This is a genomic window from Serratia sp. ASV30 (assembly GCF_016428815.1).
In the GTDB taxonomy this organism is placed as follows: Bacteria; Pseudomonadota; Gammaproteobacteria; order Enterobacterales; family Enterobacteriaceae; genus Chania; species Chania fonticola_C.
In genome coordinates, this window is record NZ_JAELTL010000037.1 from 1 (window position 1) to 55018 (window position 55018).

The window sequence follows — 55018 nt, forward strand, 5'->3', positions numbered from 1 at the left end:
GGTCGCCGCCCATCGGATCGAGCTGTTCTGCCATCAACATCGGCGCGAACTCGATCACGTGGGTTTCCACGCCCAGACTTTTCAGTGCGCCAGCCGCTTCCAGGCCGAGCAGACCACCGCCCACCACTGCGCCACGTTTACTGCGGCGGGCGCAGGATTCGATAGCGTTAAGATCTTCAATTGTGCGGTAAACGAAGCAGTCCTGAGTCTCTGAACCTTTGATCGGCGGGATCCACGGATAGGAGCCGGTCGCCATGATCAGCTTGTCGTAATACACCGTGCGGCCGGTATTGGAGTGGATCACTTTCTCTGCGCGGTTAATGGTGATTGCGCGCTCGCCCACCAGCACTTTGACGCCCTGTTTTTCGTAGAAGCCTTCGCGGACCAGCGAAAGTTCTTCGGCAGTGTGGTGGGAGAAATAGGAGGAGAGATGCACGCGGTCGTAGGCGATGCGCGGCTCTTCACAAAAGATGGTGATGTCGAACTGGTCTTTGTCTGCCTTTTCCAGCAGATCTTCGATAAAGCGGTGGCCGACCATGCCATTGCCGATGACCGCGAGTTGGACTCTGCTCATTATTGCCTCAAAATTCTGATTTCCTGGATGTACCTTATTCCTCCCAGAAGGCAATTTATTGATGCAGGTCAAGTTAGCCTTTATATACCTCTAAGGTGGTATGTCTATGATTTTTATCGATATTTGATAAGTTGCGGTTTTTACTCAACTTTAGCTGAATCGAGCCAGTTAATGCAAAAAATACTCATTGGGGAGTAGCCGGGGGAAGGAAAGCCAAGCGGTGATTTTGTCAGCTCGTCATTGCCCAGTATGATGAAAGAAATGGTGAGCCGAGCAGAGGTAAAAATGGCGAACAATCCGGTCAAGTTTATCGATAATCTGCGCCTGAGTGGGCATGAGGGGCTATGGCAGTTGGCCATTGAGCAGGGGCGGATCGCGCATATCATTCCACAGCCTGAGGGTCTGGAGTGGCGCAGCGACGTGTTGGATGCCGAAGGCGGGCTGGCGCTGCCGCCGTTTATCGAGCCGCATATCCACCTGGATACTACGCAAACCGCCGGGCAGCCCGCATGGAACCAGTCCGGCACGCTGTTTGAAGGCATTGAACGCTGGGCAGAGCGCAAAGCACTGCTCACCCATGAAGACGTGAAGCAGCGCGCGTGGCAGACGCTGAAATGGCAAATCGCCAACGGCGTACAGCATGTGCGCACCCATGTTGACGTATCCGATCCTACACTGACCGCGCTGCGCGCCATGCTGGAGGTCAAGCAGGAGGTCTCTCCTTGGATCACGCTGCAGATCGTGGCTTTTCCTCAGGAAGGGATCATGTCATATCCCAATGGGGAAGCCTTGCTGGAGGAGGCATTACGGCTCGGGGCGGATGTGGTTGGGGCTATCCCGCATTTTGAATTCACCCGCGAATACGGCGTGGAGTCGCTGCACAAGGCCTTTGCCCTGGCACAGAAATATGATCGGCTGGTGGACGTGCACTGCGACGAGATTGACGACGAACAGTCCCGCTTTGTGGAGACCGTGGCCGCGCTGGCATTGAAGCTGGAGATGGGCGGCAAGGTCACCGCCAGCCACACCACCGCGATGCATTCCTACAATGGGGCCTATACCTCAAGGCTGTTCCGGCTGCTGAAAATGTCCGGTATCAACTTCGTGGCCAACCCGTTGGTGAATATTCACCTGCAAGGACGTTTCGATACCTATCCCAAGCGGCGTGGTATCACCCGGGTGAAGGAGATGCTGGAGGCGGGCATCAACGTCTGCTTTGGTCATGACGACGTGTTTGACCCCTGGTATCCACTGGGTACCGCCAATATGTTGCAGGTGCTGCATATGGGGCTCCACGTCTGCCAACTGATGGGTTATGGCCAGATCGATGACGGATTGGATCTGATCACCACCCACAGCGCACGAACCCTGAACCTGACGGATTACGGTTTGCGTGCAGGCAACAGTGCCGATTTGGTGATCTTACCCGCAGACAGCGGTTTTGACGCAGTACGCCGCCAGACGCCGGTACGCTATTCGATCCGTGCTGGTGCGGTCATCGCAGCCACCCAGCCTGCGCAAACCACGCTGTATCTGGAGCAGGAAGAACAGGTCGACTTCAGGCGTTAGACATAAAAAAAGGGTTCTGCGTTGGCAGAACCCTCATGGGGAAAACTAGCAGCAGTTAGTGCGTGGTATGCCCATGGTTGCGGTGCTTGGTCACAAAACCGAGCAGCAGACACATCACAAACACGGCCAGATACAGGCCGTTGGCCGTAGTCAGCGCGGCATGGACTCCGCTGCTGGCAACGATTGGGCCGGTGACTACGAAGGTCAGCATAGTGCCGATGGTGCCGCAGGTCAGGATAAAGTTGACCAGTTTCGGTGAGGAAACCTTGGTTTGCTGAGAACCGAGCGTGATCAGCGTGGTGTAGATCGCGCTGGAGACGAAGCCCAGAGCCATGATGTAGTAGCTCAGGTACTCAGGATTATCGGTGCTGATAAACAGGTACATGGCACCCGTTGCCAGCGCAGCCAGCACGGTGACGATGCGTTGCAGGTCAAAGAAGCGCAGCACGAAGCTGAACACCCACATACCGATCATGTAAGAAGTCCAGAAATTGCTGACCACCTTGCCCGCCTGGTCGATATTCATGCCGAAGGTTTTGGTGGCGTATTCCGGTACCCATTGGATAAAGCCCAATTGGCCAAGAATGTAGCACAGCGCGGCGATAGCCAGGAACAGCACGCCGATACCCCATTTCTCTTTCACCACCGGCTCGCTGCTTTTCTCCCCTTTGTCACCCAGAACCGGGAACTCGGAACACAGCGTCAGCACGAAGATGGCCAGGTACAGCACCCCTATGCAGGCGTAAACCCAGTACCAGCCAATGCTACGCGCCAGCAGCATTGCGGCGATGATCGGGAAGATCATCCCGGCCATGCTGAAGAAGGAGTCGGTAAACAGCAAGCGTGAACCGCGTTGGCGGCCAGCATACATATGGGTGATCAGGAAGGTGCCGATCGACATGGTGATACCGCTGACCACGCCGAGTACAAACATGCACAGCGAGAACAGGGTCAGGCTTTTGCCTACCATCAGCCCGGCGATGGCCAGCAGCATCAGGATAAAGCCAAAGATCAGCTGACGTTTCAGCGGAATGATTTCCATCAGCCAGGCATTGAGGAAGATTGAAATCAAAATACCCGCGTTAAGGAAGGTAAAGGTATTGCTCATGCTGGAAACCGGCAGATTGAAATACTCTGCGATGTTTCCCATCACCATCCCTGTGACGATCACTAATGCACCGGTCAGCGCATAAGAGAAGAAGCTGATCCAGGTTAGCCGGATGCGGTTGCTGTCATTCATGTATATAGGCCTGATTATCTTTGTTGTGGTTTATACCCGTGGGCCGTCAGGCCGAAACCTGAGATCCCTGGGGTTTAAAGCTGGCATAAGGCCGCAGGTTTTTCCTGGTAAAAACTGGAAAAGATCCCGATCAGGCCACCAGGAGGCGGATCCTAGCATAGACAACGGGAGTTTATGTGACGAGCATCGATTTTTTGATGCAAGGGATGAAAGGTTTTTAGATTTTTATGTGATCAGCTACCGAGTGTGGCGATCGAATCGCGCTGGATGATGGTCGGCTCAAAGCTCACCGGCGCGGTCAGTGGATCTATCAGCAGACGAGCGGCATATTGCGCCATCTCGGTAATGGGGAAATGCACGCTGGTGAGCGCCGGGCGGACAAACGGCGCTCGCTCGCCGCTGTCGTAGCAGATTAGCGAGATATCCTGTGGTACGCGCAAATGCCGCTCATTAATTGCCAGCAGGGCACCAATCGCCATTTCTTCGTTGCAGCAGTAAATCGCCGTAGGCAGCGCTTTACTGCGCAGCAGTTGGTCAGCGCACTGGTAGCCGCTTTCCAGGTCATACACCCCTTCCGGGCAGCCTAGCGGTTGCAGATTGGCGGCCTGCATCGCATTGAGGAACCCTTGTAACCGCTGTTGGCTGGATGCTCGTTGGGCTGGACCGCTGATACAGGCAATGCGCCGATGGCCCGCGTCGATCAACTGCTGGGTAGCAAGCTGGCTGGCGTAAACGTGATCGAAGGTGACACAGCGATCTTCCAGGCCGGGGACCAGGCGATCCAGCAGCACAAAGGAGCGCTGTTCGGCAGCCAACTGGCGTAGCCGATCGTCGCTGAGGCAGCGCACATGCAGGATCACGCCGTCGCAACGCAGGCTGAACAGGCGTTGGATCGCCAGCAGTTCATTTTCCGCACTATTGCGGCCTTGGGTCACCAACAGCTGTTTACCGTTGGACTCGGCTTCGGTTTGGACGAAATCCATCAGGGCACCAAAGAAGCCGCCTCGGTATGAGGTGGTGACCAGGCCCAAGGTGTTACTTTGGCTGGATGCCAACGCCCTGGCCGCCGGGTTGGGGGTATAGCCCAGTTCGGCCACCGCCCGTTTGACCTTCTCGCGGGTGAGCGCTTTGACCTTGTTATCGCCGTTGACCACGCGTGACACAGTCGCGCGGGATACGCCCGCTATCGCTGCGACATCTTCCAGTGTCACCATTTTGCTGCTCCTGATTACGGGCTTATCCCCCCACTTGATCAGATTACAGGAGATAAGTGGGCCCGGCGAGCCGAACCCAATGTTGATGGTTATGCGTTAAACTGCGGCAAATAGGCTTTATTCACCTCCAGCACTTCTTCCAGCAGCGGCTGGGCAATTTGGGCGTTGGCGACCAGGGGATTGGTGACCAGTGCCAGCAGCCCACTGCGGCGATCGCCATGCACGGCGGCTTCTATCGTCAGCCGTTCATAGGCTTTAACCTGCTGGGTCAGCGCATGCATCGAATCCGGCAGTTGGCCAAACGTCAGCGGATGAGCGCCCTGAGCATCGACGATACAGTTGGTTTCTATCACAGCATCGTCTGGCAAACCGCGAATAGCGCCACGGTTTGCGGTATTGACCACTAATTGCGTACCGAGATTGTTGTGAATGGCACGGATCAGCTCCAGCGCCACTTCGGAATAGAAGGAACCGCCACGGAAACTGAGCTGCTCGGGCTTGCTGTCGAGATGCGGGTCTGCATACAGTTCGAACAACTCCTTCTCTACTTTCATCACCTGCTCGGCACGGGTACCACGTTCGGCTGCGGCGGCAATCTCTTCTTCCAGCATCTCTTTGGTCTGGTAGAAATAGCGGTGATAAGGGCAGGGGATCGCCCCAACGGCGCGCAGGAACTCCGGCGGCCAAGGCTCTTCCTTGATGTTGTTCATGGTCAGTGCGGCACCGTCACACAGCATGTCGATCACTTTGCCGGTCACGTCCTTGCCGTTTTGTAGCACCTGGTGGACCCACACCATGTGGTTCAACCCGGCGAATTGCAGCTGCACCTCGGCGTAAGGGGCCTTCAGCATATTGGCGATCATGTGATGCATGCTGATCGGCACGTTACACAGGCCGATGATTTTCGCCTTGGTATAGCGCGAAACGGCTTCGGTCACGATGCCCGCCGGGTTGGTAAAGTTGATGATCCAGGCATCGGGTGCCAGTTGTTCAACCTTGCGGGCGATATTCAGCATCACCGGGATGGTGCGCAGCGCCTTGGCAAAACCGCCAACGCCGGTAGTTTCCTGGCCGATCAGTTGGTATTTCAGCCCCAGGCGCTCGTCGGCGGCCCTGGCAGGCAACTGACCCACGCGGAACTGGGTGAGGACGAAACTGGCACCGCGAATGGCCTCGTCCAGGTCGAAATGCACGCTGACCTTGACCTGCTCCAGGCCGTTACGAGCCAACATTCGCTGGGTTAATGCAGCAATGATCTCGACCTTCTCCCGGCCAGGCTCAACGTCCACCAATGCCAGCTCGGTCACCGGCAACTCTTCAATTCGCAGGATCAGGCCTTCCACCAGCTCCGGCGTGTAGCTGCTGCCGCCGCCAATAATGGCGATTTTTAATGGACTCATGAGCGGGCCTCCTGCAGTGTCTGACGGCGATAAAGTTCGATCATGTCATCGGCCAGATCCTGAATGACCATGGCGTTCATCAAGTGATCCTGCGCGTGTACGGTGATCAGGGTGATGGCCAGCTTGCCGCAGCCTTCGTCCATGCCGATCAGTTGGGTCTGAATGCGGTGGGCCTGCTTCACCGCCTGCTTGGATTCGGCCATATGTTCGGCGGAGCCGGTGAAATCACCGGCACGGGCCTGTTGCAAAGCCATCAGCGCGCTACTGCGGGCGCTACCGGCAAATACCAGTAGCTCCATAATGGTGCTTTCAAAATCCTGGCTGACTTCAGCCATCAGTTCAGTCACGTTATCTCTCCTGTTACTGCGCGGCGGCGGCGTTGCTGGCTTCACGTTCAGCCTCAGCCTGCTCGTGTTCCTGCGCCATTAGTTGTTTTTCATACACCTTGAAGAACGGTAGCCAGATCGCCAGGTCTATCACCATCAGCACCAGCACCAATACGGCGGCACGGATATCCCAGGAGGCGGAGATCATCGCTCCCAGCGGTGCCGGAGCGGTCCAGGGGGCCATCGCCACCATTTTCTCCACCATGTCCCAGTGCAGGGCGAAATAAGCCAGAGTGGCGTTAACCATCGGCACCACAATCAACGGGATAAACAGCGTTGGGTTCATCACCACCGGCGAACCGAACAGCAGCGGTTCATTGATATTGAAAGCCGCCGGAACCACGCTCAGCTTGCCGATGGTGCGAAGATGAATGGAGCGGCTGCGCAAGTAGAGGAAGGCCAACACCAGCGTGGATCCAGAACCGCCGATACAGACATAGAATGACCAGAAGGGCGCGGTCAGCGTTTGGGTCATGGCGGCACCGTTGGCGACCAGCGCGGCGTTGGTCGCCAGGTTAGCCATAAAGATCGGGTTCAGCAGGCCGGTCACGATGTTGTCGCCGTGAATACCGGCAAACCACAGCAGGTTGGCAATCAGCACCGCCAAAAGAATGGCTGGCAACGTATCGCCGACGGAAATCAGCGGCTGGAACACCTGCATAATCGCGGCGGGCAGCAACAGTTGAAATTCGCTCTGCATCAGGAGGCTGACGGGGTAGACCGTCAACAGAATGCCCACCACCGGGTACAGCAGTTCAAACGAACGGGCAATGGCAGGGGGAACCTGTTCCGGCATGCGAATGGTGATGTTGTACTTTTTCAGCAGGCGGATCAGTTCGACCGACCAAATGGCGCAGATCAGGGCAGTGAATACCCCCTGGCCACCCAGAAAATCGAGGGACATCTTGTTGTCAACCTGTGGCGCGGAGGCCAGTAGGAATGCCATCAGCGACAGCAGCGCGGCGGTCAGGGCGTCCATTTTGTAGTGCTTTGCCAGACTGTAGGCGGTACCAATAGAGACAAATACGCTCATCAACCCCATGGTCATAAAGAACGGCATGGTGATGGTGTCCCAGTGCTTCTTGGCGAACCCTAACCAGGCTTGCCCGAAGCTGGAGGTGGTGGTCGCGTCAAACGGCGGGTTGGCGACGATCAGCATGATACTGCCGACGATCAAAAACGGCATGGCGCTGATAAAACCGTCACGAATGGCAATAATATGGCGCTGGCTACCGATCCGGCCAGCCAGTGGCGCGATATGGCTTTCGACCACGCGCATCAGGGAAGCGTATAGGCTCATGGGGGTCTCCGCGGCGTCAGGCGATCAGGCTGAGGGCTTTGTCTAATACCTTGTCACCGCGCAGGGTGCCGTAATCCATCATGTCGATGACGGCAACCTGCAGGCCATGCGGCTCGGCAAGCTGGCTGAAGCGGGCCAGTTCGTATTTCACCTGTGGCCCTAGCAGCACCACGCTAGCGGTTGGCAACTCGGCTTCGAAATCCGCAGCCGCTACCGCCACAATCTCCACGGCCAGCTCGCGCTTTTGCGCTTCGGTTTGCATGCGTTTGACGAGCATGCTGGTGGACATCCCCGCGGCACAGCACAGCACTATCTTCTTCATCATTGCTCTCCAGTATTATTATGGTTATCAGCGCAAATGAGAGCGCTCTCATTTATTTAGCCTAGCTGGATTGCAGAACCAAACCGGGATTTGTGTCGCAAAAAACGATGAAGGGCGAAAATGGGCAAATAATGCGTGATCGGCTTGGCAAAAATCAGTACGGGGATCATACTGTCGGCAGGAAAAACCCGGGCGCACTCAGAAACGTCCGGCAATTGAGTAAATATAGGTAAATGGCTGGCGCTGCCGGGCGCAGCTCTTTAGAATCAAAGCGCTTTCCGTTGTTTGTATCTCAAAGAAAGGACCCGTTCATGTTCAAACGTACTTTAGTGACCTTCGTTGCGCTGTGTTCCCTGACAGCTATGGCACCCGCCGCATTAGCCGCCGGTGAAACCCACGTCATGCTGACCACCTCGGCAGGGAATATCGAATTGGCGCTCGACAGTCAGAAGGCACCGGTCTCAACCAAGAACTTTATTGACTACGTGAACAGCGGTTACTACAACAACACCGTTTTCCACCGCGTGATCCCAGGTTTCATGGTTCAGGGCGGCGGTTTTACTGCGGATATGCAGCAGAAAACCACCAATGCACCGATCAAAAACGAAGCCGACAACGGCCTGCGTAACCTGCGTGGCACCATTTCCATGGCGCGTACCGCCGATAAAGACAGCGCTACCAGCCAGTTCTTCCTGAACGTGGCAGACAATGCGTTCCTCGATCATGGCCAGCGTGATTTTGGCTACGCGGTATTTGGCAAGATCGTTAAAGGGATGGACGTAGTAGATAAAATCTCCCAGGTACCCACTGGCAACGTCGGTCCTTACCAGAATGTCCCGAGCAAACCTATCGTGATCCTGTCGGCCAAAGTGCTGCCATAAATCACCCAAGCCGGTCTCTAGCTGGGGGCCGGCCTGCTTTTCCCTCCTGAATGTTTGCCTGCATCACTGTTTTTTTCGATCCCACGTGATTTAATTGCCCGCCTAAAACCAGACCGGATACCCGGCACTTTTTTGATCGCCCCCGTTGTTCAGGATGAGCCGTTTTTATGTACGAATTTAACCAGGTTTTACTGCTGCTACAGCAGATGTGCGTGTATCTCGTCATTGCTTATCTGCTGAGCAAGACGCCGCTGTTTATTCCGCTGATGCAGGTGACCATCCGCCTGCCACACAAGCTGCTGTGCTACGTCATTTTCTCGGTGTTCTGCATTATGGGCACCTATTTTGGCCTGCATATTCAGGACTCCATCGCCAATACCCGCGCTATCGGTGCCGTGTTGGGCGGGCTGCTGGGTGGGCCTTCCGTTGGTTTCCTGGTTGGCCTAACGGGCGGCTTACATCGTTATACACTGGGTGGCATGACGGACGTTGCCTGTGCGATCTCCACGGTGGCCGAAGGGCTGGTTGGCGGCATTGTGCATAGCATTGCCATGCGGCGTGGGCGTATCGATCTGCTGTTCAACCCGCTGTTTGTCGCCGGGATTGCGCTGGTGGCTGAAGTGCTGCAAATGGCGATTATCCTGATTGTTGCGCGTCCGTTCCCCGAAGCGGTGCTGCTGGTGGAGCATATCGTCCTGCCGATGCTGATCGCCAATACCATCGGTGCCGCCATGTTTATGCAGATCCTGCTTGATCGGCGGGCGATGTTTGAGAAATACACCAGTGCCTTCTCCTCCAAGGCGTTGAAGATTGCCGAACGTACCGAGGGTATTCTGCGCCAGGGGTTTGACCAGGAAAACAGCATGAAGGTGGCGCGGGTGGTCTATCAGGAGCTGGGCATCGGCGCCGTGGCGATCACCGATCGTGACAAGCTGCTGGCCTTTATCGGCATTGGTGACGACCACCATCTGCCGGGCACGCCGATCTCCTCGGTCCACTCCCATCGCGCTATCGATAACAACGAGGTGGTGTATGCCGACGGCAACGAGCTTTCTTACTGCTGCTCCATCAACGGCAATTGCAAACTAGGTTCGACATTGGTGATCCCACTGCGTGGTGAAAATCAGCGAGTGATTGGCACCATCAAACTGTATGAACCCAAGACCAAGCTGTTTAGCACCATCAACCGCACGCTGGGGGAAGGGATTGCCAGCCTGCTGTCGGCGCAAATCATGGCCGGGCAATATGAGCGCCATAAACAGCTGCTGGCCCAGTCGGAAATCAAACTGCTGCATGCGCAGGTGAACCCGCATTTCCTGTTCAACGCCCTGAATACGCTGGTGGCGGTGATCCGCCGCGATGGCGACCGGGCCTGCGAACTGGTGCAGTATCTGTCGACCTTTTTCCGCAAAAACCTCAAGCGTTCCGACGATGAGGTGAGCCTGGCGGACGAGATTGAACATGTGAACGCCTATCTGCAGATCGAAAAAGCCCGCTTTGCCGATCGGCTGGAGATCACCGTTTCGCTGCCGGAAGAGTTGCTGGCAGTGCGTTTACCGGCGTTCTCGCTGCAGCCGATTGTGGAAAATGCGATCAAGCACGGCACTTCGCATCTGTTGGGGATTGGCCGTGTCGATATTGGTGCCCGCCTCGAAGGCGATCACTTGCTGTTGCAGGTAACGGATAACGCCGGGCTGTTCCGTCAACAAACCGGTGGCAGCGGGTTGGGGATGAACCTGGTCGATCGGCGTATCCGCGTGCGCTATGGTGAAGATTACGGTGTGCAGGTCACCTGCGAGCCCGAAGCCTATACCTGCATCACCCTTAACGTTCCCTTGGCGAGGGCTGCTTGATGTTGAACGTACTGATTGTTGATGACGAGCCCTTTGCCCGCGATAACCTGCGCCACCTGCTGGAAGAGGAAGAGGGCATCACCATTATTGGTGAATGCGCCAATGCCATTGAGGCCATCAGCCAAATCCACCGCTTGCAACCGGACGTGGTGTTCCTGGACATCCAGATGCCACGTATCAGCGGACTGGAAATGGTTGGCATGCTCGATCCGAACCGTATGCCCTACATCGTGTTTCTGACGGCCTATGACGAATACGCGGTGCAGGCCTTCGAGCAGCATGCGTTTGATTACCTGCTGAAACCGGCGGAGCCGAATCGGCTGAATAAAACCCTGCAGCGCCTGCATCAGCGCCGTGCTCCGCAGAATATTGCGGCGTTGGATGAAAGCGCAGGCTACCTGAAATACATTCCCTGTACCGGCCACAGCCGGATTTACCTGCTGCGTTTCGACGAGGTGATTGCCATCCGCTCACGCTCGACCGGGGTGTATGTGGTACGCAATGACGGCATGGAGTGTTTTACCGAACTAACGCTACGCACGCTGGAAAGCCGCACGCCATTGGTGCGCTGTCACCGGCAATATCTGGTGAACCTTGAGCAGGTCAAAGAGATCCGTTTTGAAGAAAGTGGCACGGCGGAAATGATTATGTCAGTGGGGGAGCCGGTACCGGTCAGCCGCCGCTATCTCAAATCGCTGAAAGAAGAACTGGGGTTACGGGGATAGCGTTAAGCGACTCGGTTTGGCATGAGGGCACCTGAATGGTGCCCTTTTTGTTTGTCCTTGACGGGTTTACCTCTCGCTTATAGCCTTGATGATATCAACGGGCGCATTCGCGCCGTACTGGGTTATAGGAACAGCAAATGAGCGAAGCACGGATTATTGCCAAAGCGATGAAAGACGGGAAACCGGCACAGGATCTGGTCATTTTGCCTGCCCTGGCTAACCGCCACGGGTTGATCACCGGGGCAACCGGTACGGGTAAAACGGTCACCCTGCAAAAGATGGCGGAGCAGTTCTCACGCATTGGCATTCCGGTATTCCTGGCGGACGTTAAAGGCGACCTGTCAGGCATTGCGATCGAAGGTGTTCCCTCCGAGAAGTTGCAGGCGCGGTTAGCCGCGATTGGCGTTACCGACTGGCAACCCCAAGCCTGTTCGATGATCCCTTGGGATATTTTTGGCGAAAAGGGCCATCCCATCCGTGCCACCATTTCCGATCTTGGCCCGCTGCTGCTTGGCCGCCTGCTGGATCTGAACGAGGTGCAGAGCGGTGTGTTGCAGTTGGTGTTCAAGATCGCCGATGACAACGCCTTACTGCTGCTGGATATGAAAGACCTGCGTGCGATGGTGCAGTACGTCGGGGATAACGCCAAACAGTTTCAAACCCAGTACGGCAACATCTCTTCGGCCTCGATCGGGGCGATACAGCGTGGTTTGCTGACGCTGGAACAGCAGGGGGCCAATCAGTTCTTTGGCGAGCCGATGTTGGATATCAACGATCTGATGAGAACAGACGCCAACGGGCACGGCATTATCAACCTGCTGGCGGCGGATAAGCTGATTAACCAGCCGAAGCTGTATGCGGTGTTTTTGCTGTGGCTACTGGCGGAGCTGTTTGAGCATTTGCCGGAAGTGGGCGATCCGGAGCAGCCAAAGCTGGTGTTTTTCTTCGACGAAGCCCACCTGCTGTTTAACGATGCGCCACCGGCATTGCTGACCAAAATTGAACAGGTGGTGCGCCTGATCCGTTCCAAAGGTGTGGGCATCTACTTTGTCACCCAGAATCCCTTGGATATCCCGGACAGTGTTCTGGGCCAGTTGGGTAACCGTGTCCAGCATGCGCTGCGGGCCTTTACGCCACGCGATCAGAAAGCGGTGAAGGCCGCGGCACAAACCATGCGTGCCAATCCAGACTTTGATGCGGAAACGGCAATCACCGAGCTAGGCGTGGGCGAGGCATTAGTTTCCTTCCTGGATGAGAAAGGGCGGCCGAACGTGGTGGAGCGTGCGATGGTGATCGCTCCGGAATCGAAAATGGGCATGCTGGGGGATGAAGGGATGAACAGCGCCATCAATAAATCCCCGCTCTACGGACGCTATGAAGATATGGTGGATCGTGAGTCTGCCTATGAAAAACTGGCCGCAGGTGGTTTTGCCACTGTGGGTACGCCACAGCCTGAGCAACCGGCTCAGAAACCGGCCGCAGGGCAGGAAAGCGGCGGTGGCTTGATGGGCGGCTTGAACGAGATCCTGTTCGGCTCCACCGGTCCACGTGGCGGTAAACACGACGGCATCGTACAGACCGCCGCCAAGAGCATGGCGCGCGATCTGGGCCGCCAGATCCTGCGCGGCGTTTTAGGCTCGATCATGGGTGGCCGTAAGAAGTAGGTCTGTGAACTCTAACGTAGGGGCGCTGCATTCAGCGCCTACTTAGATAGGCCTATGGCTTAATGATGCTTGTAAGGTAGGCTTCGATATAGACCCGATATTCCTCATCCATATTATGAGGCAGGGCAAGGGGGCTAAAAAAGCTAAACTCCTCACTTTCATCATCATTAATGACAATCTCTCCACAGCCATCTTTTAATTCTGCAGAGTATACGGCGGTGATAACATTAATTTGGTCTTCGTTGGCCAGCGTGAACGTATACTCAGCCCCAGAGAAAACCTCAACGAACTGCATGTCAGAAAAACGCACCCCACACTCTTCATAGGTTTCGCGAATGGCGCACTGCAAGAGTGACTCCCCAGGTTCAAGCAAGCCGCCAGGCAACCCATAGCGACCATCACGGCGCAGTTGAAGAAGAATGCTGCCATCATCACGTGTTATGACGACATTAGCACCAGCAAGCAACAGTAAATCGTGGCCTATTTTCCTTCTTATGGTTTCAACGTAATTCATGACGATTGTTACCTATGGCACTGGGTTGAGTGACCTTATCGCTTCGGGCGGATGACAAAGTGGCAATGCTTCTGAGTGTGCAGGGTAGAACATTAACCCACTGATTATCTGAACGGCTACATCGCGAGCCGGAGTAGGGTATTCTCTTTTCTACTGATTTAAAGTGCTTTGAGTCAGGAAATTAGCCTGTGCTCCACACCGCTATGGGCGTTAAACTCCAGCAAGGCCTGTGTCATAGGCCCAAATCAATATCTGCCGTAACGAGCCTTAATCACGAAGTTAATTTAAACATGCTGCTGCTGATCGATAACTACGACTCTTTTACCTACAACCTCTATCAGTACTTCTGCGAACTGGGTGCAGAAGTGCTGGTGAAGCGTAACGATGAACTGCAACTGGCCGATATCGAGCGGCTGGCACCGCAGCATCTGGTGATCTCCCCTGGCCCCTGTACGCCGAACGAGGCGGGCATCTCTCTGGCTGCCATTCGCCATTTTGCCGGTAAGCTGCCGATCCTTGGGGTCTGCCTAGGTCATCAGGCGTTGGGCCAGGCGTTTGGTGCCGACGTGGTTCGCGCCCGGGAGGTGATGCATGGCAAAACTTCTGCCATCCGCCATAATAATCTCGGCGTGTTCAAGGGATTGAATAATCCGCTGACCGTCACCCGCTACCATTCGCTGATCCTGGATGCTGCCACGTTGCCGGATTGCTTTGAGGTGACCGCCTGGAGCGAACGTGACGGCGAACGCGATGAGATCATGGGGATCCGCCATCGGACGCTGGCGCTGGAAGGTGTGCAGTTCCACCCGGAGAGCATTCTCAGCGAACAAGGGCACCAACTGCTGGATAATTTCCTTGGAAGTTAGCCGTTAGTGGCTTTTTAAGCTTGCCCTTGTTTGGTTTTTTATGCATATTTTGTGATTATATTTTCACTTAATAGTTAGCCGCCTGGAGCCAGTAATGACCGAAAAAACCGCAGTCACCCGCAGCACCTTTGATCAGGTTATCCTGCCTGTTTATGCACCGGCCCAGTTTGTGCCGGTGAAGGGCAAGGGGAGCCGCGTATGGGATCAGCAGGGGAAAGAGTATATCGACTTCTCTGGTGGTATAGCGGTGACTGCGTTGGGGCACTGCCATCCGGCACTGGTTGAGGCTTTAAAGCAGCAGGGCGAAACCTTGTGGCATACCAGCAACGTGTTCACCAATGAGCCCGCGCTGCGCCTGGCCACTAAATTGATCGCTGCTACCTTCGCCGACCGGGTGTTCTTCGCCAACTCGGGTGCAGAGGCTAACGAGGCGGCTTTCAAGCTCGCTCGCCATTATGCCATCACCCGTCATAGCCCGTATAAGACCAAGATCATCGCGTTTAACAACGCTTTCCATGGCCGTACGCTGTTCACCGTTTCCGTGGGTGGGCAGCCAAAATATTCCGACGGCTTTGGGCCGAAACCGGCCGATATCGTGCATGTGCCCTTCAACGATCTGGCCGCGGTGAAAGCGGTGATGGACGATCACACCTGTGCGGTAGTGATGGAGCCTATTCAGGGGGAAGGGGGCATTACTGCCGCCGATCCTGTCTTCCTCAAGGGCGTGCGTGAACTCTGCGATCAACATCAGGCGCTGCTGGTATTTGATGAAGTGCAAAGCGGTATGGGCCGCAGCGGCAAGCTGTTTACATATATGCGTTACGGCATTACGCCAGATATCCTCACCACCGCTAAAGCGCTGGGCGGTGGTTTCCCGGTGAGTGCGATGCTGACTACCGAAGAGATCGCCTCGGTGATGCAGGTTGGCACTCATGGTACTACCTACGGCGGTAACCCACTGGCCTGTGCAGTGGCAGAGGCAGCGTTGGACGTTATCAACACGCCAGAGGTGCTAAGCGGGATTGAGCAGCGTCACGGGCTGTTTGTGCAGGCTTTGCAGGAAATTGGTAAAAAATACGATGTGTTCAGCGATATTCGTGGCATGGGGCTGTTGATTGGTGCAGAACTGAAGGCGGGCTATCACGGCAAAGCGCGCGATTTTCTCACTGCCGCCGCTGCGCGTGGCTTGATGATCCTCAACGCTGGGCCAAACGTGATCCGTTTTGCTCCTTCGTTGGTGGTTGAGCTGAAAGATATCGACGAAGGCATGGCGCTGTTCGAATTGGCCGTACAGGATGTGATTAAGGCTTAAGTCATTTGCCGGGGCCGAACTTCAGCATCGGCTCCGGCAACCTCAGCTTTCCCGCAGTTTGCGCTTCAGCCAGATCCCATGATGTGGGCGCTGGCGCCATGCCAGTGACGAAATGGTATGCATCACGGTCAGGTGAGAAAGGATCCGCCGCAGGTGGCGTTCCATCTCGGTGATCGGCATGTCTGGGTGCAGATCCGGCGGCTTCATGATGCTATTGCTGGTACTTGGGCCGTCATATTCCAACCGCTGCTGGCAGCTCTGCAAGGCTATCTCACAGGTTTGCAGATACTCCTGAGCCAGCTTGGGCGTCAGCATATAGTGCTCGCGCGCCAGAATGGTCATCGCATTCAGGTGTTCAACGATAAACTGGTTATGGGTGATCCACAGCCGCATATCTGCCAGATAATTCGATTCAAACCCCGGCTCCTGCATCGCCTGATTGAGCGAGGTAAACAGGGCGTTATGCGCCTGGTTGACCTGCATACGCGTGTAGGCCAGTTCACTGGGGTCCGGTTCCTGCTCTTCCAGCAATAATCGCAGTGCCGTCTGATCGTGCTCTAGCGCCTGATGGGCGTTTTTACGCAGCAGGCCACTCTGCCACTGCGGCCATAGCCAGATCGTGCCGCCAAACACCAGTACGCAGCCAATAAGGGTATCGATCAGGCGGGGAACCAGGAAATGGGTGCCATTCAGCGCCAGGAGCTGCAAGGTGTAGACTGCGGTCACGGTAAAGCCCATCACCGCCAGCCCGTAATTTTTCCGCAGGATCAGATAGGCCGCCAAGGTGATAGCCAACATGATGCTCAGCGTCACGTTCTCCGGCATCTGCAGTTGCAGCAGTCCGGCGGCAATCACCAACCCGGCCAACGTGCCGAGGGCACGGTGCTGGATCCTCACCCGCGTGGCGTTATAGCCGTTTTGACTGACCAGCATGATGGTCAGCAAAATCCAATAGGGTTTTGGCAGGTTGAACAGCATGCCCAGGCTACTGCCTGCCGCCAGAATGACCCCCAGCCTGGCGGCGTTGCGCAGGGCGTTGGATTTAAACGACAGATAGCTCACCACCGCGGGCCAGAACGGCAGACGTGACTGATTGGCCATCAGATTGCGGCGGTAAAGCGGGTGCTGGGTGCGCAGCAGGCGTGCGATGCGGCTGAAGTGGTAATAGCAGAACTGGCCAACCGGGTTATCGGCGTGCTGTGAGGCCACTTTTTCCAGCGCCGCCAGCTCATTCTTCATACTGAAACGCGCAGAGTGCCGATGATAGAGAATATCGTCGGCCACCACCCGCAGGCGCGTGGCGATCACCTGGGCGTTGCGGCGGATAATCGCTTCGGCCTGGCTTTGCTCTACCAGCTTTTGTACTTCTTCCGGCAGATGCAGGCTGACGGTGATGTGCTCTTGCAAATCGAGCGCCACCTGAAACGTACGTTGCAGGCGCTTTTGCTCCAGGTTATTGGCATGGGGCAGGAAATTAAGCTGTTGGTATAGCAGACTGATCAGGTCCATCACTTTCTGTTGGCGTTGCAACAGCGGCGGCAGGGCAGTTTCTGGATCGGTATGTTGCGTCAGTAATGAGTATTTGGCTTCAAAATAGTCGGCCAACTGCATATACAGCTGGCTTAAGGATTCGCGCATCGGCTGCTCTTTCCACAGCTTGAACCAGGCCCAGGTAAACAACCCGTACCAGGCGGTGCCGACGATATACAGTAAAGGGGCATGCCAGATTGGCACGGTGCCTACCATGCTGAGGGAAAAGATGGCGGCAACCAGTGCGGCTGGTAGCAGGCGGGCATGCAGCGGACTGATCTCACCGCTGACGCCGAGCAACAGCGCCATTCCCAGCATCAGTAAGGGTAGGGGAAGGTCCCACAGCAGGGCTTGTTGCAGCAGAAAGCTACTGAGTGCGAATAGGGAGCCACCCACGACCAGGCGTTTGAAAAAGCGTTTGTGAGGCGTGTCCAGCCCGGCAATGTTGCAGCAGGCGGGCACCAACGAGAACAGCATGCCGAGTTGCAGGTTGCCAATCAGCAAACCAAACGCCACCGGCAGGCACAACACCAGCGTTTGCCGCAGTGCGTAGTTGACTTCCGGATGGTAGATCAGGCGGCGCCACATGGTTGGCTATTCAGTAGGTAAAGAAACGGCGCATTGCTGCACCGTTTCCCTGGGGATTAACGCGTACCGTACACGACAATGGTTTTGCCGTGCGCGGAGATCAGGTTTTGATCTTCGAGCATTTTCAAAATACGACCGACGGTTTCACGTGAGCAACCGACGATTTGGCCAATTTCCTGGCGGGTGATTTTGATCTGCATGCCGTCTGGGTGAGTCATGGCATCAGGTTGTTTTGCCAGGTTCAGCAAGGTCTGAGCAATGCGGCCGGTAACGTCAAGGAAGGCGAGGTTACCCACTTTCTCTGAGGTGACTTGCAGGCGGTTAGCCATCTGTGCGGACAGGCGCATCAGGATATCCGGGTTAACCTGGATCAACTGGCGGAATTTCTTGTAGGAAATTTCAGCCACTTCACAGGCGGTTTTGGCCCGTACCCAGGCGCTACGCTCCTGGCCTTCTTCAAATAATCCTAGCTCGCCGATGAAATCCCCCTGGTTAAGGTAGGACAGGATCATCTCTTTGCCTTCTTCATCTTTAATCAGCACCGCGACGGAGCCTTTGACGATGTAGTAAAGCGTTTCGGCCTTTTCACCTTGGTGAATCAGCGTACTCTTCGATGGATATTTGTGGATATGGCAATGAGACAGGAACCATTCGAGAGTCGGGTCTGTTTGCGGTTTGCCGAGAACCATTCGCTGTTATCCTCTGTTGTTATCGCTGCCTTGTATCACAGGGGTCAGAGTTCCCTGTAAAACGTGCTTATAGCCCGGTGTTTTAATTGTGGCTATCAACAGGTTTTGAGGCGTGTTATAGAAATACGCTTGTGCTCTAGCATATTAACTTGCAGGGAGAGCTGCAAGCTACATTCTGTTAACAAACCAATATAGGGGCCTTTCCTTGGACATATCCCTGAAATCGGTGACCTGGAAAGAGTTATTGCGGCTCTGTTTGTAGCACAGAGTGAGGCGGGTGTCTTGTGTTGTCTCGCTTCAGCATGATTAGGGTCAGGTTACGTTGCCAGAATGTATGCGAAAGCGTACCCTGTTTTTAAGAAATTAACCGGAGTGTGTAACATGCAGGCAAGAGTTAAGTGGGTAGAAGGGCTGACATTCCTGGGTGAGTCTGCGTCCGGCCACCAGGTTTTGATGGATGGCAACGCGGGCGATAAAGCGCCAAGCCCAATGGAAATGGTGTTGATGTCCGTCGGCGGTTGTAGCGCCATTGATGTAGTGTCGATCCTGCAAAAAGGACGTAACGATGTGCGTGACTGCGAGGTAAAACTGACCTCTGAGCGCCGTGAAGAAGCGCCACGTCTATTTACCCATATCAACCTGCATTTTATTGTCACCGGCAAAGGGCTGACTGATAAGATTGTAGAGCGCGCGGTGGATCTTTCCGCCGAGAAATACTGCTCAGTCTCCTTGATGCTGGGTAAAGCCGCCAGTATCACCCACAGCTTTGAAATCCGCGAAGTAGCCTGATCCTACCAAGGGTAGCGCAGACAGTGGGCACGCAATAAATCAAGAAATCGCCGTGCCGTTACGGTTAGCGGCGATTTCTGTGAATACAGCACGCAATATTGCGCCTGCGGCAGCGTGTTGATAGGCAATGCCACCAGCCGATGCTGCAAATGGAACGGTGCACTCATCGCCCGCGCCACGATAGTCAAATAATCCGCCTCTAACACCATGTTCAAGCCACAGGTCACTGAATCCGAGCGAATGGGCGAACGGCTCAGTTGCTGATAGAAGGTGCCCAACACCGCGCGCAACTGCTGGTAATAACCCATATCAGTTTCCGGTAATAGCCACTTGGCCTCACGCAGTTCGTCCAGCGAGGTTGCCTGCGCCAGTGGGTGCCCCTGGCGTGCGATAATGCAAAAAGAGGCGCTGAACAGCGGTTCACGCACCAGATCCTCCAGCGGCAGTTCCGGGCTGACGGTACCCACGGCAAAATCCAGGCGGCCTTCGCGCAATGCTGGCAGCAGCGTAGAAAGCTGTGCTTCGCGGATCAGCAGATTGGCCTGCGGAAACGGCTGTTTGAAGGCTTCGACCAGTTCCGGTAATACCGTGAGAGCGAGTAGTGAAGAGCAGCCAATGGCGACGTTACCTTGCGAATGCTGATTCAACTGCTGGATCTCGTCGGCGGCGCGTTGCAACTCTTCCAGGATCAACTGCATCCGCAGGGCAAAGGCGCGGCCGGTTTCGGTCAGCGTCATTCCCTGGCTGCTGCGATTGATCAACTGGGTTTCCAGGATCTGTTCCAGTTCACGGATGGTACGGCTCACGGCGGGCTGAGACTGCTCCAGCGCGCGCGCCGCCCCGCGAATACTGCCGCTGCGGATCACCTGCTGGAAAACTTTCAACTGTTGTAACTTCGGTAAATAGCGCATTCCCCACCCTATCAATAAAAAGCATCACCCCTTACAAAATTGTATCTTATGCCACTCGGCAAAAGGCGATAATTTCAGCATGTTATTGTAAGTGACTGTTATTAAAACTATAAAGTGACCTTGATCACATTATTAAACTACGCCTGCCCTGCGGGTGGGCTGCCTGGGTGATAACTTAAAGGAATATCGGCAATGAAGAATCGTTCGCTAATGATTTTTTTGCTGTTTGTGGGCTATGTCGTGGTGTACATCGATAAAACCGTGATGGGTTTTGCGCTGTTACCTATCGAGCGCGAGTTCAATCTACAGCCGGAACAGCTGGGCTACATTACCGGGATGTTTTTCCTGGCCTATTCCCTGTTCCAGATACCGGCGGGCTGGCTCAATGACCGCTTTGGCTTTAAGAAAGTGCTGTGCAGTTCGTTACTGCTGCTGGGGGGATTTGCCCTGTGCTTCGGCATTCTGGGGTTCGGCCTGGGCCTGCTGGTGACGTTCCGCTTTTTGTCCGGTATTGGCCACTCTGGCTATCCGTGTTCCTGCGCCAAGGCGGTGGTGGCGAATTTCCCACTGGAACAGCGCACCTTCGCGCAGTCCATTCTGCTGTCCTCCGCCGGATTGGCGATGACCGTCGGGCCGCTGGTCGCGGTCTATTGCCTGGATCACATCGGCTGGCGTGGGTCGTTCTCTGCGCTTGGCCTGTTGGCATTCGTGATTGCTGCCTGCATCTTGTGGCTGGTTCCCAATCCGCCACAGGCGGCACCCGCCAAAGCTGGGGCCGCCGCAGCCAACTATAAGGCCCTGCTGAAAAACCCAATCGTGTTGCTGCTGTTTGTGGCGATCTTCTGTATCAACATCCCGTCGTACGGCCTGATGGCCTGGCTGCCGAAATTCCTGGTACAGCAGCGGGGAATGCCAATTGACGTTTCCAGCATGGTGGTAGCCGCCGGTGGTCTGGGGATCTGGATCTCCTCACTCGGTACCGGCTGGCTGGTTGGGCGCTATCTGCAAGGGCGTGAGCCGTGGGTGATCTTCTTCAGTTCTCTGCTCAGCGCCTTGTGCATCTGGCTGGTGTTTACCAGCGAATCAGCGCTGACGGCCAGCCTGTTCTTGTTCCTGGGTTATATCTTCCTGATGGCCTCGTTCGTTACGGTGTTTACCCTGCCGATGAAGCGCCTGCCTGCGGAAGTAATGGGTGCAGCGATGGGGCTGATTAACACCGGCGGCACCTTGGGCGGCTTTGTGGCCCCTATCGCCATGGGGTATCTGATCACTATCAGCCATAACTATATGACGACGTTTATCTTTTTAGCACTGGCTATGGTGGTTTCCGGGCTGGTGATCCTGCCATTGGCGGGTAAAGCACGCCAACCGGCACTGAATTAAGGAGTATGAAAATGAACATTGAACAACTGATTGCCGGCGTGGAACAACAGGTCTTGCAGTGGCGCCGCCACCTGCATGCCAATCCGGAGTTGTCATTCCAGGAAGCGCAGACGGCAGATTACATTGCCGGGCAGTTGGCCAGCCTTGGCCCGTTGAAGATCGCTCGTCCTACGCCAAATAGCGTGGTGGCCGAGTTGCAGGGCGCAGCACCAGGGCCATGCTATGCATTGCGCGCCGATATTGATGCTTTGCCGATCCAGGAAGAAAGCGACGAGCCTTTCTGCTCAACCCGGCCAGGGGTGATGCATGCCTGCGGCCATGATGCCCACAGCGCGATGTTGCTGGGGGCGGCCAGCGTGCTTTGCCAGTTGCAGGCGCAGTTGCAAGGTTCAGTGCGCTTTATCTTCCAGCATGCCGAAGAAGTGCCGCCGGGCGGAGCCCAACAGCTAGTGGATTTAGGGGTTCTGGATGGCGTGAAGATGATCTTCGGCCTGCATGTCATGCCCAACTTCCCGACCGGTGAGGTAGGGATGAAGCAGGGCGTATTCAGTGGCTCCAGCGATAACTTCGATATTGTGCTGCAGGGGAAGGGGGGGCATGGCTCGATGCCGCATCTGTGTATCGATCCGGTGCCGATTGGTGCGGAGATCGTTAGCGCTTTGCAGCAGATCGTGGCACGTAAGCTGGATCCGTTAAATGCACCGGTGTTGACGGTGGCGACCTTCCAGGCGGGTGACAGCTATAACGTCATCCCAGACAGCGCGCGGCTGGCGGGAACGCTACGTACTCATAACCAGGAAGTACGTGAGCGAGTGCCGCTGTTGGTTGAGCAAACCGTCGCTGGGATCTGCCAGGCGCACGGTGCCAGCTACAAGGTTGACTGGACGCGTGGCTATACCATCGGCAATAACCACCCTGATGCCTGCGCCATTGCGCGCGAGGTGGTGGCCGAAGCCGTGGGGCCACAAGCGCTGCGGGAATTGACCTCCGCGATGTTTGGCAGCGAGGATTTCTCCTCCTATCAGGAGAAAGTGCCGGGGTGCTTCCTGTTTATCGGCAGTGGTAACGAGGCGATCGGTGCCACCTATGGCGTGCATAATCCCCGTTTTAAACTGGACGAGGCAGCGATGCAGATTGGGGTGAAACTGCACGTCGGTTTTATCCGCCATCTGTTGATGCGTTAACAACGGTGGGCGCGGTACTAAGAAATTTTCCGCGCCTATAGCTTCGCCGATACGCAGTGTCAGATGTACAAATCTGTTGCTTAGCCTATCTCTAGATGCAATTCGCTTATGGGCATCCCCTGCCGTTCTGATCTTCGACGACAAAACTCAGATCGGCAGGTTGCCCAGGCTCGATTCTCGCAAGAGGCGGCCTTCAGGGACGCAAGAAACCATAAATTCTGTGCCTCTCCCCACACTTCTTCGCGTTCTCTCTCTGATGCCTGTTTAGCCAACTGAGAAAACACCGCTTGTTCCCCCCTAATGAACATAATCATTAAAGGGAACGCACACGCATGGCGTAATTGGTGTAACTTTCAGGGATGTTATTGAGCCTCCCTTTTCCCTGCAGAGATACGCTGACCCACGGCTGATTGGTATTTCCGCCATTATTTCTCATCATCGTGTGTTCTCCATCTTCACTGTCATAGACTTTTAAAAATAAGGTGATAATAGAAAGGCCTGCATATTACGCACACCTAACTTCTTTAATCCCTGGAGTTTGTAATGGCTGACTGTCTTGACGTTTACTCCCAAAGATTTACCTACTTGCACCGGTCTATTTCCTGATATAAGGGCGCTGAGGACCGCGTATTCTCTAGAACTTAACCCCTGCCACTCAAAGGGCAAAGAGGGTTGTTCATTCCCGGTTAGAATGGCCTCGAGCTGCAAGCGCAATGCCGACACCGAGTAAGAGAGGTCTAAGCCACCTACCACTTTGAACGGACTGATTAAATACCGTATGTAGGACATGTCAGCTGTCTCCAAGGTGAGCAATACCAAACACTGTGGGTGATGTTGGTATATCCGTTTCATGAACTGCTCTACTTCTCTCATACGGCCCGGAGGAAAAAGTTGTGGTGATAACAACAACAGATCTACAGAGACAAGTTCTTTTTCAAGATCACAAATATCTTCAGCATCAATCACATCATAGGCCGGCGACAGCAGCGTCTTCAGCCCCTGACGCGTAAAAGGGCATTGATGCACCAGGACTACTGTCTGCCTCGGTGTTGTTTCTCGAGTCAATGAAGTCATCTTTATTACGCCCTCCAGCGAAGCGTATTAGCACCCGGGCGAGTCTCACGGGAAAAATTCCTGAGATTCTTTTGAGGTGAAGGTAAAAAAGAGTCTTTTTTCAGCAAAATTGAGGCCAATATTGACAATGGGGTTGCGCTGCTAAGGATCGCATCGGCCTGTTGGCAGACACACGGCAGGGTCGACAATTGATAAGCGATTTCCGTATCGAATAGGATAAGTGTTCGCCATTCAGGTGAGCAGGTGGCATAGAAGCTGTCGAGAGTACGACATGCGGAATGCGTTACACCCTTTGTGACATGAAGCACAACCGTATCCGGTTTTAGCCAGCCCGCCTGAAAAAGGGGGGATTGTGGATAAATCATAGGTATCAACAATGGTGTAAGGCGGTAATGTACCCCCTCACGCTCGAGCATAGCTTCCACCGCTGCCGCCATGTAGGCGTAAGGGGATATAATTACGATATTTTTATTACCCATAGTTACTTTCCTATATTTATCAGTATCTCCACCACGGCGACTTGCCAGTGACATGTTTAAAAAAAACCTCACCAAAGGTTGTAAAAGGGCCAGTACGCAATAGTGCTATGATCGAAGTAGTTAAATTAACGTTGTCTTGATTCAGTATTGAATTAATGTCTGTTTGCATTATCAACAGCTACTACGGGAAGAGATACATTTACTCTATTAATAAAAAAACAAAACTCACCTAAAGACATTGCTTTGCCTATGGTTTTTATTAATTAATTAAAATACAATGAGATAGTGGATTTCTTAAGCTAATCTTAACCCCTTTGAAGAGAGATGTATAAACGAACTGATGCGGGAGTTAAGGAACAACCTCCATGAAAGAGCACTGAATTTCGAGTCATTTATCTTGGCTATTATGAAACAGTTAGTCGCTTTGAATGTAAAACAAGGCGGTGTAGGTTATTCGGGAGGAATTAGTTGTAGGAAATAAGCTGACTATCCAGCTCATCGCAATATCAAAAAAAGAGGGTGCCTGTTTCTGATGACGAGTTGATTGTCTTTCTAAAAAGGAGAAGGCCCACGGATGGGCCCGAATAGCTATGTGCAGGTATTAACGCAGACGACGGGTATGATGACTTTACTCGATTTTCTTGCCTTCCATCAGCCGCTGCACCAGCGGTGCCATGATCAGTTCCATTGCCAGCCCCATCTTGCCGCCAGGCACCACCAGCGTATTAATATGCGAGATAAACGATCCTTGCAGCATTGCCAGCAGGTAAGGGAAGTCGATCTGATCTAGGCCACGGAAGTGGATCACTACCAAGCTTTCGTCCAGAGAGGGGATCGCCTTGGCGGCAAACGGGTTTGAGGTATCCACCGTCGGGACGCGCTGGAAGTTGATATGGGTACGCGAGAACTGTGGCGTGATGTAGCTAATGTAATCCTCCATCGAACGGACCACCGAGTCCATCACCGCTTCACGTGAATGGCCACGCTCGCCGGTATCGCGGATCAGCTTCTGGATCCACTCCAGGTTGACGATTGGCACCACGCCGACCAGCAGATCGACATGCTTGGCCACGTCGATCTGATCGGCCACTACGCCTCCGTGCAGCCCTTCGTAGAACAGGATATCCGTGGGGGCGGGCAATGGCTCCCAAGGCGTGAATGTGCCAGGTACCTGGTTGTAAGGCACCGCCTCGTCGTAGGTATGCAGATATTTGCGTGAGCGGCCGGTACCGTTCTTGCCGTATTCGATAAAGCTCTGCTCCAGCAGGCCAAAGTCGTTGGCTTCCGGGCCGAAGTAGCTGATATGGCGACCCATATCGCGGGCTTTACGGATTGCCGCATCCATTTCCGGCCGGGTGTAACGGTGGAAGCTGTCGCCTTCCAGCTGGGCAGCGCGCAGGTTTAGCTGCTGAAAAATCTTGCGGAACGCCAAGCTGGTGGTGGTGGTGCCGGCTCCGCTGGAACCGGTCACCGCGATAACGGGATGTTTGGCAGACATGATCGAGGGTCACTCCGTATTAAATGCGCAGGCTCAGAATAAGATTTTTAGTATGGCTGATGCCCTTTCGCCCAAGGCGAAATTGTGCGCGTTGGTTTGCAATACTGCATTGTTACCTGATTTTTTCCCTCAGTCATAGCATGCAATAAGACTAAATTTCCTCCTGCCCGGCGCGGATCTGCCCGCGAGGCATGATGTTGACGGTTTCATGTAGCTCTGACCACACCAGCACCACTTCGCCGCTTTTCAACTGGCGGCGCACGTCGTCGACCTTCTGTTCCAGCGAACGTTCGTGCTCGCCATAGTCGGTTCCTTCGCGTAATACAAAGGATTCGATCAGGCTGTTGAGGGTCTCTTGTTCAATGTCTTGCCAGGGAATAATCACTTGGTGGGTTCCAAAAAAGGAGAAAGCCAGGCTGGGATACGTTGCTCCAGCCACATTTGTGGTTTTTTCAAGGTGCCGCCGACAAAGCCGACGTGGCCACCGCACTCCGTCAGCTGATATTCGATATTAGGCGGCAGGCTGGCGAGGTCGGGGATCACCGCATCGGTCATAAACGGATCGTCTTTAGCGTGAATGATCAGCAGCGGCGTGGTGATCTGCGGCAACAGCGGCAGGGCGCTGCAGCGGCGATAGTAATCGACCGCGTCGCTGAAGCCGTGAATGCGCGAGGTGATCACATCATCAAACTCGCGAATGCGCCGCAGCTTGTTCAGTTGCGACAAATCCAACGGTAAGGTGCCTGGATAGTGCAGCAGCTTGCGGGTGGCATTTTGCTTGAGTTGGCCTAGCAGGTAGTGCTGATAAACGCGTGAGAATCCCTGTTCCATGCGGATCGAGCAAGGTTCCAGCATCAGCGGGGCGGAAACGACCACTGCCGCCTGTAGCAGACTGTCATTGCCCTGTTGGGCCAGATAATAGGCCAGCATATTGCCGCCAAGAGAAATCCCGACCGCCGCCGTTGGCACTTCGCCAAAGCTGTCACGCAGCCAGCGCAGGAAGAAGCGGGCATCTTCCGTTTCGCCGGAATGGTAGATGCGTTGCTTACGGTTGGGCACACCGCTGCAACCACGAAAATGCATCACCACGCCCAACCAGCCTTGCTCGCGCCAGGCGTTGAGCAGCCCATGTGCGTAAGGGCTGTAAAAATTACCCTCTAACCCATGGAACAGCACCACGCGAGGTTTATCGCGCGCCAGTTGCGGATCTTCACTCCAGGCCAGATCGACGAAATCGCCGTCCGGCAACTCCAGCCGTTGCCAATGGGGTTGCAGCAGTACGCGGCGGCGCACCAGCCGTGGCAGCAGGGTTTGCAGGTGTGGATTACTGGCCCCGGTCAGGGGGCGAAAGGATTCATACATAATGAATAAAATTCTTGTTGGCGGCTATTGTGTGATCCGAACCGCACTGTTAGCTTCAAACACATGTATTAGCAATCATACTGCAAAAAAGTCATTTGGGTGAGGAGCACCCGCTTCATGGAACTGAGTTTATTTCTTTCGATGCTAGGCTTCCTGTGGGTGGCCGCGATCACCCCTGGCCCCAACAATATGTTGCTCACCACCTCAGGTGCCAATTTCGGCTTTATGCGTTCATTATGGCTGATGATCGGCATCATGCTGGGCATGCAAAGTATCCTGGTGTTGGTGGCATTTGGCGTTGGTGGGTTGATCCTGATTTATCCTTCCTTGCACTTGATCTTGAAAATCCTCGGTAGCCTTTATCTGTTGTGGCTGGCGTGGAAAGTGGCGACGGCGGCCTATGAAAAGCTGGAAACCGACGCGCCGCCACCAAAGCCGGTGCGTCTGTACCAAGGCTGGCTGTTGCAATTCCTCAACCCCAAGGCCTGGCTGATGGCGCTAGGGGCGGTGGCGAGCTTCAGCCTGGCGGGGGATAAATACAACCACTCCATTCTGGCTATCGCCTTCGGTATCTTTGCCGTCAATATCGTGGCTGGGATTATCTGGTTGGGTTTTGGTACGGTGATTGGCCGCCTGCTGCGCAGCAAGAAGGCCTGGATTATCTTTAACGTGTCGATGGGGCTGCTAACCGCCGCCTGTGTATTACTGATTTGGCATTGAGGGAACGCTGATGAACGAAAACTATTTCCATGTGGACGCCTTTATCGGCGAGGGACTGCGGGGCAACCCGGCCGGTGTCTGCCTGCTGCAACAATCGCTGGAGGCGGCACAGATGCAGGCCATCGCCAACGACCTGAACCTGCCGGAAACCAGCTTTGTCTGGGAGGATGGTGACATGTACGCGATCCGCTGGTTCACGCCAACGCGGGAAGTGGATCTCTGCGGACATGCCACTTTGGCTACGGCGCACGTGCTGTTAAACGTAGCCAACCCGGCTTTGAGCGATATCCGTTTTCGTTCCGCCAGCGGTGAGCTGTATGTCAAACGCGATGTGGCCGACGGTGAGAGGCTGATCCTGGATTTCCCTTCTCGCCCACCACAGAAGATTGCTGAACCGCCACGGTTGGCCGCTTTGCTCGGTGTGCAACCGCAGGAAGTGTGGCGAGCCCAGTCGCTGATGGCGGTATTGGCCGATGAGGCGCAGGTCAGGGCGGTACAGCCTGCGATCGCCGAGCTGATTGACCACCTTGGCTGTGGCGTGATCGTCACGGCTCCGGGCGATGAAGTAGATTTTGTCTCGCGCTATTTCTCGCTGGATCGCAGCGAGGATCCGGTCACCGGCTCCGCCCATTGCATACTGATGCCTTACTGGACGGCGCGTCTTGGCCGCCACGTATTGCATGCCAAGCAGCTATCATCACGCGGTGGTGAACTGTTTTGCGAACTGCAAGGGGAGCGTACCTTGCTGGGTGGCCACGCACGTATTTTCTTGCGCGGCACGATTTCAGGTTGAACTCCGTTCCAGCAGTTGCCAATCCAGCACGTCGTGGCAAGGAGGCAACTGCTGGCCCTGAATTTTCTCCAGCAGCAACTGCACGCTGCGCACGCCGAACTGATGCATGGGCTGTACGATGGTGGTCAGCGGCGGAGTGGTGATGCTGCCAAAAGGCACACCGTCAAATCCCATTACCGCGATATCTTCTGGAATACGCAAGCCCTGCTGATGCAAGGTACTCATCGCGCCTCCGGCAATCACATCTGAAATGGCAAATACCGCATCTGGCCGCGGCCCTTCTGCTAGCAAATCACTCATCGCCTTGGCTCCAGCGGCGTAGTCCAGCCCTTCGACGTATTCGACCCGGCAATAGTCCAGCCCCAGCTCTGCCAACGCCTGCCGGTAGCCCTGCTCCCGCTGTTGTGAATACAGATAACGCATATCACCATTGAGCAACGCGATCCGTTGGCGGCCCTTGGCGGCCAAGTGCTGCACACCGGCCATGGCGGCCTGGTGATTATCGATGGTGACGGAGGAGGCGCGGAATTGGGTATCCCCTTCGCCGCATTGTACCCAGGGGAAATCACCGATCATGGCGGTCAGCCCCGGCAAACAGCTGATGGCATCCATGGTGATCACCCCGTCAACCACCTTGCCACTCAGCAGGCTGAGGTAGGCGGATTCACGGGTGGGATTGGATTCCGAGTTGCACAGCAGAATATGGTAACCGTGGCGTTCGGCCTCTTCTTCGATACCGCGTACCACCAGTGAGCAAAAGGGGTTGGTGATATTGGACACCAGCACCAACAGCATCCCGCTGCGGGCAGTGCGCAGTTGGCGTGCCAGCAGATTGGGTTGATAGTCACACGCGCGGATCGCCGCCAGGACCTTATCGCGAGTGGCCGGTTTGACGATCTGTTGGCCGTTCAACACCCGTGAGACGGTGGCCGCTGAGACGCCAGCGATTTTCGCCACCTTTGCTATCGACATGGTTTGCTTTTCCTTCTGCCCGTTTGCCTCGCACAGTATGCGGCAAAAAGTACGATCACTACGAAGAGTTTGTGACAGCGATTACAAATTCATCCTCTACCTGCTTTTAATCATATCAATCCGGTTGCCGAAAAAAAGAAATCGATTACATTTTATTTATCGCAAAATGAAATCGATTACATTTCTAATTTAGACCGAATTCCCCCCAATGGTGACGCAATAGGAGGTGGCAGATGGAGATACAGCTTCAGCTAGCGCAGGCGCAGGATCGCAGCGAGATTGCCGCTCTGATCCATTGTTCAACCAATGCCTGGTATCAGCGCCACGGGCTGGGTGACATCTTCTCTGCCGGGCCGGAAAGTTGTGGGCTGTTTGTTGATGTTTATCAGCAGTTGGATGAGGGTCACCACTGGATTGCGCGCGATCAACAAGGGGCAATCTGCGGCTCCTGCTTTTTCCATCCGCGTGAAACTCATTTGGGGTTGGGCATCATGAATGTTCATCCCGATTATTTCGGCCGGAGGATCGCCAGCCGTTTGTTGGCCAAGGCCGACGAACTGGCGGGGGGGTTACCGGTTCGTTTGCTATCCAGCGCGCTAAACCTGGATTCCTATTCGCTCTACCAGCGCGGGGGATTTACCCCGTATGCCCTCTATCAGGATATGACGATCCCAGTGCCGAGCCAGGGATTTGCTTATCCACGCCTGACTCGCGGCCAGGTGCGGGCAACCCGGCTCGACGATCTGCCCGCCATCCTGGAGCTGGAGCGCGAAATACTGGGCATCGAACGCCAGCGCGATATCGATTATTTCCTCAATGATACCCGTGGACTGTGGCGGGTTGCCGTCTGGGAGCTGGACGAGCGCATCGGTGGCTATTTGGCCTCTGTGGCACACCCGGCTTCCCGCATGTTGGGGCCGGGGTGCAGCCATAGCGAAGAGATCGCCCTTGAGTTACTCGGTTGGATGCTGGATCACCATCATCGCGGTACGACACCGGTGGTATTAGTGCCCGCAGAGCGCTCCGCGCTGAGCCAGGTTTTGCTGCGCTGGGGCGGACGAATTTGTGAATTACATATCGCGCAGGTGAAAGGCCAGGCGCAACAACCCGGCGGCGTGGTGATGCCGTCCTTTTTGCCGGAAAGCGGTTAGCACCGGCGTCGTTGCCGTATTAACCAACCAACACCAATGGGGGAGTTATGCAAACAGATAGCCTGGCCCTGGGGGCCAAAAGCACCACGTTCAAATGGGTGGTGCCGCGGCTGGCACTGATGATGTTCCTGCAGTTTTTTGTCTGGGGAGCCTGGTACGTCACGCTCGGCGTGGTGATGGGCAAATATGGACTGACCGCGATCATTGGCGATGCCTATTCCACCGGGCCGATCGCCTCCATTCTGTCGCCTTTTGTACTGGGCATGGTGGTCGATCGCTTCTTCGCCTCACAGAAAGTGTTAGCCGTGCTGCACCTGATTGGGGCAGGCCTGCTGTGGATGATGCCGGGCTTCTTTGCTGAAGGGCAGGGCAGCGGTCTACTGTGGCTCATCTTCGGCTATATGCTGTGCTACATGCCCACCATTGCCCTGAGCAACAACGTGGCATTTTATAGCCTGAGCAACAGTGAGAAGGCCTTCCCGATTGTGCGGGCGTTCGGCACCTTTGGCTGGATTGTCGCCGGGCTGATTGTCGGCACCAGCGGCCTGTCGGACAGTACCGATATCTTCACGCTGGCTGCCGTAGCTTCGTTGGTATTGGCGATTTACAGCTTTACGCTGCCGCATACCCCTGCACCGGAACGCGGCAAGCCAGTAAAAATGCGCGATCTGCTGTGTGCCGATGCTTTCGCGATGCTCAAGCAGCGCCATTTCCTGGTGTTTATCATCTGCGCCATGCTGATCTCTATCCCGCTGGCGGCGTATTACGCCTATGCTGCGCCGTTCGTTGCCGCGGCCGGTTTCACCAACGTGGGTGGCGTGATGTCGCTGGGGCAAATGTCCGAGCTGTTCTTCATGCTGCTGATCCCGTTCCTGTTTGCCCGCTTGGGGATCAAGTACATGCTGATGATCGGCATGCTTTCCTGGTTCCTGCGCTATGTGATGTTCGCTCTGGGCATTACCGAAGAAATGCGCTGGATGATCTACCTCGGCATCATCCTGCATGGCATGTGCTATGACTTCTTCTTCGTTATCGGCTTTATCTATACCGATAAAGTGGCGGGGGACAAGGTAAAAGGTCAGGCACAAAGCCTGCTGGTGTTGTTCACATACGGCATCGGTATGCTGATTGGTTCACAAATCAGCGGTGCGCTGTTTAACCATATGGTGACGGCGGAAGGAACTGAGGCGTTGCCGCAATGGCAGCACTTCTGGTGGTATCCGGCCTTCGGTGCATTGGCGATCGCCGCGCTGTTCTTCTTCACCTTCAACTACCGGGATATTCCAGCAGGGGAGAAACGCGATGGCTGATTTGCGGGTGCTGGTGGTGGGCTGCGGCAATATGGGGGCGTCCCATGCCGAGGCCTACCACGCTATGGATGGGGTGACAATCTGCGGTCTGGTGGCTCGGGGCGAGTCGCGTGAGTTGCTCAATCAACATTTGGGGGGCGGCTATCCCACCTTTAGCGACTTTGAGTTGGCGCTGGCGCAAACCCGGCCTGATGCCGTGTGCCTGACCACTTATCCGGACACCCACGAAACCTACGCCTTGGCAGCACTGGCGGCGGGATGTCATCTGTTTATCGAAAAGCCGCTCGCCACCACGGTAGCAGGGGCTGAAAGGGTGATTGCTGCCGCTCATCAGGCACAACGACAGGTGGTGGTGGGCTATATTCTGCGCCATCACCCCTCTTGGCAGCAGTTTGTGGAGCTCGCTCGCGGTTTGGGTAAGCCCTTGGTGATGCGGATGAACCTCAACCAGCAAAGCCACGGGCAGATGTGGAATGTGCATCGCAACCTGATGCAGTCATTGTCGCCAATCGTTGATTGCGGAGTACATTATCTGGACGTGATGTGCCAGATGGCCCAGGCAGAACCGATCAGCGTAAGCGCTATTGGTGCCCGGCTGACCGATGACCTGCCGCAGGGGATGTATAACTACGGCCAGCTACAGGTGCGTTTTGCCGACGGATCGATCGGCTGGTACGAAGCGGGCTGGGGGCCGATGATCAGTGAAACGGCTTACTTTGTGAAAGACGTCATTGGGCCGCGCGGCGCGGTTTCGATCGTGGCCCGTCATCACGAAAGGGCTTCTGACGATGTCGGGGGACATACCAAAACCGAATCATTGCGGGTGCATTACGCCGATTTAGACGATGAGAACCGCTTTAAGCGGCCGGATCGCTGGATCGATTGCCAGGATGAGCCGGACCATTTAGCGCTGTGCCTGAGTGAACAGCGTTACTTTTTACAGGCTATTCGTGAGGGCCTGGATCTCAATCAGCATCTTCAGGATGCGCTAAACAGCTTACGGGTGGTGCTGGCGGCGGACGAAGCGGTACGCAGCCAACGCACGGTGGTATTGGGGAGTGAGGAATGAAGACGATACAGGGGCCGGGGCTGTTTCTGGCGCAGTTTATCGCCGAGCAGGCCCCGTTTAATACGCTGGATAGCCTGGCGGAATGGGCTGCCGGGTTGGGTTTTACCAGCGTCCAGATCCCCACGCTTGAGCCGGCCATTTTCGATTTGGCGCTGGCGGCGCGTAGTCAGGATTATTGTGATGAGATCGTCGCCCGGCTTGGGCGGCACGGTATTCGCATCAGCGAGCTGTCGACGCATTTGCAAGGGCAACTGGTCGCCGTCCATCCAGCCTACGATCTGGCCTTTGACGGTTTTGCTCCGCCAGAAGTCCGGGGTAAACCGCAGCTGCGGCAGGCCTGGGCAACGGAGCAACTGTTGCTGGCGGCACAGGCATCTCAGCGCTTGGGGCTAACGGCCCATGCGACCTTCTCTGGGGCGCTGGCGTGGCCCTATTTCTATCCGTGGCCGCCGCATAATGCGTTACTGTTGGAGGAGGCTTTCGAACAGTTGGCCGAGCGCTGGCTGCCGATCCTGGACGCCTTCGATCGGGCTGGTGTAGATGTGTGCTATGAGCTGCATCCGGGGGAGGATTTACATGACGGCGTGACCTTTGAACGCTTTCTGGCCAAGGTCGGCAATCATCCCCGCTGCCATATTCTCTATGATCCGAGCCATCTGCATTTGCAACAGATGGACTATCTGGGCTTTATCGATTGTTATCACCCACGTATCCGCGCATTTCACGTCAAAGATGCCGAGTACCGCCCCAACGCCCGCAGCGGCGTATATGGGGGCTACCAACCCTGGTTGGAAAGGCCTGGGCGCTTCCGTTCATTGGGGGACGGGCAGATCGACTTCCCGGCGATTTTCAGCAAGCTGACGCAGTACGGCTTCCCTGGAGTCGCTACGTTGGAATGGGAGTGCTGCCTTAAGTCGCCGGAGGCTGGGGCACGCGAAGGTGCCGCCTTTATCGCCCGCCATATTATTCCGGTAGCGGAACGGGCCTTTGATGATTTTGCCGCGGTGGATACTGACCGTGAGCGAGTCAGAGCCATGCTGGGCGTGGAGGATGCATCATGAGATTGAAGCTGGGAATGGTAGGTGGTGGTGAAGGCGCGTTTATTGGCGCGGTGCATCGGCTGGCGGCGCGGATGGATGATGAGTTTGAGCTGGTCGCCGGGGCTTTCTCCTCCGATAGACAAAACTGTCTGCGCACCGGGGCGCTACTGCATCTGCAACCGGATCGCTGCTATGCCGATTTTAGCCAGATGGCGTTGGCGGAAGCGGCACGCGAGGATGGAATTGATGTCGTTGCGATCGTGACCCCGAATCATTTGCACGCCCCAGTCGCCAGTGCCTTTCTCAACGCCGGGATTGATGTGATCTGCGATAAGCCGTTATGCACCTCCTATGCCGAGGCTCTGCAACTGGCACAAACGGTGCACCACAGCGGCAGACAACTGATCCTGACCCATAACTACAGCGCCTACCCGCTGGTGCGTGAGGCACGTAGCCGGATATTGGCGGGGGAGTTGGGTGAGATCCGCTTCGTCGAGGTGGAATATCTGCAGCAGTGGCTGGCAAAACCGCTAGAACTGACCGACAACAAGCAGGCCGGTTGGCGTGCGCAGCCGGAAAAAGCCGGATCCGGTTGCATCGGTGACGTAGGTACCCATGCTTGGCAACTGGCAGAGTTTGTCAGTGGCATGTTGCCTGAGGCGATCAGCGCTGAGCTGACGTCATTCATCGCGGGGCGCAAGCTGGACGACGATGTGCGGGTGCAGATGCGTTATGCCAACGGTGCCAAAGGTCGGCTCTGGGCTAGCCAGGTAGCCTGTGGTCATGAGAATGGGCTGAAGTTACGAGTTTACGGCAGTGAGGGCAGCCTGGAGTTTTGCCAGGAAAACCCGAACCAGCTGTGGATACGGCCTTTTGACGCGCCCCCCTATTGCATCACCCGCGCTTCGGCATTTCAGCACGTAGAGAACCGCCAATTGGCCCGCGTACCCGCAGGGCATCCTGAAGGTTATCTGGAAGGGTTTGGCCAGATTTACCGTGAAGCGGCCCGGTGTTTGCGTGATGGCCCTTCGGCGGCACCGTTGTTACCAGGGATTGAAACGGGTGTGCAAGGGATGGCGTTTATTGATGCCGCTCAGCGCAGTAGCCGTGCAGGGGGAGAGTGGGTGGTATTGATATCGCCATAAGTAATAAAGAATATTTTTTTATTCTTTTATTGCCGAGCGCCGCTCAGATAAAACTGTTGGTCACAGCACAGAATTTTATCAACGGAGCGGATCATGGCGAGCAAACTTTTCTCATTACGCAGTGCAGTATTGTTGGCTTTATCGCTCGGTGCGGCCAGTGCCCAGGCAGTGGACGTCACCGTGGCGTACCAGACCTCCGCCGAACCCGCCAAGGTGGCGCAGGCGGAAAACAGCTTTGCCAAACAGTCTGGCGCGACCGTTGACTGGCGCAAGTTCGATAGCGGCTCCAGCGTGTTGCGTGCGCTGGCCTCTGGCGACGTGCAGATTGGCAATATCGGCTCCAGCCCGCTGGCCGTGGCCGCCAGCCAGAAGCTCCCTATCGAAGTGTTCCTGATCGCCTCGCAGCTGGGCAGTTCCGAAGCGCTGGTGGTGAAAAATGACATCAAATCTCCCCAGGATCTGATCGGTAAGCGTATTGCGGTACCGTTCATTTCCACCACTCACTACAGCCTGCTGGCCTCCCTGAAACACTGGGGCATCAAACCTGACCAGGTGCAAATTCTCAACCTGCAACCGCCAGCCATTGCGGCGGCCTGGCAGCGTGGGGATATCGACGGGGCTTACGTATGGGCTCCGGTGGTCAATGAACTTGCCAAACAGGGCAAAGTGTTGACCGACTCCGAGCAGGTTGGCCAGTGGGGCTCACCAACGCTGGACGTGTGGGTAGTGCGCAAAGACTTTGCCGAGCAGCACCCTGAAGTCGTCACCGCGTTTGCCGCCAGCGCCCTGAAGGCGCAGAAGGCCTATCTGGCACAGCCGGAACAGTGGCTGAAAGACCCAAGCAACCTCAGCACGCTGGCTCGCCTGAGCGGAGTGCCGCCAGAGCAGGTGCCGGAACTGGTGAAGGGTAACCGCTACCTGCCGGTTGCCGATCAGATCACTCAACTGGGCCAGCCGGTAGATAAAGCCATTCGTGATACCGCCGAGTTCCTCAAGCAACAGGGCAAGATCCCGCAGGTGGACAGTGATTACAGCGCCTATGTGACCGACCGCTTTGTCAAACAGGTGCAGGCTGCGCCGCAGTCGTAAGGGGTCCGCCATGCTAAACGTTAACCATCTTTCGGCCGATTATCAGGGGCGTGCGGCGCTGCGCGATGTGTCGTTCCAGATAGCCAGAGGGCAACTGGTGGTGGTGTTGGGGCCTTCTGGCTGCGGCAAGACCACGTTGCTGAATTTGATCGCCGGGTTTATTGAGCCAACGGCAGGCAGCATTACGTTGGATGATGTCCCCGTCAAAGGCCCGGGTGCCGAGCGGGGCGTGGTCTTCCAGCATGAAGGCTTACTGCCGTGGCGCAACGTGGTGGATAACGTGGAGTTTGGCTTGCAACTGGCCGGTGTGGCCAAGCCGCAACGTCGCAAGGTGGCGCAGCAGATGTTGCAACGCGTTGGGTTGACCGGCTATGAACAACACTTCATCTGGCAACTGTCCGGTGGAATGCGTCAGCGGGTAGGTATTGCCCGCGCCTTGGCTGCTGACCCTCGGCTATTGCTGCTGGATGAGCCTTTCGGGGCACTGGACGCATTCACTCGCGAACAGATGCAAGAACTGCTGTTGAACATTTGGCGCGATACCGGCAAGCAGGTGTTGCTGATCACCCATGACATTGAAGAAGCGGTATTCCTGGCCAGCGAGCTGATACTGCTTTCTCCTGGCCCTGGGCAGGTGGTGGAGCGTTTATCGCTGAATTTTGGCCAACGCTATGCCGCCGGAGAGGCTTGCCGCGCCATCAAGTCTGATCCTGAGTTTATCGCCCAGCGTGAATACGTGCTGGGCCGGGTGTTCCAACAGCGCGAGGCCTTGCTATGAGCCTGCATTCTGTTCTGAAAGCCGCAGTACCGACAGCGGTGCGTCAATCTCGTTTCACGCTGCCGCGCAGCCTCAAGCTGAGCGCGGCAACCTTGCTGGTGCTGTTGGCGGTCTGGTGGGCGGTAACCGCCTTGCAGCTGATCAGCCCGTTATTTCTGCCCGCGCCGCAGCAGGTATTGCATCAGTTAGTGGTCATTGCCAGTCCGCAAGGCTTTATGGATGCCACGTTGTGGCAACACTTAGCCGCCAGCCTGGGCAGAATCCTGGTAGCGCTGCTTGCTGCGGTGGTCATCGGTGTCCCGGTGGGTATTGCGATGGGACTGAGTGAGACGGTACGTGGCCTGCTCGATCCCCTGATTGAAATTTATCGTCCGGTGCCGCCGCTGGCCTATCTGCCGCTGATGGTGATCTGGTTTGGCATTGGCGAAACCTCGAAAATTCTGCTGATCTACCTGGCGATTTTTGCCCCGGTGACGCTTTCGACCGTGGCAGGCGTACGCAGCGTAGCGCAGGTGCGCATTCGTGCTGCACAAGCTTTGGGAGCCAGCCGCTGGCAACTGTTGCGCTTTGTGGTGTTGCCGAGCGCGCTTCCGGAAATTCTAACCGGCATCCGTATTGGCCTGGGCGTCGGCTGGTCTACGCTGGTGGCCGCCGAACTGATTGCCGCCACGCGCGGTCTGGGATTCATGGTGCAGTCCGCAGGTGAGTTTTTGGCGACCGACGTAGTGATCGCCGGTATCAGCGTGATTGCGATAATTGCATTTGGTCTGGAGCTGGGGCTGCGTGCCTTACAGCGCCGTTTGACCCCCTGGCATGGAGTACAGCAATGAACGAACGTTTGGCAATTACCCCGTTGGGGCCTTATATCGGCGCGTTGGTGGAAAATGTCAGTCTGGCGCGGCCACTGGGCGACGGCCAGTTTGAACAGCTTTACCATGCTTTGCTCAAACATCAGGTACTGTTCCTGCGCGAACAGCCAATCACACCGCTACAACAGCGCGAGCTGGCAGGGCGCTTCGGCGATCTGCATATTCACCCGGTGTATCCACATGCTCCCGATGTGGAGGAGATCATTGTGCTGGATACCCATAACGATAACCCGCCGGATAACGACAACTGGCATACCGACGTTACCTTTATTGAAAACCCGCCGCAGGGGGCGATTTTAGCCGCCAAGCAGTTGCCGACGAGCGGTGGGGACACGCTGTGGGCCAGCGGGATTGCCGCCTATGAGGCGTTGTCCGGACCCTTTAAGCGGCTGTTGGCCGGGTTACAGGCGGAACATGACTTCACCAAGTCGTTCCCCGAGTATAAACATCGTGGCAGCGAGGAAGAGCATCAACGCTGGCAGTTGGCCGTGCAGAAAAATCCACCTTTGCTGCATCCGGTGATCCGCACCCATCCGGTGACCGGCAAGCAGGCGCTGTTCGTCAATGAAGGGTTTACTACGCGGATTGTCGATCTGGCGGCGAAGGAGAGTGATGCCCTGCTGAGCTTCCTGTTTGCGCATATCACCAAGCCGGAGTTTCAGGTGCGCTGGCGCTGGCAGGCCAATGATATTGCCATCTGGGATAACCGGGTGACGCAGCATTACGCCAACGCGGATTACCTGCCGCAGCGGCGTATTATGCACCGCGCGACCATTCTGGGAGATAAGCCGTTCTATCGCGCCTGAGGATCACTCCACCATCAGGTTTCTGGAAAAGTTTCTCATATCTACTCCCGCTTTCCTGCGATACAGGCGTGCCTTACGTGCGCCTGTTGCCACTCTCTCGCCGGTTTCCTCAAACATTTCCGAAGCGTCAAAACGCCGCATCAGGCTTTTGCGCTGTACCGTATGCGACAAGATGATCTCAATCACTTCCTGCAACTGGGAAAGCGTAAACTCCGCTGGCAGGCAATAGACCGGCAGCATGGAGTAAGCCGTTTTTTGCCGCAGCCGCTGCAGTGCCGCTTCTACGATCGTTTGATGATCGAAAGCCAGCTGCTGCGCTTGCAGGCTGTCCAACGGTACCCAGGCTACATCGCTCACGTCGGCGATATGCGGCTGGCAATCGGCATGGGCGATCAGAGCAAAGTAGACCGTGGTCAGGCTCCAGCCGCGCGGGTCCCTTTCGGGGCCAGAAAAACTGGCCAACTGCGCCAGATAGGGTGGTACCAAACCTGTTTTTTCCCTCAGTTTACGTTCGGCCGTCGCTTGCGTGGAGGTGTCACGCTGCAAATCGATAAACCCGCCGGGCAATCCCCACTGCTCGAGGAAAGGGTGATTAGCGCGCTTGGCCAACAGCACGCACAGCTTCCCGCCGTGTACGGTAAACAGCACGCTGTCAACGGTGACAAGCGGTGAGGGGAAGAGGCGCGGATCGTAGTTTTTCAGGTACTCGGCTTGCGTGGTCATGCTGGCGCTCGGCTAAAAAGGTCTTTGAGACAATATAACAATAGCTGCCGGCTAATGATAATTATTAAAAACTCGAATAAACATATGGTTAAGCGATTTCGCTGCGATTGATACATTTTTCGCTTGCCAATAAATGTCTCTTGGACAATTATATAAATGTCTTAGGGACAATAATTGGTAAGGGAGAAGAATATGAGCGCACAGCTGCAGTTGTTTTTGAACGATATTGAAGTGACGGTGACAACCGGGAAGTTTCCCGATGGGGCGGTGTATGCCCGTTTTGCACAGCCTGAAACAACGGGAGCTTCGCAGATGCGTATTCGTGCCAGAGCAATGCGCAGCATGGATGACTTCATGCTGCTGGCACAGTTGGCGCAGGCGGTACGCCACCAGTTCCTGATCAAAGAGAGCCAGCTTGAGCTGCCTTACCTGCCCTACGCCCGCCAGGATCGCCATATGACCTCCGGCGACAGCTTTGCGCTCAAGGTGTTCGGCCAATTACTCAACACCTTGGCGTTTGACCGCGTGACGGTACTGGATCCACACAGCGAAGTGGCTGCCGCCGTGATCGACAACATGCACATCATTACTCAGCAACATTGCATGCAGCACAGCAGCAGACTGGCCAATTTATTGACCCAGCAGCAGCTGTTCTTGGTAGCTCCGGATGCCGGCGCGCTGAAAAAAATTCACGCGGTGGCAGCCCACTTTGGCATCGCGCAATACGGCATCCTGACCAAACACCGGGACGTGTTCAGCGGCGAACTGACGAGTTTCGAACTGCTGGCCGGTGATGTGCAGGGCAAAGACGTGCTGATTGTGGATGACCTGTGCGACGGCGGCGGTACCTTTATCGGCTCGGCCAAGGTGTTGCGTCAGGCGGGGGCTCGTACGGTCAGCCTGTATGTCACCCACGGGGTGTTTTCCAAAGGCACTGCGGCTTTGCTGAGCCAAGGCATCGATAACATCTATAGCACCACTTCCTATGCTGCGGCGGAACTCGCTGAGCAACGTGTTGAACTGATTGATATTGCGCGTATCTACGCTCACTAAGGAACCGACTATGTTGACCAATCCTATTCTGGCGATTGATGGCTATAAAGTGTCACACCGTGAGCAGTATCCGCTGGGTACTACGCGGATCTATTCCAACTTCACGCCGCGCAGCGATCGGTTCTTTGCTTCCCCGTTGCCGGACGGCCAACTGGTGTTCTTTGGTTTGCAGGGTTTGTTGCAGTGGTTCATGGTGGATCTCTTCAACCAACAGTTTTTTGCCCAACCGGAAGAGCAGGTAGTGGGGGAATATAAAAAGCTGATGGATAGCTACATTGGTCAGGACCGAGTCTGCGTGGAGCATATTCGCGCCCTGCATCAGCTGGGCTATCTGCCGCTGCATATCAAAGGGCTGGATGAAGGCAGCAAGGTGAGGATGAAGGTGCCTGTGTTGACCATCACCAATACGCGTGAGGAGTTCTTCTGGCTGGTCAACTACCTGGAAACGGTGATCTCGGCCGAATTGTGGAAGGCTTCCACCAATGCCACCATTGCCCACCATTACCGCAAGATCTGCCAGATGTGGGCGGATAAAACCTGTGATGACCTGGCGCATCTGGATTTCCAATGCCACGACTTTTCCTTCCGCGGCATGTCGGGCATGCATGATGTCGCGCAATCCGGTGCCGGGCATTTGCTCAGCTTCAAGGGGACCGACAACATTCCTGCGGTGCTGTACGCACAGAAGTATTATCCAACCGCTGAAGATTACTTCGTGGCTGGCAGCATTCCCGCCACCGAACATAGTGTGATGTGCATGGGAGAGCAGGCAACGGAGATCGAAACGTTCCGCCGCCTGATTGAAGATCTTTACCCGAACGGGCTGGTTTCCATCGTGTCGGATACCTGGGATTACTGGCAGGTGCTGACGGAGTTTACTCGTGAGTTACACAGCAAGATTATGGCGCGCGATGGCCGAGTGGTCTTCCGCCCAGACAGTGGCGACCCGGTGGCTATTCTTTGTGGAACCGGCGACGACAGCGATCGCAGTACGCAACGTAGCCCCGAAGAGAAAGGCTCGGTGGAAGTGTTGTGGGAAATCTTTGGCGGCACGGTTAACAGCAAGGGCTACAAAGTGTTGGATCCGCATGTCGGGCTGATTTATGGAGACTCCATCACTCTGGAACGCGCCCAGGAAATTCTGCAACGGCTGGAAGCGAAAGGTTTTGCCAGTTCTAACGTAGTGTTTGGCGTGGGTTCCTTTACTTATCAGTACAATACTCGCGATACCTTTGGTTTCGCGATGAAGGCCACCTATGGTGAGGTGAACGGAGTGGGGCGCCCCATCTTCAAACAACCGAAGACCGATAGCGGTCTGAAACAGTCTGCACGCGGTTTGTTGCGGGTGGTCCGCGATGAAGCAGGGGAATATCAACTGCTGGATAATCAGGATTGGCAGCAGGAACAGCAGGGCGAACTGAAAACGCGCTTCCTGGATGGCAGACTCTACAACCAGGACTCACTGGAGCAAATCCGCCAGCGCATTGCCTGCCCCTCACTCCAACCCTCTCCCACAGGGAGTGAGAACTGAATTGAGCTCGTAGGCGATTACAGAGTTAATATTTAACTATTTGATATAAAGGATTATAACCAGAGTTAAGCTGTAGCACGATAGGCCCCCTCTCCCTTTGGGAGAGGGGGCGTTAAATCAACTCTCTGCTTCAAACGCCTGGGTGAGCGTCTCCAGCTGTTCCTGGGCATCCAGCCAGGTCATTTCCGTTTCTTCCAGAGCGGACTTGGCCTGGCTTTGCTTTTGCAGGCAGGCGGTCAGATCGGCTTTACGGCTGATGTCGTACAGCGCCGAGTCTGCCAGTTGTTCTTCCACCGCGGCCAATTCGGCACCCAGCTTATCCATCTGTTGTTCCAGCTTGGCGATCTGCTTACGCAGTGGTTGGGTTTGCGTACGGAATTCGGCTTCACGGCGCTTTTGGTCTTTACGCGCCTGGGCGCTGTTGCCGTTATCCTGCTTCGGTGCGGCATCCTGCTGCGCCTGCTGCTTTTGCAGATCGCTAAGCCACTGCTGGTAATCGTCCAGATCGCCCTCGAACTGCTCCACCTGGCCATCGTGCACCAGATACAGATCGTCGGTGGTAGAACGCAGCAGATGGCGGTCGTGCGAAACCACCACCAATGCCCCTTCGAAATCGATTAGCGCCTCGGTTAACGCCTGACGCATATCCAGATCCAGGTGGTTGGTCGGTTCATCAAGCAGCAGCAGGTTAGGGCGCTGCCAGACGATCAGCGCCAGCACCAGCCGTGCCTTTTCACCGCCGGAGAAACGTTCGGTGATTTCGGTGACCTTATCGCCCTGGAAGCCGAAGCCGCCAAGGTAATCGCGTAACTGCTGTTCTAACACGCGAGGGGCGATGCGGCTCAGATGCTGCAGTGGAGACTCATCGGCGCGCAGGAATTCCAACTGATGCTGGGCGAAGTAACCCAGTTTGATGCCCTTTGCCAGCCCGATCTCCCCGCTTAGCGGCTCCAGCGTGCCAGCCAGCATTTTGATCAGCGTTGATTTACCGGCACCGTTACGCCCCAACAGGCCAATACGTGAACCGGGCACCAGGTTGAGCTTGATTGACTGCAAGATCACTTTGTCGCCATAGCCTGCGCTGACTTTTTCCATGCGCAGCAAGGGGTTTGGCAGACTTTCGGGTTGGCGGAAGCTAAACGTGAACGGGTTATCGACGTGCGCTGGGGCAATCAGCTCCATCCGTTCCAGCATTTTGATGCGGCTCTGTGCCTGTTTGGCCTTGGTGGCCTGAGCACGGAAACGGTCAATATAGCTTTGCAGATGCGCCACTTTTTCCTGTTGGCTCTGATACAGCGACTGCTGCTGTGCCAGTTTGGTGACGCGCTGGCGCTCGAAGGAGGAATAGTTGCCGGTATATTCGTTGATGGTCTCATTTTCGATGTGCAGGATCTTGTCGACGATTGGGTCGAGGAAATCACGGTCATGCGAAATCAGCACCAGGGTGCCCGGATAGCTTTTCAGCCAGCGTTCCAGCCAGATCACTGCATCCAGATCCAGGTGGTTGGTGGGTTCGTCCAGCAACAGCAGATCGGAGCGGCAAACCAAAGCCTGAGCCAGGTTGAGGCGCATACGCCACCCGCCCGAGAAGGCGCGCACCGGGCTTTGCAACTGTTCGTTGGAAAAGCCTAAACCGTGCAACAGGCTGGCGGCACGGGAACGGATGGTCCAGGCATCCAGGGCATCGAGCTTGCCGTGCAGCGTGGCGATGGCGTGGCCGTCGTTATTATCGTTTGCCACCTGTAATTCGGCTTCCAACTGGCGGAATTCCCGATCTCCATCGATAACATACTCAATGGCGGGCACGTCCAGTGCCGGTGTTTCCTGATTCACCCAGGCCAGCGCCCAGTTGTTTGGGAAGGTGTAGCTGCCACCGTCTGCGGCGATCTCACCTTTCAACAGGGCCAGCAGCGTCGATTTCCCACAGCCGTTCTTACCCACCAGGCCAACCTTCTGACCTGGATTAACCGTCGCCGTGGCGTTGTCCAACAGGACGCGGGTGCCGCGTCGGATTTGTAGCGAGGAGAAAACAATCATAAAGCGCCGTTTGTTCAGAGTATGTTAAATTGAATTGAGTTTACGTTAACAGGACGCGTAGCAGTCCTATTATTAGTCTTTGCGTTGCATGGTAACGGAAATCCGCCACCCTGACGACGCTTTGGAGGGGAATGATGTCACAGCCGCCGAAGGTTTTGCTGCTGTATGCCCATCCGGAATCCCAGGACTCGGTAGCAAACCGGGTTTTGTTACAACCGGCACAGCAGTTGGAACATGTCACCGTGCACGATTTATACGCGCACTATCCGGATTTCTTTATTGATATCCATCACGAACAACAACTGCTGCGCGACCATCAGGTCATCGTTTTCCAACATCCCCTGTATACCTATAGCTGCCCAGCCTTGCTGAAAGAGTGGCTGGACCGTGTACTGTCCCGTGGCTTTGCCAGTGGGATGGGCGGTAATGCGCTGGCAGGCAAATACTGGCGTTCGGTGATCACTACCGGGGAGCCGGAAGGCGCCTATCGCACCGGCGGTTACAATCGCTACCCGATCGAGGATATTCTGCGCCCTTTTGAGCTGACTGCGGCCATGTGTCATATGCATTGGCTGACGCCGATCCTCGTCTACTGGGCACGCCGCCAGAAACCAGAAGTGCTGAGCAGCCACGCCAGCGCCTATGGCGATTGGTTGCGTAACCCTTTACCGCACACCGGGAGGCACTGATGGAAGGTTCCTCGCTATTAACCGCCATACTGCTGTTCCTGTTTGCTGCGGTGGTGACGGTGCCGATCGCCCGCCGTCTGGGGATCGGGGCTGTTTTAGGCTATCTGATCGCCGGTATCGCCATCGGCCCGTGGGGATTGGGATTCATTCGGGATGTGGATGAAATTCTGCATTTCTCCGAGTTGGGTGTGGTGTTCCTGATGTTTATCATCGGGCTGGAACTGAACCCGGCCAAACTATGGGAACTGCGTCGTTCGATCTTTGGTGTTGGTGCCGGGCAGGTACTGGCCACGGCCGCCGTGCTCGGCGCGCTGCTGTATTTCAGTCATTTTGCCTGGCAGGCGGCAGTGATCGGCGGCATTGGTCTGGCCATGTCATCGACGGCCATGGCGCTGCAGCTGATGCGTGAAAAGGGGATGAACCGTAACGAGGGGGGCCAGCTAGGTTTCTCGGTGCTGCTGTTCCAGGATATGGCGGTGATCCCGGCGTTGGCGCTGATCCCGATCCTGGCCGGTGGCGCAGGTACCAGCGACGATTGGGCAAAAATCGCTATGAAGGTGGCGGCCTTCGGCGGCATGCTGATCGGGGGGCGCTTCCTGTTACGCCCGTTATTTCGTTATATCGCCTCATCTGGGGTGCGTGAAATATTTACGGCCGCCGCGTTGTTGGTGGTGCTGGGGGCAGCGTTGTTTATGGATGCCCTTGGCCTGTCGATGGCATTGGGGACTTTTATCGCCGGGGTGTTGCTCGCAGAGAGCGAATATCGCCATGAGCTGGAAATCGCCATTGAGCCTTTCAAAGGGCTGCTGCTCGGGCTGTTCTTCATCTCGGTAGGCATGGCATTGAATATGGGCGTGTTGTATACCCATCTGCTGGAAGTGCTGCTTGGCGTGGTGATCCTGGTGGCGGTGAAGTCGGGTGTGTTGTACTCAATGGCGCGTATTTTTGGCCTGCGGCGCTCGGTACGTCTGCAATTTTCCGGGGTGCTGAGCCAAGGCGGTGAGTTTGCCTTCGTGCTGTTCTCGGCGGCTTCGACGCAGCATATCTTCGATGATGAACAACTGGCCTTGCTGCTGGTCGTGGTGACGCTCTCAATGATGACCACGCCACTGCTGATGCAGATTATCGATCGCATTCTGGCCCGCCGCTATAACGCCAAGGATGAGGATGAAGAGGCTCCCTACGTGGCAGATGACGATCCGCAGGTAATCATCGTCGGTTTCGGCCGCTTCGGGCAGGTGATTGGCCGCTTGCTGATGGCTAACAAGAAGCGTATCACCGTGCTGGAGCGGGACGTTAGCGCGGTTGGCGTATTGCGCCGATACGGTTACAAGGTTTACTACGGGGATGCCACGGAGCTGGAACTGCTGCGGGCAGCCGGTGCGGCAAAGGCCAAATCTATCGTCATTACCTGCAATGAGCCGGAAGATACCATGGCCATCGTCCATCTGTGTCAGCAGCACTTCCCCAACCTGTCCATTTTGGCGCGGGCGAGGGGGCGTGTGGAAGCGCATGAGTTGCTACAGGCTGGCGTAAAACAGTTTAGTCGTGAAACCTTCTCCAGCGCCCTGGAGCTTGGGCGCAAGGCGTTAACGGAGTTGGGGATGCACCCACATCAGGCTTATCGCGCTCAGCAGCATTTTCGCCGTCTGGATATGCGTATGCTGCGTGAACTGATGCCGCCGCATCTGGGGGACGTGGCCCAGATTTCCCGCGTGAAAGAAGCCCGGCGCGAGCTGGAAGAACTTTTCCACCGCGAAATGCAAAAAGAAAAACGGCAGTTCGACGGCTGGGATGAATACGAATAATTCGGAGCACAAAGATGTCTGCAACACGTAAAAGATTTATCGCCGGGGCGGTTTGCCCAAGCTGTAACGCTATGGATACGCTGGCGGTTTGGCGTGAAGACCAGGTCGAAGTGGTGGAGTGCGTCAAGTGTGGCCACCATCAGCGCCAGACCGAGCAACAGGTGGAAAAACACGTTCGGCCGCAGGAGCAGGTGATCGGTATTTTTGATCCGGAGTAGCGTTATCTGCCGTGATTTTTTATGCTGAAGGGTACAGCGCTGGAGATTTCCGCTACAATCTCCACCGATTTAGTTTCCAACGGTAGGAGATATCATGAAAGTAACAAAAGACTTGGTGGTCAGCCTGGCTTACCAAGTACGTACAGAAGACGGTGTTTTGGTTGATGAGTCTCCGGTGAGTGCACCGTTGGACTATCTGCACGGGCATGGCTCTCTGATCGCAGGTCTGGAAAAAGCACTTGAAGGTCACGAAGCGGGCGATCGTTTCGACGTTCATGTTGCCGCTAACGAAGCTTACGGCAACTACGATGAAAACCTGGTGCAGCGCGTTCCTAAAGACGTCTTTATGGGCGTTGATGAACTGCAGGTAGGCATGCGCTTCCTGGCTGATACCGATCAGGGCCCGGTTCCGGTTGAAATCACCGAAGTTGATGGTGACCACGTAGTGGTTGATGGTAACCACATGCTGGCTGGCCAAGACCTGAACTTCCATGTAGAAGTTGTGGCGCTTCGTGAAGCGACCGAAGAAGAACTGGCTCACGGCCACGTTCACGGTGAGCACGATCATCACCACGAACACGGTGACGGCTGCTGCGGCGGTCATGGCCACGATCACGACCACGATCATGACCACGGCAAGAAAGGCGGCTGTGGTGGCAACGGTGGTTGCGGCTGCCACTAATCCTGGTGCTGTAACTGCAACAAAAGGTCGCTTCGGCGGCCTTTTTTAGTAATGCGGGGGAGGCGTCTCTTCCGACTGTGAGGCGATCATCGAAGGTTGGCTAGCGCGCAGCTTGTCGGTCAGCAGGCGCAGATGTTCCTGTATCTTCAGCATTTCAAGCTGATGCTGCACCACGGTTTGATTGAGTTCCTCAATCGTCACTTCCTGAAAGGCCTGGCGGCTTTCCATCTCTTCCAACCGCAGCAGCAGGTTGTCGTAGTCTTTCTCGTGCATAATGTTACCTCTGGCACTGTTAAATCCGGGATTCTGGCACTATGTTATCAGTAGCGCTCGGCTTTGTGCCTGCCAATTTCGGCAAGCGGTTTTTCACTGCCGGAGAGCGGGCAATTCAATCCGCAAAGTCGATAAATAAAATCGTTAATTATCAATGCTATTTTTATTTTTCTTGAACTTTGCTACCAATATGAGGTCACATCTTGACTCGATTGGTTACCTGTGTGACTGTTTTGTTTTGTTTCAGGCAGCTATAGTAGCCCGGTTAACTTACTTAATGATGGTTTGAGGCACCGCTTCAGACACTGGAGAAATGGATGAAATCTTTGTTTAAAGTCACGCTTCTGGCAACCACTATGGCTCTTGCTCTGAATGCGACCCAAGTGATGGCAGCCGATGCGGCCAAACCTGCTGATGCAGCTACCGTTACCACTACCGGTGAGGTTGCGCCTGCTGCTGAAGCGGCTAAACCTGCAGAAGCACCAAGCACCGGCAAGTTCAAGAATGACGATGAGCAGGTAGCTTACGCACTGGGTGTTCAACTCGGCCGCTACATGGAAAACTCGCTGGATGAACAAGAAAAGCTGGGCATCAAGCTGGACAAAGATGTGATGCTTGGGGCTGTTAAGGACGCGTTTGCCAAGCAGAGCAAGCTGAATGACTCTGACATCGAAAAAACCCTGCAAGGTTTTGAAGTGCGCGTGAAGGCTTCCGCTCAGGCGAAGATGGAGCAGGACGCGAAAGAAAACGAAGCGAAAGGCGCTAAATACGCTGAAACCTTCGCCAAAGAAAAAGGCGCGAAGAAAACCGAATCTGGTCTGCTGTACAAAGTAGAGAAAGAAGGGACCGGTGAAGCACCGAAAGACAGCGATACCGTAGTGGTAAACTACAAAGGTACCCTGACCGACGGCACCGTGTTTGACAACTCCTACGATCGCGGCGAGCCATTGTCATTCCGTCTGGACGGCGTGATCCCAGGCTGGACCGAAGGCCTGAAGCACATCAAGAAAGGTGGCAAGATCAAACTGGTTATCCCACCAGCACTGGCCTACGGTAAAAATGGCGTTCCAGGGATCCCTGCCAACTCCACGCTGGTGTTTGACGTTGAACTGCTGGATGTGAAACCGGCAGCCAAGGCTGACGACAAAACAGAAAAAGCGGCTGATGAAGCTGCTGCAGACGCTAAAGCCAAATAAGTCTGAGATTTTCCCAACCGCCGCGAATGTCCTTCGCGGCGGTTTTCATTTCTGCGCTACCAAGAATGCAAAATATCCTGCAACTTTACTCCCTGTCTCTACTGATCGCTTGACGCCTGCCGGGCATCGGGCTTAACGTCAATATCACGCGCAAATGTAAGAACCAGCATCTGACCGTTTTGCTAGACTCTGGGTCTGAACTTATGAATCATGCGCCTGCCCCTTAGGGCGTGTACCTAAAACTGCTCCCGGCAGCGATTGCTTCCTGCGCGAGCCGTTTTAGTTGCGTCCCCTGGCACAGGCGATCTATGTAGGTGGTATCTTCGATGTCAAATTCGCTTTTATCCAGCGAAGCCAGCGAACTTGATTTGCTGAATGAGCGTCCGTTTAGTCAGACGGACCATGAAATCCTGAAGTCGTATGAAGTCGTGGTCGACGGGCTGGCGATGCTGATTGGTGGGCACTGCGAAATCGTACTGCACTCCCTGGAGGATTTGAAATGCTCCGCCGTGCGTATCGCCAATGGCGAGCACACCGGGCGTAAAATCGGTTCGCCGATCACCGATCTGGCACTGCGTATGCTGCATGATATGGCGGGCGATGACAGCAGCGTCTCTAAAGCCTATTTCACCCGGGCCAAAAGTGGCGTGTTGATGAAGTCGGTGACGATTGCCATCCGCAATCGCGAACAGCGGGTGATCGGCCTGCTGTGTATCAACATGAACCTCGATGTGCCGTTCTCGCAGATCATCCAGACCTTTATGCCGCCGGAAACGCAGGAGGTGGCCTCCTCGGTCAACTTCGCCTCCTCGGTTGACGATCTGGTAGCGCAGACGTTGGAGTTCACCATCGAAGAGGTGAATGCCGATCGCAACGTGTCCAATAACGCCAAAAATCGCCAGATCGTACTCAACCTGTACGAGAAAGGCATTTTTGACATCAAAGACGCGATCAATCAGGTTGCCGATCGTCTGAATATCTCCAAACATACGGTTTACCTGTATATCCGCCAGTTCAAGAGTGGCGATCTGCTGGGCAATGAGCGCTGATGCTTAACTACTGCCTATTGGTCACCGGCCCGGCTTATGGCACTCAGCAAGCGAGCAGCGCCTGGCAGTTCGCCCAGGCCCTGTTGGCGGCAGGCCACCGCATTACCAGCGTCTTTTTCTATCGAGAAGGGGTGCTGAATGCCAACCAGCTATCATCTCCGGCCAGCGATGAATTCGATCTGGTGCGTGCGTGGGTTGATCTGGCCCAGCGGCATAGTGTGGAGCTTAACGTCTGTGTGGCGGCAGCTTTGCGCCGTGGCGTAGCCGATGAGCAAGAAGCTGCGCAGCTGGCGTTGGCGGCCGCTAACCTGCAGCCGGGGTTTACCCTCAGCGGTTTGGGCTCATTGGCAGAAGCGGCGTTGAGCAACGATCGCCTGGTACAGTTTTAAGTGAGCAGAATGAAGCGAGTTGCGTTTGTATTTACCCAGGGGCCACATGGCAGCGCTTCTGGCAGAGAGGGGCTGGATGCGGTACTGGCGACGTCGGCACTGAGCGAGGATATCGGCGTGTTTTTTGTCGGCGATGGCGTGTTGCAACTGCTGCCGGGCCAACAACCCGAAAAGATCCTGGCCCGCAATTACATCGCCACCTTTGGCGTATTGCCGCTGTATGACGTTGAAAACTGCTATCTCTGCGCAACGGCCATCCAGGAGCGCGGCCTACAACAGGTCACGGACTGGGTGCTGAAGGCCGAAATTCTGCCGCCTGATACTCTGCGCCAGAAACTGGCCGCTTACGATGTGGTCATGACTTTCTAGGAAATTTTGATGCTGTATACCCTCAGCCATTCCCCAACCCGTTGCGACCTGCCTGCATTGTTAAGACTCACCAGAGAAGGTGATGCCTTGCTGTTGTTGCAAGACGGCGTGTTGGCTGGCCTGGCCGGTAGCGCCAGCCTTGATTTATTGCTCAATGCCCCCATATCCCTTTATGCGCTGCAGGACGATCTGGATGCCAGAGCCCTGTCTGGTCATTTTTCACACAAAATAACGCTAATCGGTTATACTGACTTCGTTGTGTTAACCGAGAAACACCACAGCCAAATGGCATGGTAATGCGTGTGATGTTGTATATTTCTTGACACCTCTACCAGTCAGCCATAAAATTCTGCGTCCTCGTACTGTGCCAAAAGTGCATACGGGGGATTTATCACATGTTTACGAAGCAAAAAACGAAGCAAAACCCAGGAGCTTTTTTTAATGACTACGATTAATCAGCTGGTTCGCAAACCACGCTCTGTGAAGGCTGCTAAAAGCAACGTTCCAGCGCTGGAAGCTTGCCCGCAGAAACGTGGCGTATGTACTCGCGTATATACTACCACCCCGAAAAAACCAAACTCCGCACTGCGTAAAGTTTGCCGTGTGCGTTTGACTAACGGTTTCGAAGTGAGTTCTTACATCGGTGGCGAAGGCCACAACCTGCAGGAACACTCCGTAATCCTGATCCGTGGCGGTCGTGTTAAAGACTTGCCAGGTGTGCGTTACCACACCGTCCGTGGTGCACTTGACTGCTCCGGCGTTAAAGACCGTAAGCAAGCTCGTTCCAAGTACGGCGTGAAGAAGCCAAAGGCTTAATGGTTCTCCGTTAAGTAAGGCCAAACATTTTAATGTCAAAATAAACTCGTAGAGTTTTGGACAATCCTGAAATTTTCAACGGAGTATTTCCATGCCACGTCGTCGCGTAATAGGCCAACGTAAAATCCTGCCAGATCCTAAGTTCGGATCCGAGCTGTTGGCTAAATTTGTAAACATTCTGATGGTAGATGGCAAGAAATCTACTGCAGAAGCAATCGTCTATACCGCGCTGGAGACCCTGGCTCAGCGTTCTGGTAAAGGTCACCTGGAAGCTTTCGAAGTCGCTCTCGACAACGTTCGCCCGACTGTAGAAGTTAAGTCTCGCCGCGTTGGTGGTTCTACTTACCAGGTACCAGTTGAAGTTCGTCCGGTTCGTCGTAATGCCCTGGCAATGCGTTGGATCGTTGATGCCGCTCGTAAACGTGGTGATAAATCCATGGCTCTGCGCCTGGCGAACGAACTGTCTGATGCAGCAGAGAACAAAGGTTCTGCTGTTAAGAAGCGTGAAGACGTTCACCGTATGGCAGAAGCCAACAAGGCGTTCGCCCACTACCGCTGGTAATCCACGCAGTAGTTATGCTAACCAAGTGGGCGCTTCAAGAAGCCAACCCGCTTGGTTTCACCGAACCGCCTAAGGCAATAGAGGAATCAAATGGCTCGTACAACACCCATTGAGCGCTACCGTAATATCGGTATCAGTGCTCACATCGACGCCGGTAAGACCACAACTACCGAACGTATCCTGTTCTACACCGGTGTAAACCACAAAATCGGTGAAGTTCATGACGGCGCCGCCACCATGGACTGGATGGAACAAGAGCAGGAGCGTGGTATTACCATTACTTCTGCAGCGACAACTGCTTTCTGGTCTGGTATGGCCAAGCAGTTTGAGCCGCACCGTGTAAACATCATCGACACCCCAGGGCACGTTGACTTCACCATCGAAGTAGAACGTTCCATGCGTGTGCTTGATGGCGCGGTAATGGTTTACTGTGCTGTTGGTGGTGTTCAGCCACAGTCTGAAACCGTATGGCGTCAGGCTAACAAATACAAAGTGCCACGCATCGCGTTCGTTAACAAAATGGACCGTATGGGTGCCAACTTCCTGAAAGTTGTTGGTCAGCTTAAATCTCGTCTGGGCGCAAACCCGGTTCCATTGCAGCTGGCAATTGGCGCAGAAGAGAAATTCACCGGTGTTGTTGACCTGGTGAAAATGAAAGCCATCAACTGGAACGAAGCTGATGCAGGCGTGACCTTCGAATACGAAGAGATCCCAGCTGACATGCAAGAACTGGCTGCTGAATGGCACCAGAATCTGGTTGAGTCTGCTGCTGAAGCCTCTGATGAGCTGATGGACAAATACCTGGGCGGCGAAGAGCTGACCGAGGAAGAAATCAAGAAAGCTCTGCGTCAGCGCGTGCTGAACAACGAAGTGATTCTGGTAACCTGTGGTTCTGCCTTTAAAAACAAAGGCGTACAGGCAATGCTGGATGCGGTTGTCGAATACCTGCCAGCACCAAATGACGTTGAAGCTATCAACGGTATTCTGGACGACGGTAAAGATACCCCGGCAGTGCGTCATTCTGACGACTCAGAGCCGTTCTCTGCACTGGCGTTCAAAATCGCTACCGACCCATTCGTGGGTAACCTGACGTTCTTCCGTGTGTACTCTGGCGTTGTTAACTCCGGTGACACCGTTCTGAACTCCGTGAAGGCCGCGCGTGAGCGTCTGGGCCGTATCGTTCAGATGCACGCTAACAAGCGTGAAGAGATTAAAGAAGTTCGTGCAGGCGACATCGCTGCGGCAATCGGTCTGAAAGACGTAACTACCGGTGATACGCTGTGTGATCCAAATAGCCCGATCATTCTTGAGCGTATGGAGTTCCCTGAGCCGGTAATCTCCGTAGCGGTAGAACCAAAAACCAAAGCTGACCAAGAAAAAATGGGTCTGGCTCTGGGCCGTCTGGCGAAGGAAGACCCATCATTCCGCGTATGGACTGACGAAGAATCAGGTCAGACCATCATCGCAGGTATGGGTGAACTTCACCTGGATATCCTGGTTGACCGTATGCGTCGTGAATTTAACGTTGAAGCGAACGTGGGTAAACCACAGGTTGCTTACCGTGAAGCAATTCGCGCGAAAGTTACTGACATCGAAGGTAAACACGCCAAGCAGTCTGGTGGTCGTGGTCAGTATGGTCATGTTGTTATCGACATGTACCCACTGGAGCCGGGCTCAAATCCGAAAGGCTACGAGTTCATCAATGACATCAAAGGTGGTGTGATCCCAACGGAATACATCCCTGCCATTGATAAAGGCCTCCAGGAGCAACTTAAGTCTGGTCCACTGGCCGGTTATCCGGTAGTTGATCTCGGTGTGCGTCTGCATTTCGGTTCTTTCCACGATGTTGACTCCTCCGAATTGGCGTTTAAACTGGCCGCGTCTATCGCCTTTAAAGATGGCTTTAAGAAAGCAAAACCTGTTTTGCTTGAGCCTATCATGAAGGTTGAAGTTGAAACGCCGGAAGAGAACACTGGTGACGTCATCGGTGACCTTAGCCGTCGTCGTGGTCAACTGAAAGGTCAGGAATCCAACGCTACTGGCGTTCAGATTCACGCTGAAGTTCCGTTGTCCGAGATGTTTGGATACGCAACTCAACTGCGTTCTCTGACCAAAGGCCGTGCTTCTTACTCCATGGAGTTCCTGAAGTACGATGATGCGCCGAACAACGTCGCTCAGGCCGTAATTGAAGCCCGTGGTAAATAAGCTTTCGGGTTTAACACATTGATCAGTGCTCCCTCCATGAGGGGGGAGCAAAAGAGTTAAGGAATATAGCCGTGTCTAAAGAAAAATTTGAACGTTCCAAACCGCACGTTAACGTTGGTACTATCGGCCACGTTGACCACGGTAAAACTACCCTGACCGCTGCAATCACTACCGTTCTGGCTAAAACCTACGGTGGTTCTGCACGTGCTTTCGACCAGATCGATAACGCGCCAGAAGAAAAAGCTCGTGGTATCACCATCAACACTTCTCACGTTGAATATGACACCCCGACTCGTCACTACGCGCACGTTGACTGCCCAGGGCACGCCGACTACGTGAAAAACATGATCACCGGTGCTGCTCAGATGG

The 55018-nt window shown here is 55.1% G+C and carries 57 protein-coding genes; 36 read left to right on the forward strand and 21 right to left on the reverse strand.

Translation table 11 applies throughout. The features are described 5' to 3' along the window. Positions 1-574: FAD-dependent oxidoreductase (locus JHD74_RS16445; RefSeq protein WP_199063103.1), on the reverse strand; the 574-nt coding region annotated here is incomplete at its 3' end. Positions 575-859: 285 nt separating this feature from the next. Between JHD74_RS16445 and JHD74_RS16450 the strand changes: the two genes are divergently transcribed. Then, on the forward strand, positions 860-2143 hold the full coding sequence (locus JHD74_RS16450; RefSeq protein ID WP_065684032.1) for a cytosine deaminase: 1284 nt from the start codon (positions 860-862) through the stop codon (positions 2141-2143). 55 nt (positions 2144-2198) lie between these two features. Here JHD74_RS16450 and tsgA read toward each other — a convergent pair whose 3' ends face one another. The 6 genes from tsgA to JHD74_RS16480 all read right to left on the reverse strand — a co-directional run bounded on the left by tsgA (position 2199) and on the right by JHD74_RS16480 (position 8005). Next, positions 2199-3383: an MFS transporter TsgA gene (tsgA, locus tag JHD74_RS16455; protein WP_021181688.1), complete on the reverse strand. Its 1185-nt coding sequence runs from the start codon at positions 3381-3383 to the stop codon at positions 2199-2201. Positions 3384-3616: 233 nt separating this feature from the next. Continuing rightward, the gene (locus tag JHD74_RS16460) at positions 3617-4597 is read right to left on the reverse strand and encodes a LacI family DNA-binding transcriptional regulator (RefSeq protein WP_173408578.1); all 981 of its coding nucleotides are present in this window, start codon (positions 4595-4597) and stop codon (positions 3617-3619) included. Positions 4598-4686: 89 nt separating this feature from the next. After that, on the reverse strand, positions 4687-5997 hold the full coding sequence (locus JHD74_RS16465) for a 6-phospho-beta-glucosidase (protein ID WP_065684034.1): 1311 nt from the start codon (positions 5995-5997) through the stop codon (positions 4687-4689). Beyond that, positions 5994-6332 (reverse strand): PTS lactose/cellobiose transporter subunit IIA, encoded by a 339-nt coding sequence (locus JHD74_RS16470; protein ID WP_065684047.1) that lies wholly within the window; start codon positions 6330-6332, stop codon positions 5994-5996. Before JHD74_RS16470 ends, JHD74_RS16465 begins: the two co-directional genes overlap by 4 nt. 25 nt (positions 6333-6357) lie before the next feature. Then, positions 6358-7683, reverse strand: coding sequence for a PTS sugar transporter subunit IIC (locus JHD74_RS16475; protein WP_065684035.1), 1326 nt, complete (start codon positions 7681-7683; stop codon positions 6358-6360). Between the two features lie 16 nt (positions 7684-7699). Further along, positions 7700-8005: a PTS sugar transporter subunit IIB gene (locus tag JHD74_RS16480; RefSeq protein WP_065684036.1), complete on the reverse strand. Its 306-nt coding sequence runs from the start codon at positions 8003-8005 to the stop codon at positions 7700-7702. A 311-nt stretch (positions 8006-8316) separates the two neighbouring features. On the opposite strand from JHD74_RS16480, the gene ppiA reads away from it, so the two are divergent. The 4 genes from ppiA to JHD74_RS16500 all read left to right on the forward strand — a co-directional run bounded on the left by ppiA (position 8317) and on the right by JHD74_RS16500 (position 13128). Further along, complete coding sequence (gene ppiA, locus JHD74_RS16485) at positions 8317-8886, forward strand: peptidylprolyl isomerase A (protein ID WP_021181682.1); 570 nt, start codon at positions 8317-8319, stop codon at positions 8884-8886. 167 nt (positions 8887-9053) lie between these two features. Continuing rightward, positions 9054-10739: a sensor histidine kinase gene (locus tag JHD74_RS16490; protein WP_021807483.1), complete on the forward strand. Its 1686-nt coding sequence runs from the start codon at positions 9054-9056 to the stop codon at positions 10737-10739. Next, positions 10739-11464: a two-component system response regulator BtsR gene (gene btsR, locus JHD74_RS16495; protein WP_021181680.1), complete on the forward strand. Its 726-nt coding sequence runs from the start codon at positions 10739-10741 to the stop codon at positions 11462-11464. The genes JHD74_RS16490 and btsR overlap by 1 nt, the downstream gene beginning before the upstream one ends. A 137-nt stretch (positions 11465-11601) precedes the next feature. After that, positions 11602-13128, forward strand: coding sequence for a helicase HerA-like C-terminal domain-containing protein (locus JHD74_RS16500; protein ID WP_199063104.1), 1527 nt, complete (start codon positions 11602-11604; stop codon positions 13126-13128). A 52-nt stretch (positions 13129-13180) separates the two neighbouring features. Here the strand turns inward: JHD74_RS16500 and JHD74_RS16505 are convergent, their stop codons facing one another. Continuing rightward, complete coding sequence (locus JHD74_RS16505; RefSeq protein WP_199063105.1) at positions 13181-13642, reverse strand: NUDIX hydrolase; 462 nt, start codon at positions 13640-13642, stop codon at positions 13181-13183. Between the two features lie 290 nt (positions 13643-13932). Between JHD74_RS16505 and JHD74_RS16510 the strand changes: the two genes are divergently transcribed. Continuing rightward, a complete protein-coding gene (locus tag JHD74_RS16510; protein ID WP_024527551.1) occupies positions 13933-14508 on the forward strand; it encodes an aminodeoxychorismate synthase component II in 576 nt (191 codons plus the stop codon). Positions 14509-14602: 94 nt separating this feature from the next. Beyond that, positions 14603-15820, forward strand: a complete 1218-nt coding sequence (locus JHD74_RS16515) for an aspartate aminotransferase family protein (protein WP_199063106.1) — start codon at positions 14603-14605, stop codon at positions 15818-15820. Positions 15821-15862: 42 nt separating this feature from the next. Here JHD74_RS16515 and JHD74_RS16520 read toward each other — a convergent pair whose 3' ends face one another. Beyond that, the gene (locus JHD74_RS16520; RefSeq protein WP_065684951.1) at positions 15863-17938 is read right to left on the reverse strand and encodes a YccS/YhfK family putative transporter; all 2076 of its coding nucleotides are present in this window, start codon (positions 17936-17938) and stop codon (positions 15863-15865) included. Between the two features lie 56 nt (positions 17939-17994). Then, positions 17995-18627 carry a cAMP-activated global transcriptional regulator CRP gene (gene crp, locus JHD74_RS16525; protein WP_005969523.1) on the reverse strand — a complete coding sequence of 211 codons (633 nt, stop codon included), beginning with the start codon at positions 18625-18627 and terminating at the stop codon, positions 17995-17997. 381 nt (positions 18628-19008) lie between these two features. Here crp and JHD74_RS16530 point away from each other — a divergent pair, with 381 nt between their 5' ends. Beyond that, on the forward strand, positions 19009-19416 hold the full coding sequence (locus tag JHD74_RS16530; protein WP_021181673.1) for an OsmC family protein: 408 nt from the start codon (positions 19009-19011) through the stop codon (positions 19414-19416). Positions 19417-19418: 2 nt separating this feature from the next. On the opposite strand, the gene JHD74_RS16535 is transcribed toward JHD74_RS16530, so the two are convergent. Beyond that, a complete protein-coding gene (locus tag JHD74_RS16535; protein WP_199063107.1) occupies positions 19419-20327 on the reverse strand; it encodes a LysR substrate-binding domain-containing protein in 909 nt (302 codons plus the stop codon). Positions 20328-20519: 192 nt separating this feature from the next. Between JHD74_RS16535 and JHD74_RS16540 the strand changes: the two genes are divergently transcribed. After that, positions 20520-21710, forward strand: coding sequence for an MFS transporter (locus tag JHD74_RS16540; RefSeq protein ID WP_024530808.1), 1191 nt, complete (start codon positions 20520-20522; stop codon positions 21708-21710). A gap of 5 nt (positions 21711-21715) precedes the next feature. Continuing rightward, the gene (locus JHD74_RS16545) at positions 21716-22894 is read left to right on the forward strand and encodes an amidohydrolase (RefSeq protein WP_199063108.1); all 1179 of its coding nucleotides are present in this window, start codon (positions 21716-21718) and stop codon (positions 22892-22894) included. 80 nt (positions 22895-22974) lie between these two features. On the opposite strand, the gene JHD74_RS27065 is transcribed toward JHD74_RS16545, so the two are convergent. The 6 genes from JHD74_RS27065 to JHD74_RS16575 form a co-directional block, all read right to left on the reverse strand. After that, entirely contained in the window at positions 22975-23208 is a 234-nt protein-coding gene (locus JHD74_RS27065; protein WP_139102373.1) for an ANR family transcriptional regulator, read from the reverse strand. A gap of 157 nt (positions 23209-23365) precedes the next feature. Beyond that, entirely contained in the window at positions 23366-23968 is a 603-nt protein-coding gene (locus JHD74_RS16555) for a LuxR C-terminal-related transcriptional regulator (RefSeq protein ID WP_199063109.1), read from the reverse strand. A 5-nt stretch (positions 23969-23973) separates the two neighbouring features. Then, positions 23974-24501: a hypothetical protein gene (locus tag JHD74_RS16560; protein WP_199063110.1), complete on the reverse strand. Its 528-nt coding sequence runs from the start codon at positions 24499-24501 to the stop codon at positions 23974-23976. A gap of 574 nt (positions 24502-25075) precedes the next feature. Next, positions 25076-25945: a phosphoribulokinase gene (locus JHD74_RS16565; RefSeq protein WP_024530812.1), complete on the reverse strand. Its 870-nt coding sequence runs from the start codon at positions 25943-25945 to the stop codon at positions 25076-25078. A 151-nt stretch (positions 25946-26096) separates the two neighbouring features. After that, positions 26097-26330: a YheU family protein gene (locus JHD74_RS16570; RefSeq protein ID WP_024530813.1), complete on the reverse strand. Its 234-nt coding sequence runs from the start codon at positions 26328-26330 to the stop codon at positions 26097-26099. After that, a complete protein-coding gene (locus tag JHD74_RS16575; RefSeq protein ID WP_199063111.1) occupies positions 26327-27307 on the reverse strand; it encodes a hydrolase in 981 nt (326 codons plus the stop codon). The genes JHD74_RS16570 and JHD74_RS16575 overlap by 4 nt, the downstream gene beginning before the upstream one ends. A 117-nt stretch (positions 27308-27424) precedes the next feature. On the opposite strand from JHD74_RS16575, the gene JHD74_RS16580 reads away from it, so the two are divergent. After that, positions 27425-28027 carry a LysE family translocator gene (locus tag JHD74_RS16580; protein WP_021808042.1) on the forward strand — a complete coding sequence of 201 codons (603 nt, stop codon included), beginning with the start codon at positions 27425-27427 and terminating at the stop codon, positions 28025-28027. A gap of 10 nt (positions 28028-28037) precedes the next feature. Further along, complete coding sequence (locus tag JHD74_RS16585) at positions 28038-28820, forward strand: PhzF family phenazine biosynthesis protein (RefSeq protein WP_199063112.1); 783 nt, start codon at positions 28038-28040, stop codon at positions 28818-28820. Here JHD74_RS16585 and JHD74_RS16590 read toward each other — a convergent pair. Next, a complete protein-coding gene (locus JHD74_RS16590) occupies positions 28812-29792 on the reverse strand; it encodes a LacI family DNA-binding transcriptional regulator (protein WP_199063113.1) in 981 nt (326 codons plus the stop codon). The genes JHD74_RS16585 and JHD74_RS16590 overlap by 9 nt on opposite strands. 233 nt (positions 29793-30025) lie before the next feature. On the opposite strand from JHD74_RS16590, the gene JHD74_RS16595 reads away from it, so the two are divergent. The 9 genes from JHD74_RS16595 to tauD all read left to right on the forward strand — a co-directional run bounded on the left by JHD74_RS16595 (position 30026) and on the right by tauD (position 39049). Next, positions 30026-30943 carry a GNAT family N-acetyltransferase gene (locus tag JHD74_RS16595; RefSeq protein ID WP_199063114.1) on the forward strand — a complete coding sequence of 306 codons (918 nt, stop codon included), beginning with the start codon at positions 30026-30028 and terminating at the stop codon, positions 30941-30943. A 47-nt stretch (positions 30944-30990) separates the two neighbouring features. Then, a complete protein-coding gene (locus JHD74_RS16600) occupies positions 30991-32253 on the forward strand; it encodes an MFS transporter (RefSeq protein ID WP_199063115.1) in 1263 nt (420 codons plus the stop codon). Beyond that, complete coding sequence (locus JHD74_RS16605) at positions 32246-33322, forward strand: Gfo/Idh/MocA family protein (RefSeq protein WP_199063116.1); 1077 nt, start codon at positions 32246-32248, stop codon at positions 33320-33322. The genes JHD74_RS16600 and JHD74_RS16605 overlap by 8 nt, the downstream gene beginning before the upstream one ends. After that, entirely contained in the window at positions 33319-34383 is a 1065-nt protein-coding gene (locus tag JHD74_RS16610; protein WP_199063117.1) for a sugar phosphate isomerase/epimerase, read from the forward strand. The genes JHD74_RS16605 and JHD74_RS16610 overlap by 4 nt, the downstream gene beginning before the upstream one ends. After that, positions 34380-35507: a Gfo/Idh/MocA family protein gene (locus tag JHD74_RS16615; RefSeq protein WP_199063118.1), complete on the forward strand. Its 1128-nt coding sequence runs from the start codon at positions 34380-34382 to the stop codon at positions 35505-35507. The genes JHD74_RS16610 and JHD74_RS16615 overlap by 4 nt, the downstream gene beginning before the upstream one ends. A 93-nt stretch (positions 35508-35600) precedes the next feature. After that, positions 35601-36596: a taurine ABC transporter substrate-binding protein gene (tauA, locus tag JHD74_RS16620; protein WP_199063119.1), complete on the forward strand. Its 996-nt coding sequence runs from the start codon at positions 35601-35603 to the stop codon at positions 36594-36596. Between the two features lie 10 nt (positions 36597-36606). After that, the gene (gene tauB, locus JHD74_RS16625) at positions 36607-37374 is read left to right on the forward strand and encodes a taurine ABC transporter ATP-binding subunit (protein WP_024530823.1); all 768 of its coding nucleotides are present in this window, start codon (positions 36607-36609) and stop codon (positions 37372-37374) included. Next, the gene (gene tauC / locus JHD74_RS16630; RefSeq protein ID WP_199063120.1) at positions 37371-38204 is read left to right on the forward strand and encodes a taurine ABC transporter permease TauC; all 834 of its coding nucleotides are present in this window, start codon (positions 37371-37373) and stop codon (positions 38202-38204) included. Before tauB ends, tauC begins: the two co-directional genes overlap by 4 nt. Further along, positions 38201-39049 (forward strand): taurine dioxygenase, encoded by an 849-nt coding sequence (gene tauD / locus JHD74_RS16635; RefSeq protein ID WP_199063121.1) that lies wholly within the window; start codon positions 38201-38203, stop codon positions 39047-39049. Before tauC ends, tauD begins: the two co-directional genes overlap by 4 nt. Before the next feature lie 3 nt (positions 39050-39052). Here the strand turns inward: tauD and JHD74_RS16640 are convergent, their stop codons facing one another. Continuing rightward, positions 39053-39772: an NUDIX domain-containing protein gene (locus JHD74_RS16640; protein ID WP_024530826.1), complete on the reverse strand. Its 720-nt coding sequence runs from the start codon at positions 39770-39772 to the stop codon at positions 39053-39055. Between the two features lie 192 nt (positions 39773-39964). On the opposite strand from JHD74_RS16640, the gene prs reads away from it, so the two are divergent. After that, the gene (gene prs / locus JHD74_RS16645; protein WP_199063122.1) at positions 39965-40825 is read left to right on the forward strand and encodes a ribose-phosphate diphosphokinase; all 861 of its coding nucleotides are present in this window, start codon (positions 39965-39967) and stop codon (positions 40823-40825) included. Positions 40826-40835: 10 nt separating this feature from the next. Beyond that, positions 40836-42356, forward strand: coding sequence for a nicotinate phosphoribosyltransferase (locus tag JHD74_RS16650; RefSeq protein WP_199063123.1), 1521 nt, complete (start codon positions 40836-40838; stop codon positions 42354-42356). Positions 42357-42473: 117 nt separating this feature from the next. On the opposite strand, the gene JHD74_RS16655 is transcribed toward JHD74_RS16650, so the two are convergent. Beyond that, positions 42474-44393, reverse strand: coding sequence for an ABC transporter ATP-binding protein (locus JHD74_RS16655; RefSeq protein WP_024530829.1), 1920 nt, complete (start codon positions 44391-44393; stop codon positions 42474-42476). A 134-nt stretch (positions 44394-44527) separates the two neighbouring features. On the opposite strand from JHD74_RS16655, the gene kefG reads away from it, so the two are divergent. The 4 genes from kefG to slyD all read left to right on the forward strand — a co-directional run bounded on the left by kefG (position 44528) and on the right by slyD (position 47790). Then, positions 44528-45082, forward strand: a complete 555-nt coding sequence (kefG, locus tag JHD74_RS16660; RefSeq protein ID WP_024482696.1) for a glutathione-regulated potassium-efflux system ancillary protein KefG — start codon at positions 44528-44530, stop codon at positions 45080-45082. Next, the gene (kefB, locus tag JHD74_RS16665) at positions 45082-46890 is read left to right on the forward strand and encodes a glutathione-regulated potassium-efflux system protein KefB (RefSeq protein ID WP_024530830.1); all 1809 of its coding nucleotides are present in this window, start codon (positions 45082-45084) and stop codon (positions 46888-46890) included. The genes kefG and kefB overlap by 1 nt, the downstream gene beginning before the upstream one ends. Positions 46891-46904: 14 nt before the next feature. Then, the gene (locus JHD74_RS16670; protein ID WP_029711887.1) at positions 46905-47108 is read left to right on the forward strand and encodes a YheV family putative zinc ribbon protein; all 204 of its coding nucleotides are present in this window, start codon (positions 46905-46907) and stop codon (positions 47106-47108) included. A 94-nt stretch (positions 47109-47202) separates the two neighbouring features. Beyond that, on the forward strand, positions 47203-47790 hold the full coding sequence (gene slyD / locus JHD74_RS16675; protein ID WP_021181645.1) for a peptidylprolyl isomerase: 588 nt from the start codon (positions 47203-47205) through the stop codon (positions 47788-47790). Between the two features lie 45 nt (positions 47791-47835). On the opposite strand, the gene JHD74_RS16680 is transcribed toward slyD, so the two are convergent. Continuing rightward, positions 47836-48063 carry a protein SlyX gene (locus JHD74_RS16680; RefSeq protein ID WP_024530832.1) on the reverse strand — a complete coding sequence of 76 codons (228 nt, stop codon included), beginning with the start codon at positions 48061-48063 and terminating at the stop codon, positions 47836-47838. Between the two features lie 317 nt (positions 48064-48380). Here JHD74_RS16680 and fkpA point away from each other — a divergent pair, with 317 nt between their 5' ends. The 9 genes from fkpA to JHD74_RS16725 all read left to right on the forward strand — a co-directional run. After that, positions 48381-49259: an FKBP-type peptidyl-prolyl cis-trans isomerase gene (gene fkpA, locus JHD74_RS16685; RefSeq protein ID WP_024482692.1), complete on the forward strand. Its 879-nt coding sequence runs from the start codon at positions 48381-48383 to the stop codon at positions 49257-49259. A 326-nt stretch (positions 49260-49585) separates the two neighbouring features. Further along, entirely contained in the window at positions 49586-50308 is a 723-nt protein-coding gene (locus JHD74_RS16690) for a transcriptional regulator (RefSeq protein ID WP_024482691.1), read from the forward strand. Continuing rightward, complete coding sequence (gene tusD, locus JHD74_RS16695; RefSeq protein WP_074032196.1) at positions 50308-50697, forward strand: sulfurtransferase complex subunit TusD; 390 nt, start codon at positions 50308-50310, stop codon at positions 50695-50697. Before JHD74_RS16690 ends, tusD begins: the two co-directional genes overlap by 1 nt. 9 nt (positions 50698-50706) lie before the next feature. Beyond that, on the forward strand, positions 50707-51066 hold the full coding sequence (gene tusC / locus JHD74_RS16700; RefSeq protein ID WP_024530834.1) for a sulfurtransferase complex subunit TusC: 360 nt from the start codon (positions 50707-50709) through the stop codon (positions 51064-51066). 9 nt (positions 51067-51075) lie between these two features. Beyond that, positions 51076-51363 (forward strand): sulfurtransferase complex subunit TusB, encoded by a 288-nt coding sequence (gene tusB, locus JHD74_RS16705; protein WP_024530835.1) that lies wholly within the window; start codon positions 51076-51078, stop codon positions 51361-51363. Between the two features lie 144 nt (positions 51364-51507). Continuing rightward, positions 51508-51882, forward strand: coding sequence for a 30S ribosomal protein S12 (rpsL, locus tag JHD74_RS16710; RefSeq protein WP_021181638.1), 375 nt, complete (start codon positions 51508-51510; stop codon positions 51880-51882). Between the two features lie 91 nt (positions 51883-51973). Then, entirely contained in the window at positions 51974-52444 is a 471-nt protein-coding gene (rpsG, locus tag JHD74_RS16715; RefSeq protein ID WP_021181637.1) for a 30S ribosomal protein S7, read from the forward strand. 90 nt (positions 52445-52534) lie between these two features. Continuing rightward, complete coding sequence (gene fusA / locus JHD74_RS16720) at positions 52535-54649, forward strand: elongation factor G (RefSeq protein WP_024530836.1); 2115 nt, start codon at positions 52535-52537, stop codon at positions 54647-54649. A gap of 71 nt (positions 54650-54720) precedes the next feature. Next, positions 54721-55018, forward strand: a 298-nt coding sequence (locus JHD74_RS16725; RefSeq protein WP_233169678.1) for a GTP-binding protein, incomplete at its 3' end; no start/stop codon positions are given.

Bases quoted from the DNA above. Each gene is read 5' to 3' on its own strand.
- JHD74_RS16450 (WP_065684032.1), top strand. From the start codon at position 860: ATGGCGAACAATCCGGTCAAGTTTATCGATAATCTGCGCCTGAGTGGG.
- tsgA (WP_021181688.1), bottom strand. From the start codon at position 3,383: ATGAATGACAGCAACCGCATCCGGCTAACCTGGATCAGCTTCTTCTCT.
- JHD74_RS16460 (WP_173408578.1), bottom strand. From the start codon at position 4,597: ATGGTGACACTGGAAGATGTCGCAGCGATAGCGGGCGTATCCCGCGCG.
- JHD74_RS16465 (WP_065684034.1), bottom strand. From the start codon at position 5,997: ATGAGTCCATTAAAAATCGCCATTATTGGCGGCGGCAGCAGCTACACG.
- JHD74_RS16470 (WP_065684047.1), bottom strand. From the start codon at position 6,332: ATGGCTGAAGTCAGCCAGGATTTTGAAAGCACCATTATGGAGCTACTG.
- JHD74_RS16475 (WP_065684035.1), bottom strand. From the start codon at position 7,683: ATGAGCCTATACGCTTCCCTGATGCGCGTGGTCGAAAGCCATATCGCG.
- JHD74_RS16480 (WP_065684036.1), bottom strand. From the start codon at position 8,005: ATGAAGAAGATAGTGCTGTGCTGTGCCGCGGGGATGTCCACCAGCATG.
- ppiA (WP_021181682.1), top strand. From the start codon at position 8,317: ATGTTCAAACGTACTTTAGTGACCTTCGTTGCGCTGTGTTCCCTGACA.
- JHD74_RS16490 (WP_021807483.1), top strand. From the start codon at position 9,054: ATGTACGAATTTAACCAGGTTTTACTGCTGCTACAGCAGATGTGCGTG.
- btsR (WP_021181680.1), top strand. From the start codon at position 10,739: ATGTTGAACGTACTGATTGTTGATGACGAGCCCTTTGCCCGCGATAAC.
- JHD74_RS16500 (WP_199063104.1), top strand. From the start codon at position 11,602: ATGAGCGAAGCACGGATTATTGCCAAAGCGATGAAAGACGGGAAACCG.
- JHD74_RS16505 (WP_199063105.1), bottom strand. From the start codon at position 13,642: ATGAATTACGTTGAAACCATAAGAAGGAAAATAGGCCACGATTTACTG.
- JHD74_RS16510 (WP_024527551.1), top strand. From the start codon at position 13,933: ATGCTGCTGCTGATCGATAACTACGACTCTTTTACCTACAACCTCTAT.
- JHD74_RS16515 (WP_199063106.1), top strand. From the start codon at position 14,603: ATGACCGAAAAAACCGCAGTCACCCGCAGCACCTTTGATCAGGTTATC.
- JHD74_RS16520 (WP_065684951.1), bottom strand. From the start codon at position 17,938: ATGTGGCGCCGCCTGATCTACCATCCGGAAGTCAACTACGCACTGCGG.
- crp (WP_005969523.1), bottom strand. From the start codon at position 18,627: ATGGTTCTCGGCAAACCGCAAACAGACCCGACTCTCGAATGGTTCCTG.
- JHD74_RS16530 (WP_021181673.1), top strand. From the start codon at position 19,009: ATGCAGGCAAGAGTTAAGTGGGTAGAAGGGCTGACATTCCTGGGTGAG.
- JHD74_RS16535 (WP_199063107.1), bottom strand. From the start codon at position 20,327: ATGCGCTATTTACCGAAGTTACAACAGTTGAAAGTTTTCCAGCAGGTG.
- JHD74_RS16540 (WP_024530808.1), top strand. From the start codon at position 20,520: ATGAAGAATCGTTCGCTAATGATTTTTTTGCTGTTTGTGGGCTATGTC.
- JHD74_RS16545 (WP_199063108.1), top strand. From the start codon at position 21,716: ATGAAAATGAACATTGAACAACTGATTGCCGGCGTGGAACAACAGGTC.
- JHD74_RS27065 (WP_139102373.1), bottom strand. From the start codon at position 23,208: ATGATTATGTTCATTAGGGGGGAACAAGCGGTGTTTTCTCAGTTGGCT.
- JHD74_RS16555 (WP_199063109.1), bottom strand. From the start codon at position 23,968: ATGACTTCATTGACTCGAGAAACAACACCGAGGCAGACAGTAGTCCTG.
- JHD74_RS16560 (WP_199063110.1), bottom strand. From the start codon at position 24,501: ATGTCACTGGCAAGTCGCCGTGGTGGAGATACTGATAAATATAGGAAA.
- JHD74_RS16565 (WP_024530812.1), bottom strand. From the start codon at position 25,945: ATGTCTGCCAAACATCCCGTTATCGCGGTGACCGGTTCCAGCGGAGCC.
- JHD74_RS16575 (WP_199063111.1), bottom strand. From the start codon at position 27,307: ATGTATGAATCCTTTCGCCCCCTGACCGGGGCCAGTAATCCACACCTG.
- JHD74_RS16580 (WP_021808042.1), top strand. From the start codon at position 27,425: ATGGAACTGAGTTTATTTCTTTCGATGCTAGGCTTCCTGTGGGTGGCC.
- JHD74_RS16585 (WP_199063112.1), top strand. From the start codon at position 28,038: ATGAACGAAAACTATTTCCATGTGGACGCCTTTATCGGCGAGGGACTG.
- JHD74_RS16590 (WP_199063113.1), bottom strand. From the start codon at position 29,792: ATGTCGATAGCAAAGGTGGCGAAAATCGCTGGCGTCTCAGCGGCCACC.
- JHD74_RS16595 (WP_199063114.1), top strand. From the start codon at position 30,026: ATGGAGATACAGCTTCAGCTAGCGCAGGCGCAGGATCGCAGCGAGATT.
- JHD74_RS16600 (WP_199063115.1), top strand. From the start codon at position 30,991: ATGCAAACAGATAGCCTGGCCCTGGGGGCCAAAAGCACCACGTTCAAA.
- JHD74_RS16605 (WP_199063116.1), top strand. From the start codon at position 32,246: ATGGCTGATTTGCGGGTGCTGGTGGTGGGCTGCGGCAATATGGGGGCG.
- JHD74_RS16610 (WP_199063117.1), top strand. From the start codon at position 33,319: ATGAAGACGATACAGGGGCCGGGGCTGTTTCTGGCGCAGTTTATCGCC.
- JHD74_RS16615 (WP_199063118.1), top strand. From the start codon at position 34,380: ATGAGATTGAAGCTGGGAATGGTAGGTGGTGGTGAAGGCGCGTTTATT.
- tauA (WP_199063119.1), top strand. From the start codon at position 35,601: ATGGCGAGCAAACTTTTCTCATTACGCAGTGCAGTATTGTTGGCTTTA.
- tauB (WP_024530823.1), top strand. From the start codon at position 36,607: ATGCTAAACGTTAACCATCTTTCGGCCGATTATCAGGGGCGTGCGGCG.
- tauC (WP_199063120.1), top strand. From the start codon at position 37,371: ATGAGCCTGCATTCTGTTCTGAAAGCCGCAGTACCGACAGCGGTGCGT.
- tauD (WP_199063121.1), top strand. From the start codon at position 38,201: ATGAACGAACGTTTGGCAATTACCCCGTTGGGGCCTTATATCGGCGCG.
- JHD74_RS16640 (WP_024530826.1), bottom strand. From the start codon at position 39,772: ATGACCACGCAAGCCGAGTACCTGAAAAACTACGATCCGCGCCTCTTC.
- prs (WP_199063122.1), top strand. From the start codon at position 39,965: ATGAGCGCACAGCTGCAGTTGTTTTTGAACGATATTGAAGTGACGGTG.
- JHD74_RS16650 (WP_199063123.1), top strand. From the start codon at position 40,836: ATGTTGACCAATCCTATTCTGGCGATTGATGGCTATAAAGTGTCACAC.
- JHD74_RS16655 (WP_024530829.1), bottom strand. From the start codon at position 44,393: ATGATTGTTTTCTCCTCGCTACAAATCCGACGCGGCACCCGCGTCCTG.
- kefG (WP_024482696.1), top strand. From the start codon at position 44,528: ATGTCACAGCCGCCGAAGGTTTTGCTGCTGTATGCCCATCCGGAATCC.
- kefB (WP_024530830.1), top strand. From the start codon at position 45,082: ATGGAAGGTTCCTCGCTATTAACCGCCATACTGCTGTTCCTGTTTGCT.
- JHD74_RS16670 (WP_029711887.1), top strand. From the start codon at position 46,905: ATGTCTGCAACACGTAAAAGATTTATCGCCGGGGCGGTTTGCCCAAGC.
- slyD (WP_021181645.1), top strand. From the start codon at position 47,203: ATGAAAGTAACAAAAGACTTGGTGGTCAGCCTGGCTTACCAAGTACGT.
- JHD74_RS16680 (WP_024530832.1), bottom strand. From the start codon at position 48,063: ATGCACGAGAAAGACTACGACAACCTGCTGCTGCGGTTGGAAGAGATG.
- fkpA (WP_024482692.1), top strand. From the start codon at position 48,381: ATGAAATCTTTGTTTAAAGTCACGCTTCTGGCAACCACTATGGCTCTT.
- JHD74_RS16690 (WP_024482691.1), top strand. From the start codon at position 49,586: ATGTCAAATTCGCTTTTATCCAGCGAAGCCAGCGAACTTGATTTGCTG.
- tusD (WP_074032196.1), top strand. From the start codon at position 50,308: ATGCTTAACTACTGCCTATTGGTCACCGGCCCGGCTTATGGCACTCAG.
- tusC (WP_024530834.1), top strand. From the start codon at position 50,707: ATGAAGCGAGTTGCGTTTGTATTTACCCAGGGGCCACATGGCAGCGCT.
- tusB (WP_024530835.1), top strand. From the start codon at position 51,076: ATGCTGTATACCCTCAGCCATTCCCCAACCCGTTGCGACCTGCCTGCA.
- rpsL (WP_021181638.1), top strand. From the start codon at position 51,508: ATGACTACGATTAATCAGCTGGTTCGCAAACCACGCTCTGTGAAGGCT.
- rpsG (WP_021181637.1), top strand. From the start codon at position 51,974: ATGCCACGTCGTCGCGTAATAGGCCAACGTAAAATCCTGCCAGATCCT.
- fusA (WP_024530836.1), top strand. From the start codon at position 52,535: ATGGCTCGTACAACACCCATTGAGCGCTACCGTAATATCGGTATCAGT.